At 62.7% G+C, this 56,049-nt stretch carries 54 protein-coding genes and 1 pseudogene (2 of these 55 running past the window's edge); 28 read left to right on the top strand and 27 right to left on the bottom strand.

Translation table 11 applies throughout. From position 1 onward, the window contains the following. From NY023_RS00555 to NY023_RS00530, 6 genes are all read left to right on the top strand, one after another. On the top strand, nucleotides 1–916 hold the 3' portion of the coding sequence (locus tag NY023_RS00555; protein WP_013970344.1) for an acetyl-CoA hydrolase/transferase family protein. It extends 578 nt beyond the left edge of the window; only the last 916 of its 1,494 coding nucleotides appear in the window; its start codon lies beyond the left edge, outside the window; its stop codon occupies nucleotides 914–916. A 403-nt stretch (nucleotides 917–1,319) separates the two neighbouring features. After that, nucleotides 1,320–1,535: a DUF1127 domain-containing protein gene (locus NY023_RS00550; RefSeq protein WP_003256968.1), complete on the top strand. Its 216-nt coding sequence runs from the start codon at nucleotides 1,320–1,322 to the stop codon at nucleotides 1,533–1,535. A 314-nt stretch (nucleotides 1,536–1,849) separates the two neighbouring features. Continuing rightward, on the top strand, nucleotides 1,850–2,167 hold the full coding sequence (locus NY023_RS00545) for a DUF2388 domain-containing protein (protein WP_044046867.1): 318 nt from the start codon (nucleotides 1,850–1,852) through the stop codon (nucleotides 2,165–2,167). 88 nt (nucleotides 2,168–2,255) lie between these two features. After that, on the top strand, nucleotides 2,256–2,549 hold the full coding sequence (locus tag NY023_RS00540; protein ID WP_013970342.1) for a DUF2388 domain-containing protein: 294 nt from the start codon (nucleotides 2,256–2,258) through the stop codon (nucleotides 2,547–2,549). 35 nt (nucleotides 2,550–2,584) lie between these two features. Further along, nucleotides 2,585–2,905 carry a DUF2388 domain-containing protein gene (locus tag NY023_RS00535; RefSeq protein WP_012316830.1) on the top strand — a complete coding sequence of 107 codons (321 nt, stop codon included), beginning with the start codon at nucleotides 2,585–2,587 and terminating at the stop codon, nucleotides 2,903–2,905. Then, complete coding sequence (locus NY023_RS00530) at nucleotides 2,902–4,857, top strand: DUF4105 domain-containing protein (protein WP_013970341.1); 1,956 nt, start codon at nucleotides 2,902–2,904, stop codon at nucleotides 4,855–4,857. The genes NY023_RS00535 and NY023_RS00530 overlap by 4 nt, the downstream gene beginning before the upstream one ends. A gap of 125 nt (nucleotides 4,858–4,982) precedes the next feature. On the opposite strand, the gene NY023_RS00525 is transcribed toward NY023_RS00530, so the two are convergent. Then, the gene (locus NY023_RS00525) at nucleotides 4,983–5,384 is read right to left on the bottom strand and encodes a GFA family protein (protein WP_044046866.1); all 402 of its coding nucleotides are present in this window, start codon (nucleotides 5,382–5,384) and stop codon (nucleotides 4,983–4,985) included. 267 nt (nucleotides 5,385–5,651) lie between these two features. On the opposite strand from NY023_RS00525, the gene NY023_RS00520 reads away from it, so the two are divergent. The 9 genes from NY023_RS00520 (at nucleotide 5,652) to NY023_RS00480 (ending at nucleotide 16,000) form a co-directional block, all read left to right on the top strand. Beyond that, nucleotides 5,652–6,959 (top strand): CitMHS family transporter, encoded by a 1,308-nt coding sequence (locus tag NY023_RS00520; RefSeq protein WP_013970339.1) that lies wholly within the window; start codon nucleotides 5,652–5,654, stop codon nucleotides 6,957–6,959. 72 nt (nucleotides 6,960–7,031) lie between these two features. After that, a complete protein-coding gene (locus tag NY023_RS00515; RefSeq protein ID WP_013970338.1) occupies nucleotides 7,032–7,802 on the top strand; it encodes a TerC family protein in 771 nt (256 codons plus the stop codon). A 286-nt stretch (nucleotides 7,803–8,088) separates the two neighbouring features. Continuing rightward, nucleotides 8,089–9,747, top strand: coding sequence for a Na/Pi cotransporter family protein (locus tag NY023_RS00510; protein ID WP_044046865.1), 1,659 nt, complete (start codon nucleotides 8,089–8,091; stop codon nucleotides 9,745–9,747). 30 nt (nucleotides 9,748–9,777) lie between these two features. Beyond that, a complete protein-coding gene (locus NY023_RS00505) occupies nucleotides 9,778–11,184 on the top strand; it encodes a M16 family metallopeptidase (RefSeq protein WP_013970336.1) in 1,407 nt (468 codons plus the stop codon). Between the two features lie 144 nt (nucleotides 11,185–11,328). Beyond that, nucleotides 11,329–12,351 (top strand): DUF5924 family protein, encoded by a 1,023-nt coding sequence (locus tag NY023_RS00500; protein ID WP_013970335.1) that lies wholly within the window; start codon nucleotides 11,329–11,331, stop codon nucleotides 12,349–12,351. 171 nt (nucleotides 12,352–12,522) lie between these two features. Then, a complete protein-coding gene (locus NY023_RS00495) occupies nucleotides 12,523–13,656 on the top strand; it encodes an ABC transporter permease (protein WP_013970334.1) in 1,134 nt (377 codons plus the stop codon). Continuing rightward, a complete protein-coding gene (locus NY023_RS00490) occupies nucleotides 13,653–14,444 on the top strand; it encodes an ABC transporter ATP-binding protein (protein WP_013970333.1) in 792 nt (263 codons plus the stop codon). Before NY023_RS00495 ends, NY023_RS00490 begins: the two co-directional genes overlap by 4 nt. Nucleotides 14,445–14,447: 3 nt before the next feature. Next, entirely contained in the window at nucleotides 14,448–15,386 is a 939-nt protein-coding gene (locus NY023_RS00485; protein WP_013970332.1) for an MlaD family protein, read from the top strand. After that, the gene (locus NY023_RS00480) at nucleotides 15,383–16,000 is read left to right on the top strand and encodes an ABC-type transport auxiliary lipoprotein family protein (RefSeq protein WP_013970331.1); all 618 of its coding nucleotides are present in this window, start codon (nucleotides 15,383–15,385) and stop codon (nucleotides 15,998–16,000) included. The genes NY023_RS00485 and NY023_RS00480 overlap by 4 nt, the downstream gene beginning before the upstream one ends. Before the next feature lie 142 nt (nucleotides 16,001–16,142). Here NY023_RS00480 and NY023_RS00475 read toward each other — a convergent pair whose 3' ends face one another. From NY023_RS00475 to NY023_RS00450, 6 genes are all read right to left on the bottom strand, one after another. Continuing rightward, nucleotides 16,143–17,372, bottom strand: a complete 1,230-nt coding sequence (locus tag NY023_RS00475) for a nucleoside recognition domain-containing protein (protein ID WP_013970330.1) — start codon at nucleotides 17,370–17,372, stop codon at nucleotides 16,143–16,145. Between the two features lie 161 nt (nucleotides 17,373–17,533). Continuing rightward, entirely contained in the window at nucleotides 17,534–18,862 is a 1,329-nt protein-coding gene (gene gltP, locus NY023_RS00470) for a glutamate/aspartate:proton symporter GltP (protein ID WP_003256981.1), read from the bottom strand. A gap of 744 nt (nucleotides 18,863–19,606) precedes the next feature. Then, a complete protein-coding gene (locus tag NY023_RS00465) occupies nucleotides 19,607–20,077 on the bottom strand; it encodes an inhibitor of vertebrate lysozyme family protein (protein WP_013970328.1) in 471 nt (156 codons plus the stop codon). 2 nt (nucleotides 20,078–20,079) lie between these two features. Beyond that, on the bottom strand, nucleotides 20,080–20,241 hold the full coding sequence (locus tag NY023_RS00460) for a DUF1328 domain-containing protein (protein WP_003252966.1): 162 nt from the start codon (nucleotides 20,239–20,241) through the stop codon (nucleotides 20,080–20,082). A gap of 41 nt (nucleotides 20,242–20,282) precedes the next feature. Further along, nucleotides 20,283–20,573: a hypothetical protein gene (locus NY023_RS00455; RefSeq protein ID WP_013970327.1), complete on the bottom strand. Its 291-nt coding sequence runs from the start codon at nucleotides 20,571–20,573 to the stop codon at nucleotides 20,283–20,285. A gap of 174 nt (nucleotides 20,574–20,747) precedes the next feature. Then, nucleotides 20,748–21,569 (bottom strand): BON domain-containing protein, encoded by an 822-nt coding sequence (locus NY023_RS00450; RefSeq protein ID WP_023661565.1) that lies wholly within the window; start codon nucleotides 21,567–21,569, stop codon nucleotides 20,748–20,750. A gap of 211 nt (nucleotides 21,570–21,780) precedes the next feature. Here NY023_RS00450 and algB point away from each other — a divergent pair, with 211 nt between their 5' ends. Together algB and NY023_RS00440 are read left to right on the top strand one after the other, a co-directional pair. Then, nucleotides 21,781–23,127: a sigma-54-dependent response regulator transcription factor AlgB gene (algB, locus tag NY023_RS00445; RefSeq protein ID WP_015268485.1), complete on the top strand. Its 1,347-nt coding sequence runs from the start codon at nucleotides 21,781–21,783 to the stop codon at nucleotides 23,125–23,127. Further along, a complete protein-coding gene (locus tag NY023_RS00440) occupies nucleotides 23,124–24,905 on the top strand; it encodes a KinB sensor domain-containing domain (protein ID WP_044046864.1) in 1,782 nt (593 codons plus the stop codon). Before algB ends, NY023_RS00440 begins: the two co-directional genes overlap by 4 nt. 40 nt (nucleotides 24,906–24,945) lie before the next feature. On the opposite strand, the gene NY023_RS00435 is transcribed toward NY023_RS00440, so the two are convergent. From NY023_RS00435 to NY023_RS00405, 7 genes and pseudogenes are all read right to left on the bottom strand, one after another. Further along, entirely contained in the window at nucleotides 24,946–26,550 is a 1,605-nt protein-coding gene (locus NY023_RS00435; protein ID WP_015268483.1) for an EAL domain-containing protein, read from the bottom strand. Between the two features lie 122 nt (nucleotides 26,551–26,672). Next, on the bottom strand, nucleotides 26,673–27,461 hold the full coding sequence (locus NY023_RS00430; protein ID WP_013970322.1) for an N-acetylmuramoyl-L-alanine amidase: 789 nt from the start codon (nucleotides 27,459–27,461) through the stop codon (nucleotides 26,673–26,675). An 80-nt stretch (nucleotides 27,462–27,541) separates the two neighbouring features. Beyond that, a complete protein-coding gene (locus NY023_RS00425; RefSeq protein ID WP_013970321.1) occupies nucleotides 27,542–29,485 on the bottom strand; it encodes a GGDEF domain-containing protein in 1,944 nt (647 codons plus the stop codon). A 27-nt stretch (nucleotides 29,486–29,512) separates the two neighbouring features. Then, nucleotides 29,513–30,345: pseudogene (locus NY023_RS00420) on the bottom strand (endonuclease/exonuclease/phosphatase family protein). Nucleotides 30,346–30,379: 34 nt separating this feature from the next. Next, complete coding sequence (gene dsbA / locus NY023_RS00415) at nucleotides 30,380–31,012, bottom strand: thiol:disulfide interchange protein DsbA (protein WP_013970320.1); 633 nt, start codon at nucleotides 31,010–31,012, stop codon at nucleotides 30,380–30,382. Between the two features lie 151 nt (nucleotides 31,013–31,163). Beyond that, on the bottom strand, nucleotides 31,164–31,781 hold the full coding sequence (locus NY023_RS00410) for a c-type cytochrome (RefSeq protein ID WP_003256951.1): 618 nt from the start codon (nucleotides 31,779–31,781) through the stop codon (nucleotides 31,164–31,166). A gap of 31 nt (nucleotides 31,782–31,812) precedes the next feature. Then, nucleotides 31,813–32,115 carry a c-type cytochrome gene (locus NY023_RS00405; RefSeq protein WP_015268479.1) on the bottom strand — a complete coding sequence of 101 codons (303 nt, stop codon included), beginning with the start codon at nucleotides 32,113–32,115 and terminating at the stop codon, nucleotides 31,813–31,815. A 201-nt stretch (nucleotides 32,116–32,316) separates the two neighbouring features. Here NY023_RS00405 and yihA point away from each other — a divergent pair, with 201 nt between their 5' ends. Next, nucleotides 32,317–32,949, top strand: coding sequence for a ribosome biogenesis GTP-binding protein YihA/YsxC (gene yihA, locus NY023_RS00400; RefSeq protein WP_013970318.1), 633 nt, complete (start codon nucleotides 32,317–32,319; stop codon nucleotides 32,947–32,949). 400 nt (nucleotides 32,950–33,349) lie between these two features. Here the strand turns inward: yihA and polA are convergent, their stop codons facing one another. Then, nucleotides 33,350–36,097: a DNA polymerase I gene (gene polA, locus NY023_RS00395; RefSeq protein ID WP_024087955.1), complete on the bottom strand. Its 2,748-nt coding sequence runs from the start codon at nucleotides 36,095–36,097 to the stop codon at nucleotides 33,350–33,352. A gap of 75 nt (nucleotides 36,098–36,172) precedes the next feature. Between polA and NY023_RS00390 the strand changes: the two genes are divergently transcribed. After that, nucleotides 36,173–36,460 carry a DUF2782 domain-containing protein gene (locus NY023_RS00390; RefSeq protein WP_013970316.1) on the top strand — a complete coding sequence of 96 codons (288 nt, stop codon included), beginning with the start codon at nucleotides 36,173–36,175 and terminating at the stop codon, nucleotides 36,458–36,460. 69 nt (nucleotides 36,461–36,529) lie between these two features. Next, on the top strand, nucleotides 36,530–37,480 hold the full coding sequence (locus tag NY023_RS00385; RefSeq protein WP_024087954.1) for a homoserine kinase: 951 nt from the start codon (nucleotides 36,530–36,532) through the stop codon (nucleotides 37,478–37,480). 82 nt (nucleotides 37,481–37,562) lie between these two features. On the opposite strand, the gene NY023_RS00380 is transcribed toward NY023_RS00385, so the two are convergent. Further along, the gene (locus tag NY023_RS00380) at nucleotides 37,563–38,516 is read right to left on the bottom strand and encodes an IS110 family transposase (protein WP_013970314.1); all 954 of its coding nucleotides are present in this window, start codon (nucleotides 38,514–38,516) and stop codon (nucleotides 37,563–37,565) included. A 237-nt stretch (nucleotides 38,517–38,753) separates the two neighbouring features. Beyond that, nucleotides 38,754–39,710: a zinc ABC transporter substrate-binding protein gene (locus tag NY023_RS00375; RefSeq protein WP_044039948.1), complete on the bottom strand. Its 957-nt coding sequence runs from the start codon at nucleotides 39,708–39,710 to the stop codon at nucleotides 38,754–38,756. Between the two features lie 18 nt (nucleotides 39,711–39,728). Here NY023_RS00375 and zur point away from each other — a divergent pair, with 18 nt between their 5' ends. From zur to NY023_RS00355, 4 genes are all read left to right on the top strand, one after another. Continuing rightward, nucleotides 39,729–40,214: a zinc uptake transcriptional repressor Zur gene (gene zur / locus NY023_RS00370; protein ID WP_013970312.1), complete on the top strand. Its 486-nt coding sequence runs from the start codon at nucleotides 39,729–39,731 to the stop codon at nucleotides 40,212–40,214. Then, the gene (znuC, locus tag NY023_RS00365; protein WP_013970311.1) at nucleotides 40,211–40,987 is read left to right on the top strand and encodes a zinc ABC transporter ATP-binding protein ZnuC; all 777 of its coding nucleotides are present in this window, start codon (nucleotides 40,211–40,213) and stop codon (nucleotides 40,985–40,987) included. Before zur ends, znuC begins: the two co-directional genes overlap by 4 nt. Beyond that, nucleotides 40,980–41,762, top strand: coding sequence for a zinc ABC transporter permease subunit ZnuB (znuB, locus tag NY023_RS00360; protein ID WP_013970310.1), 783 nt, complete (start codon nucleotides 40,980–40,982; stop codon nucleotides 41,760–41,762). The genes znuC and znuB overlap by 8 nt, the downstream gene beginning before the upstream one ends. Before the next feature lie 127 nt (nucleotides 41,763–41,889). Then, nucleotides 41,890–42,597 carry a PA5502 family lipoprotein gene (locus tag NY023_RS00355; protein ID WP_013970309.1) on the top strand — a complete coding sequence of 236 codons (708 nt, stop codon included), beginning with the start codon at nucleotides 41,890–41,892 and terminating at the stop codon, nucleotides 42,595–42,597. 109 nt (nucleotides 42,598–42,706) lie between these two features. On the opposite strand, the gene katE is transcribed toward NY023_RS00355, so the two are convergent. After that, a complete protein-coding gene (gene katE, locus NY023_RS00350) occupies nucleotides 42,707–44,842 on the bottom strand; it encodes a catalase HPII (protein ID WP_013970308.1) in 2,136 nt (711 codons plus the stop codon). A 227-nt stretch (nucleotides 44,843–45,069) separates the two neighbouring features. Between katE and NY023_RS00345 the strand changes: the two genes are divergently transcribed. The 3 genes from NY023_RS00345 to NY023_RS00335 all read left to right on the top strand — a co-directional run bounded on the left by NY023_RS00345 (nucleotide 45,070) and on the right by NY023_RS00335 (nucleotide 47,583). Continuing rightward, nucleotides 45,070–46,077: a methionine ABC transporter ATP-binding protein gene (locus NY023_RS00345; protein WP_003256960.1), complete on the top strand. Its 1,008-nt coding sequence runs from the start codon at nucleotides 45,070–45,072 to the stop codon at nucleotides 46,075–46,077. Further along, complete coding sequence (locus NY023_RS00340; RefSeq protein ID WP_013970307.1) at nucleotides 46,077–46,748, top strand: methionine ABC transporter permease; 672 nt, start codon at nucleotides 46,077–46,079, stop codon at nucleotides 46,746–46,748. The genes NY023_RS00345 and NY023_RS00340 overlap by 1 nt, the downstream gene beginning before the upstream one ends. Before the next feature lie 64 nt (nucleotides 46,749–46,812). Then, nucleotides 46,813–47,583: a MetQ/NlpA family ABC transporter substrate-binding protein gene (locus NY023_RS00335; RefSeq protein WP_013970306.1), complete on the top strand. Its 771-nt coding sequence runs from the start codon at nucleotides 46,813–46,815 to the stop codon at nucleotides 47,581–47,583. Between the two features lie 119 nt (nucleotides 47,584–47,702). Here NY023_RS00335 and NY023_RS00330 read toward each other — a convergent pair whose 3' ends face one another. The 5 genes from NY023_RS00330 to NY023_RS00310 are packed head-to-tail and all read right to left on the bottom strand — an operon-like array spanning nucleotide 47,703 to nucleotide 51,586. After that, entirely contained in the window at nucleotides 47,703–48,335 is a 633-nt protein-coding gene (locus NY023_RS00330) for an SCO family protein (protein WP_013970305.1), read from the bottom strand. Beyond that, entirely contained in the window at nucleotides 48,332–49,225 is an 894-nt protein-coding gene (cyoE, locus tag NY023_RS00325) for a heme o synthase (RefSeq protein ID WP_013970304.1), read from the bottom strand. Before cyoE ends, NY023_RS00330 begins: the two co-directional genes overlap by 4 nt. Continuing rightward, nucleotides 49,210–50,289, bottom strand: coding sequence for a COX15/CtaA family protein (locus NY023_RS00320; protein ID WP_044046863.1), 1,080 nt, complete (start codon nucleotides 50,287–50,289; stop codon nucleotides 49,210–49,212). The genes cyoE and NY023_RS00320 overlap by 16 nt, the downstream gene beginning before the upstream one ends. A 9-nt stretch (nucleotides 50,290–50,298) precedes the next feature. Continuing rightward, nucleotides 50,299–50,880 carry a hypothetical protein gene (locus NY023_RS00315; RefSeq protein WP_023660931.1) on the bottom strand — a complete coding sequence of 194 codons (582 nt, stop codon included), beginning with the start codon at nucleotides 50,878–50,880 and terminating at the stop codon, nucleotides 50,299–50,301. Further along, on the bottom strand, nucleotides 50,849–51,586 hold the full coding sequence (locus tag NY023_RS00310; protein ID WP_024087951.1) for an SURF1 family protein: 738 nt from the start codon (nucleotides 51,584–51,586) through the stop codon (nucleotides 50,849–50,851). Before NY023_RS00310 ends, NY023_RS00315 begins: the two co-directional genes overlap by 32 nt. 63 nt (nucleotides 51,587–51,649) lie before the next feature. On the opposite strand from NY023_RS00310, the gene NY023_RS00305 reads away from it, so the two are divergent. Next, nucleotides 51,650–51,853, top strand: coding sequence for a twin transmembrane helix small protein (locus NY023_RS00305; RefSeq protein WP_003258925.1), 204 nt, complete (start codon nucleotides 51,650–51,652; stop codon nucleotides 51,851–51,853). A 99-nt stretch (nucleotides 51,854–51,952) separates the two neighbouring features. Here NY023_RS00305 and NY023_RS00300 read toward each other — a convergent pair whose 3' ends face one another. The 4 genes in view from NY023_RS00300 to coxB are tightly spaced (at most 43 nt apart) and all read right to left on the bottom strand, a layout consistent with a single transcriptional unit that may run on beyond the window. Continuing rightward, nucleotides 51,953–52,840, bottom strand: coding sequence for a cytochrome c oxidase subunit 3 (locus NY023_RS00300; RefSeq protein ID WP_003258926.1), 888 nt, complete (start codon nucleotides 52,838–52,840; stop codon nucleotides 51,953–51,955). 16 nt (nucleotides 52,841–52,856) lie between these two features. Continuing rightward, complete coding sequence (locus NY023_RS00295) at nucleotides 52,857–53,423, bottom strand: cytochrome c oxidase assembly protein (RefSeq protein ID WP_013970301.1); 567 nt, start codon at nucleotides 53,421–53,423, stop codon at nucleotides 52,857–52,859. Between the two features lie 10 nt (nucleotides 53,424–53,433). Then, complete coding sequence (gene ctaD / locus NY023_RS00290; RefSeq protein ID WP_013970300.1) at nucleotides 53,434–55,023, bottom strand: cytochrome c oxidase subunit I; 1,590 nt, start codon at nucleotides 55,021–55,023, stop codon at nucleotides 53,434–53,436. 43 nt (nucleotides 55,024–55,066) lie between these two features. After that, nucleotides 55,067–56,049 carry the 3' portion of a cytochrome c oxidase subunit II gene (coxB, locus tag NY023_RS00285; RefSeq protein ID WP_015268462.1) on the bottom strand. 145 nt of this gene lie beyond the right edge of the window, so 983 of the gene's 1,128 nt are visible here — the last part of the coding sequence; the start codon falls outside the window, past its right edge; its stop codon occupies nucleotides 55,067–55,069.

The following is a 56,049-nucleotide window of genomic DNA, read 5'->3' as shown; positions in this document are numbered from 1 at the left end:
CAAGGTCGATGACCGTATCGGCAGCACCGCCATCCCGATCGACCCGGCCAAGATCGTCGGCATCGTCATCAGCGACCAGCCGGACTCGCCGTCCACCGTACTGCCGCCGGACGACGAAACCCAGGGCATCGCCGACCACCTGATCAACTTCCTGAAGAAAGAAGTCGAAGCTGGCCGCATGACCAACAAGCTCGGCCCGCTGCAGGCCGGTATCGGCAGCATTGCCAACGCGGTGATGTGCGGCCTGATCGAGTCGCCGTTCGAAGATCTGACCATGTACTCCGAAGTACTGCAGGACTCCACCTTCGACCTGATCGACGCTGGCAAGCTCAGCTTCGCCTCGGGCAGCTCGATCACCCTGTCGACCCGCCGCAATGCCGACGTGTTCGGCAACCTGGAGCGCTACAAGGACAAGCTGGTACTGCGCCCGCAGGAAATCTCCAACCACCCGGAAGTGGTGCGTCGCCTGGGCATCATCGGTATCAATACCGCGCTGGAGTTCGACATCTACGGCAACGTCAACTCCACCCACGTGTGCGGCACCAAGATGATGAATGGCATTGGTGGCTCGGGCGACTTTGCCCGTAACGCCCACCTGGCCGTATTCGTCACCAAGTCGATTGCCAAAGGCGGCGCGATTTCCAGCGTGGTGCCGATGGTCAGCCATGTCGACCACACCGAACACGACGTGGACATCCTGGTCACCGAGCAAGGCCTGGCCGACCTGCGCGGCCTGGCACCGCGCGAGCGGGCCCGGGCGATCATCGATAACTGCGTGCACCCAGACTACCGCGCTGCGCTGAACGACTACTTCGATCGCGCCTGCCAGCGTGGCGGCCATACCCCGCACATCCTGCGCGAAGCCCTGAGCTGGCACGAAAACCTGGAAGAAACCGGGCGCATGCTGGCTAGCTGATTCAGGCTTGGTACGGAACAGCGGCCCTGCTTCTGCTGTTCCGGCCTCTTCGCGGGTAAACCCGCTCCTACAAAGCTATGCAAAACCCTGTAGGAGCGAATGGGCCACAGCAGTCAAACTTTTCTGCCCAACATCCCTCATCAATCATGAAATAAACTGTACTACTGTACTGGTTATTTCGAACCTTCCTCTCCCAAAAATACTGCTCTTCAAGCCAAAGCGCACCAACAAAGTGCAGAGCAGTACAGTTACGCCTATTTCGAGTGCAACAGTAGGGTTACACAGTTAACTGAGCCATCGTCTTTCAACTGAACTGTATCTACTGTTATGGACGACGAAGGAGGATCATGGGCACCAGTTAAATCACTACCTAATCCCGCCATAAGCGGAAGGATGAAACATCATGGAACGTACCCTCAGTTCCGGTCTGGTTTTTGAAAGCAACGCCCAGCAATCCAACGCTTCGCTGCCGCTGCGTGCCCTGTCTACCCTGCTGCTGTGGCAGCGTCGCATGGCCAGCCGCCGTCAACTGGCTCGCCTGGACGCCCGCCTGCTGGCCGACGCTGGTATCAGCGAGTCGCAGCGTTACGAAGAGCTGAGCAAGCCTTTCTGGCGCTAAGCACCGGCTTGCCGGCTGCGGCCGGCACCGCGAATTCCAAAAACCCGTTGCAGGTGACTGCGACGGGTTTTTTGTTTTCAGGGCGCGTACTAGAGCCCTTCGCAGAGCAACATATACAGTCCTGATAAAATAAAAATGTACCAGTACAGTTCATTTGCGCGCCGTTCATTTAACATCCAGATACATCAACGCGTGATACGCTTGGCTTAACAGTCTGGTAGAACCCACTGTTAAAAGTACCGCGACGAGCTGTGCGAGCGTCCGATAAGCAGAACCAGCAGAACCACCCGACCCTAGTCCAGGAGTCCACGATCATGTCCCGTACATACCTGATTGGCGCCACTCTGATGCTGAGCCTGGCCGGCACCGCAAACGCCACCAGCTTCGTCGTCACCACTGACGCCGTCGTCGGCGCGGTGGCCGCGTCCACCGACGCCACTTCCGATGTTTCCTCTTCGTTCCGTGACGACAAGATCGTCCAGGCCGCTCGTGACGACGCCGCCAGCTTCGTTGGCAGCCAGGGCGACATCCGCGGCGCCAAGCTAGAAAGCGCTTTCCTGCACATCCGCTCGCAAATGCCGGCCCTGCAGGCCAGCGACGCGCAACTGGCCCAGGCCATCCTGGCGTTCTGATCCAGACTGAGCCGCCCAGCTGTGCTGGTCCACACCGGCACAGCTGCATCCACCCTTGCCATCCATGTTTCCAGCTGTTGTAGAGCCCATGCGTTATCTGTTGCCGTTGCTGTTCTCCGTTGTTGGCATGGCCAGCGCCAATGCCATGGATACCACCACGCAAGGCCTGGTCATCACCGGCTATGTCACCAGCCAGGTCACCACCGCACCGTTCGACCGCAAACTGGTCCGCCAGGCCCGCGACGATGCCGCCGCCTTCGTCGCCAGCGACGGCCAGATCCGCGGTGCGCGGCTGGAGGCGGCCCTGCAATCCTTACGTCACCATTGCGCCCGGCACAGCGTCGGCGACCTGGAACTGGCGCAAGCAATTCTCGTCCAATGACTACACCTGACTCCCTGTATTTTCGGAGATGCTCCATGCGTAAACCGCTGATTGCCGCTACCCTCGGCATGCTCCTGCTGGCCGACCTGGCCCAGGCACAGACCCTGGTGGCCACCAGCAACATCATCGTGCGTGCCTTTGGCCGTTCGATCGACTTCACCTCTGACACCACCACCTCGATCCGCGATTCCAAAGTGGTGCGTGAAGCCCACGACGACGCCGCCAGCTTCGTCGCCAGCAACGGTGACATCCGTGGTGCCCAGCTCGAGGCGGCCTTCAACACCTTGCGTGAACGCGTGCCCGAAGCGCGCGGCGCCAGCGACCAGGTACTGGCCGAAGCCATCCTCGCGCTGTGAACCGCGTGCGTGCCTGGCTGCTCGGCTGCGCCCTGACGCTGCTCGGCACACCCGCATTGGCCGGCCTGCAGCTTGAGCTGCAGGCATCCGGTCTCGACCCGCAACAAACCCAAGCCACCCAGGCCCTGCTCGACGAAGCCCTGGCCAAGCTGCCCCCACGATTCAAGCAGCGGCTGGACCGCCGGGTGCGGGTCAGCTGGAGCGACAGCATGCCCGCCGACGCCTATGGCCAGGCATCGCTGGTGTCCACCCTCGAGCTCAACCGCCGCCTGCTGCCCAGCCTCACCGATGGCAGCGCCGCCAGCGAGCGCACCCAGCGCCCGCATGGCACGGTGCGTGAAGAACTGCTGGCCACCGTGCTGCACGAGCTCACCCATATCTACGACCGCGCCCGGCTGTGGCCCAGCGCCGAAAACTCGCTGATCACCCGCTGCAAACGCCAGCAAGGCACGTTGGGCAAGGTGGGCCTGCCCGAGGAGTGCCGTGGCCAGGCCGAACGCCGCTTCACCCTCAGCGACGACCCGCGCCTGCTCGACCTGGCCGGCTGGCAGCAGTACGTAGGCCGCCGCGGCGAGCGCGAACAGCACAACGGCCAGTTCGTGCGCAGCCCCGACAGCTATGAACTGAGTAGCCCCAAGGAATACATCGCGGTCAACATGGAGTATTTCCTCCTCGACCCGAGCTACGGCTGCCGCCGTCCAGCGCTCAACCAGTACCTGCGCGAGCACTTCGGCTGGGCCCCGCAACAGGAAACCTGCGCCAAGGGCTTGCCATTCATCAATGCCGGCAGCGACTTCGCTCGCCAGCCACTGGGCGAAATCGACCCGGAGCGGGTCTATGAAGTGGACTACCTGCTGGCCGAGGCCAACCAGAACCTGGTCAGCCGCTGGGGCCACAGCATGCTGCGCTTGGTGATCTGCAAACCAGGACGCCCACGCGGGCCGGACTGCCGCCTGGACCTCGACCAGAGTCTGGTGCTGTCGTACCGCGCCTTCGTCAACGACGTGCAGCTGTCCAGCTGGGACGGCCTGGTCGGTGCCTACCCCTCGCGGCTGTTCGTGCTGCCGCTGGGCCAGGTGATCGACGAATACACCAAGACCGAACTGCGCAGCCTGGCCTCGGTACCCTTGAAGCTCAACCGCGACGAGATCGAGAACCTGGTACGCCAGGCCGCCGAGATGCACTGGAGCTATGACGGCAACTACTGGTTCCTGTCCAACAACTGCGCGGTGGAATCGTTGAAACTGCTGCGCAGCGGCACCGCCAACCCGCGCCTGAACGACCTCGACAGCATCATGCCCAACGGCTTGCTGGCCGTGCTCAAGGGCAGGGGGCTGGCCGACACCAGTGTGCTCGACGACCCGCGCGAGGCGCTGCGCCTGGGCTACCGCTTCGACTCCTACCGCGACCGCTACCAGGCCATGTTCGAGGTGCTGAGGAAACAGCTGCCAATCAAGCAGGCCCAGGTCGAAGACTGGCTGGCCCTGGATGCCGAGCAGCGCCGCCCGTGGTTCGCCCAGGCCGACCTACGCACCAGCGCCGCCTTGCTGCTGCTCGAACAGGCCAGCTTGCGCCGGCAACTGCTGCTGGCCCAGGACGAAGTCAAGCAACGCTACCTGAATGCCGCGGCACGGAACGATGGCAGCGTCAGCAAGGCGGATGCGACCCTCAAGCAGATGCTCGCCAATAGCGGCTTCCTCAGCCGCCCGGCAGAGTTGCTCGATACCCAGGGCTACGGGCTGCCGCAGCCGGAGGAGCGCAAGCACCTGGAGCAGGTGAGCAGCGAGCGGCAGGCACAGTTGCTGCGCTTGAGCACCAGCCTGGACAAAGAGGTGAGGGCGCTGCTGGAGCCTTCGCGGGCCAGGGAAATTGCCGCCGTCGAGGCCAATGTGAAGCAGATCGGTGAACATCTGCGGGCGCTGCACAAGGCCGCAGGCGGCCTGCAATTGTAACGTTTGCGCGGCCGGCCTCTTCGCGGGTGAACCCGCTCCCACAAGGTCACCACAACCTCAAGACCTGTGGGGTTCCTGTGGGAGCGGGTTCACCCGCGAAGAGGCCGGCGCAGGCAGCACAAGGCCTACAGCTTCTCCTCAGCTTCCGAGGGCAAATCCTCATCCAGATGCAGCCAAGGCAACCGGCTGCCCACCCAGATATGCCGATTTGCCCGCACCCGCTCCGGATGATCCAGCGTCGCCACCGTCACATCCACAGTCTCCGGGCTGTGCGTAGTCACCAGCGCCACATGCGCGCCACACTGCCCACAGAAGTAGCGGCTGCAACTGGCCGGCGCCACATAGCAGTTGGGCTGACCCGCCAGCCACCGAAACCCCGAGCGCGGCAGGGTGAGCCAGGTCACCACCAGCCCGCCGCTGACCCGCCGGCAGATCGAACAGTGGCAGTGGGCAATGTCCGTCAGGTCGCCCTCCAGCCGATAACGCAAGGCGCCGCAGTGGCAGCCGCCCTCGGTCACATCCTGCATCACCTACCTCTCGTCGCCTTTGCTTCAGCGAAAGCTGACTGAAAGCTTGCCCTCATAGGATAGCCCCACTACCGGCACGAGACCGGTCAGCCAGGGCACTCCGGTAAAAACCGCGCCCGGCCCAATCAACAACAACAATGGTGATTCTGATGTATTCCTGTACCCGCCTTCTCGCAGTCCCCCTCCGCATGCTCCCCGCGCAGCGCCAAACGCGCTGATCCGCCCGAATCGACGTTCCTTTCGCCGCGCCACGCCTGGAGTATTGCCATGCTGACCTTCCTCGGCTTTGCCATGGTCATCACCTTCATGTACCTGATCATGACCAAGCGCCTGTCGGCCTTGATCGCACTGATCCTGGTACCGATCCTGTTCGCTCTGTTCGGCGGTTTCTCCGCCAAGATCGGCCCCATGATGCTCGAGGGCATCAGCAAGCTCGCGCCTACCGGCGTGATGCTGATGTTCGCCATCCTCTATTTCGCCCTGATGATCGACTCCGGCCTGTTCGACCCGGCCGTGCGCAAGATCCTCAAGCTGGTCAAGGGCGACCCGCTGAAAGTCTCTGTCGGCACCGCGGTACTGGCCCTGGTGGTCTCGCTCGACGGTGACGGCGCCACCACCTACATGATCTGCTGCGCCGCCATGCTGCCGATGTACAGCCGCCTGGGCATGAGCCCGCGGATCATGGCCGGCCTGATCATCCTCGCCGGCGGGGTGATGAACATGACCCCCTGGGGTGGCCCGACCGCCCGCGCCGCCAGCGCCCTGCACGTCGACCCGTCGGACATCTTCGTGCCGATGATCCCGGCCATGCTGTTCGGCGTGCTGGCGATCCTGGCCATTGCCTACCTGTACGGCAAGCGTGAACGCGCCCGCCTGGGCGAGCTGCACCTGCCCACCGACGACATCGACCACAGCGAAATCAGCGTGTCGCAGTACCCGGATGCGCGCCGGCCAAAACTGCTGTACTTCAACGCTGCCCTGACGGCCGCCCTGATGGTCGCACTGATCGCCGGCGTGCTGCCGTTGCCGGTGCTGTTCATGATCGCCTTCAGCATCGCCATGATCGTCAACTACCCGTGCCTGCAGCAGCAGAAGGACCGCATCGCCGCCCACGCCGGCAGCGTGCTGGCCGTGACCGGGCTGATCTTCGCCGCCGGCATCTTCACTGGCATCCTGTCGGGCACCGGCATGGTCGATGCCATGTCCAAGAGCCTGCTGGGGGTCATCCCCGAGGCGCTGGGCCCGTACCTGGCGGTGATTACCGCGATCGTGAGCATGCCGTTCACCTTCTTCATGTCCAACGACGCGTTCTACTACGGCGTGTTGCCAGTACTGGCCGAAGCCGCCAGCCACTACGGCATCAGCCCGGTGGAAATGGCCCGTGCCTCGATCGTCGGCCAGCCGGTACACTTGCTCAGCCCGCTGGTACCTTCGACCTACTTGCTGGTGGCCCTGGCCGGTATCGAATTCGGCGATCATCAACGCTTCACGCTCAAGTGGGCAGTGCTGGTGTGCCTGTGCATAATGCTCGCCGCACTGCTGATGGGGATTTTCCCGCTGTTCAGTAGTCTTTAATAAACACGTATCACCCTGACGCGATGCGCTCCTAGTCCGGGCGCATCGCCTTTACCGTTCGAAGGAAAACACATGGAATGGCTGACCAGCCCGGAAATCTGGGTTGCCTTTTTTACCCTCACCGCGCTTGAGATCGTCCTCGGTATCGACAACATCATCATGATCTCGATCCTGGTCAGTCGCATGCCCAAGCACATGCAGCCGCGTACCCGGATCTTCGGCCTGGCTTTGGCCATGGTCACCCGTATCATGCTGCTGCTATCGATCACCTGGGTCATGCGCCTTACTGCCGACCTGTTCGTGGTGTTCGGCCAGGGCATCTCCGGGCGTGACCTGATCCTGTTCTTCGGTGGCCTGTTCCTGCTATGGAAAAGCTCGCAAGAGATCTACCACGGCCTGGAGGGCGAGGACGAGAACGCGGAAGAGCCGAAAGGCGCGGGAGGCAAGTTCTTCTACACCATCATCCAGATCGCCATCATCGACATCGTGTTCTCGCTGGACTCGGTGATCACTGCGGTGGGCATGGTTTCCCACGTACCAGTGATGGTCGCCGCCATCGTCGTCGCCGTGCTGGTGATGATGCTATGCGCCGGCGCCATCAGCGACTTCATCGACAAGCACCCGTCGCTGAAGATGCTTGCGCTGTCGTTCCTGATCGTGGTCGGGACCGTGCTGATCGCCGAAGCATTCGATGTGCATGTGCCGAAGGGCTACGTCTACTTCGCCATGGCCTTCTCGCTGGCAGTGGAAGCCATCAACATCCGCATGCGCACCGCCTTGGCCCGCAAGGAAGGCAAAGAGCATGAGCCAGTGAAACTGCGCAAGGACATTCCGGGTCAATAAGATCAGGAAGTGCAGGACAACAAGGGCCCTTCGGGGCCCTTTTTCATGCCCACATTACTGAACACAGATCCTGAGGGTGGTGCGGTACCTGTGGGAGCGGGCGTGCCCGCGAAGAGGCCGGCACAGGAATCATTCATTTCACATGTATTTCAAATAAATGACCGCCATGCGAAGCTGGCGACAGCTGCGCAAAACAACTAAAGCTTTGAGTGAGCACTGAAAATTTTTCAAACGCTCACGCTTCTTCTCTTGGCCCACTGGGCCAATGCAACAGGGGGCTTTTGCCATGCTGACCCTGCTCAACCTGCTCTCGGCCGTTACCTTGCTGGTCTGGGGCACCCACATCGTGCGTACCGGCATCCTCCGGGTATTCGGGTCGAGCCTGCGCCGCATCATCAGCCAGAATATGAACAAGCGCCCGCTGGCGTTCATAGCCGGTATTCTGGTCACTGCCATGGTGCAGAGCAGCAACGCCACGGCCATGCTGGTCACCTCGTTCGTTGGCCAGGGCCTGATGGCCATGACCCCGGCGCTGGCGATCATGCTCGGCGCCGACGTGGGTACCGCGCTCATGGCCCGGGTGCTGACCTTCGATCTGTCCTGGCTGTCGCCGCTGCTGATCTTCCTTGGCGTGATCTTCTTCCTTTCGCGCAAGCAGACACGGGCCGGCCAACTGGGCCGGGTAGGCATTGGGCTCGGCCTGATCATCCTGGCATTGGAGCTGATCGTGCAGGCAGCCGGGCCCATCACCCACGCCCAGGGCGTGAAAGTGCTGTTCGCCTCGCTGACCGGCGACATCCTGCTCGACGCCCTGATCGGCGCGCTGTTCGCCATGATTTCCTACTCCAGCCTGGCCGCCGTGCTGCTCACCGCAACGCTGGCCGGTGCCGAGGTAATCAGCCTGCCGGTGGCGATCGGCCTGGTGGTCGGCGCCAACATCGGCAGCGGGCTACTGGCATTCATCGGCACCAGCATGCAGAACGCCGCCGGGCGCCGGGTCGCCTTGGGCAGCCTGCTGTACAAGCTGATCGGCCTGCTGCTGATCATCCCCGTGCTGCACCCGCTGGTGGCATGGATGGACTCGCTGAATTTCAGCCCGCAGGAGTTGGTCATCGGCTTCCACCTGCTCTACAACACGCTGCGCTGCCTGATCATGCTGCCCACGGTCAAGCCCATGGGCCGGCTGTGCAACGCCCTGCTGCCCGAGCGGGAAACCGGCAACGGCCAGGTGCGTCCGCGCCACCTCGATGCCTCGGCGCTGGAAACGCCCAGTTTGGCCCTGGCCAACGCCGCCCGCGAAACCCTGCGCCTGGGCGATATCGTCGACAGCCTGCTCGAAGCCATGCTCGGTGCCTTGCGCGGTACCCAGCCCGCCTTGCCACAGCAGGTCCGCGCCCTGGGCGAGGACGCCGAAGCCTTGTACAGCGCGATCAAACTGTACCTGGCGCAGATGTCGCGCGAAGACCTCAGCGAGCAGGACAACCGCCGCTGGGCCGAGATCATCGAACTGGCGATCAACCTCAAGCTGGCCTGCGACCTGGTCGAACGCATGCTGCGCAAGGTCCAGCAGCAGAAAACCAGCCAGCGCCGGGAGTTTTCCCAAGTGGGCCTGCAGGAGCTGACCGGCCTGCAGGAACAGCTGCTGGCCAACCTGCGCCTGGGCCTGTCGGTGTTCCTCAGTGCCGACCCGGAAAGCGCCCGCTTGCTGCTACGGGAAAAACGCCGCTTTCGCGCCCAGGAACGGCGCCTTGCCCACGCCCATGTCAGCCGCCTGCAACGCAAGGTAGTGCAAAGTATCGAGACCAGTTCGCTACACTTGGAGCTGATCGCCGACATGAAGCGGTTGAACTCTTTGTTCTGTAGCAGTGCCTATGTGGTACTGGGCGGCTCGGACACGGGCGGGCTGATGCTCGACAGCGTGCCGGACGAAGCCCGTCAGCCGTGATTTCGCCTACCAGAGGACCCAAGCTCGCCCATGCGTTGCCTGATGTTCGTTTGCCTGCTGATCTGCAGCCTGCCCTCATTCGCCCTCGACCGCTCGCGGGTGGAAGGCTACCTGTTGCCCAATGGCCTACAGGTCATCCTGAAAAACGGCTACGAACGTGATCATGTGGCAATCCGCCTGGTGGTCGGGGTGGGCCTGGACGACTTCGATTGCGAGCAGAAAGAACTACCGCACCTGCTCGAACACCTGCTTTTCAGCGGCATCGACGAAACGGGCGAGGGCGGCCTGGAAGAGCGCCTGCAATCGCTGGGCGGCGAGTGGAACGCCTACACCAGCAGCGCCGACACCACCTTCGTCATCGAAGCCCCGGCGCGCAACCAGCGCAAGATCCTGGACCTGCTGTTGGCGGTGGTCCGCGATACCCGTATCGATGCCAAGGCCCTCGCCACGGCTAAAAGGATCATCGAACGCGAAGATGGTGGCCACTACGGCCACTTGCAGCGCTGGCTCGACCGTCAGGACATCGGCCACCCCGCCAGCGATCAGCTGGCCACCGAGCTGGGCCTGAAATGCCCCGAGCGCTCCAACCTCGACGACATGACCCTGGAACAGGTGCAGGCCTTGCGTGACCGCTGGTACGCGGCCAACAACATGACCCTGATCATGGTCGGTGGCCTCGACCGCCTGCTCCCGGCCTACCTGGAACGTACCTTTGGCGAGCTGCCCGCCAGCGAACCCGAAGAACGCCGCACCCTGGAAAGCATCACCCAGCAGGCCGAGCAGCGCCGCGACCTGACCCGTGGCTGGCTGGGCGACAGCGTCAAACTGCACTGGCTGTTCGTCGAGCCGGTGCTGGACAACGACCATCAAGCCACCCTCGACCTGCTGTCACGCTACCTGGACTGGGCGCTGTACGACCAGTTGCGCCTGCGCAACGGCTTGTCCTACGGCCCGTCGGTGCAACGTGAAAGCTTTGGCGACAGCGGCCTGCTCAGCCTCAATGCCGACCTGGAGCGCGATGACATCGACAAGGCAATCAAGGTGATGCAGGCCTTGTTCGACCACCTGCGCAAGGAAGGCCTCGACCCGGAAACCTTCGCCCGCATCAAGGACGCCAGTGTTGCCAAGGAAAGCTGGAGCACCCAGGGCAACAGTGCCCTGGCCGATTACTACTGGGGCGCGCTGAACGACTATACCGACGGGCGTTTCGCCAACCCGGTGCGCAAGCTGCGCCAGGTCAGCCTGGAGCAGGCCAACGCAGCACTCAAGGAACTACTCAAGGAAGATGGCTATGTGCGCATCGAGAAACCGTTGCTGGGTTATGACGAGCTGTACGGGCTGGTCGCCTTGCTGTTGGGCCTGATCCTCGCCGCGGGCCTGTTGCGCTGGCGCCGGCATGGGCCGGAGCGGCCGAGTGGTGCTACACGGCAGCGGTGATTCGGCGGTATCCTTTTGCCAGTACCGGCCCTTTCGCGGGCTCGCCCGCTCCCACATTGACCGCGTTATCGCTGAACATTGTGGGAGCGGGCGAGCCCGCGAAAGGGCCAGCACTACCACCTCTTCCTTTCTGTTGTAGCCCCAATGCCCCCAATACCCCGCATCGTCCAGCGCATCATCGAACTACTCAAACGCTACCCCGGTATCATCGCGCTCGGCGGTTTCCTTTCTGGGATCGGCAGCTTCATCCTGGTTGACCGCCAAGCCGGCCTGGCCAGTTGGGTGGCCGTGCTCATGCTGGTCAGCTGGGTCTGGCTGATGCTGGAAAACACCCTCACCGGCCTGTTCGCCCGCACCTTCAACCGCGAAATTCCGCAGCCATTGCTGCGCTACGCGACGCAGATGATACACCAGGAGTCGCTGTTCTTCGTCCTGCCGTTCTTCTTCATCACCACCACCTGGAACAGCAGCCAGCTGGTGTTCACCGGTTTGCTCGGTGCCGCCGGCCTGGTTTCGATCATCGACCCGCTGTACTACAAGTGGCTGGCACCGCGGCGCTGGCTGTTCCTGGCGCTGCATACCCTGACCCTGTTCGCCGCCCTGCTGACCGCACTGCCGATCATCCTGCACCTGACCACCGCGCAAAGCTTCAAGCTGGCCTTGATCGCGGCCATGGCCCTGTCGTTCCCCAGCCTGGCCAGCAGCTTCCCGATCAACACCTGGCGCCGTGGCGTGGCCCTGGTGCTGGTCACCCTGTCGGTCGGCGGCGGGGGTTGGCTGCTGCGCTCCTGGGTGCCACCGGCAACCTTGTGGATGACCGAAGTGGCGGTGAGTACCGAAGTGCTGAACCGCCAACCGGGCGAGTCGCTGGACGAAATTGCCGCCAGCCGCATACGCAGCAGCGGCCTGTATGCCTACACCGCCATCAACGCACCACGCGGCCTGAACGAGCGGATCTACCACGTGTGGCAAAAGGACGGCAAAGAGGTCGACCGCATTGCCCTGAACATCCACGGCGGGCGCAAGGAAGGCTACCGCGCCTGGACCCACAAGCAGAACTTCCCACCGAACCCGGTGGGCAAATGGCAGGTGAGGGTGCTGACCGAGGATGGCCAGGTGATTGGCGTGCTGCGCTTCAAGGTGGTCGACGACGCCCCGGCGCAGTGATTGAATAGCCTCTGCACAGGGCTTGCGGCCTATGCGGTCGAGGTGGGAGCTGGCTTGCCGGCGATGGGCCGCAAAGCGGCCCCAGGCTCCTGCAGCCAGCACATAATCACCAAACAGCCCATGCCCGCTACGCTATGATCAGCCCCTAAGCCTTAGCGCCGAGTCAATTGCATGGAGCCCACGACCACCCCCAGCGCCACCCTGGACACCAGTAGCCAACCGCCTTGCCTGCGCATTACCGGTGACTGGACCCTGGCGCACTACGCCCGCCTCAAGCGCGACAGCGAGCGCCTGCACGCGCAAACCGCGGCCGACACCATCGCCGACCTCAGCCAGCTGGGCCGCCTGGACACCGCCGGTGCCTCGCTGCTGGCCGAACTGCTCGGCTCCGAGCGCCTGTCGCACTGCACCCACGACCTGCCCGAAGCCAGCCGCGCGCTACTCAAGACCGTCTATTGCTCGGTCCAGGACTACTGCATCCCAGTCAAGGAACCCGAGCGCAACGTGCTGCTGTTGCTGCTGGAACGCATCGGCCGCGCCGTCGGCACGCTGTGGCAGGACACCATGCAGTTGCTCGGCTTCGTCGGCTTGATCCTCGAGACCTTGCTGCGCCGCGCCCTGCAGCCGCACCGCTGGCGCATCACCCCGGTCGTGGCACACATCGAACAGACCGGCCTGGACGCCGCCCCCATCGTCGCCTTGCTGACCTTCCTGGTGGGCGCGGTGGTGGCCTTCCTCGGCGCCACGGTGCTGGCCGACTTCGGCGCGACCATCTTCACCGTCGACCTGGTGGCATTCTCGTTCCTGCGTGAGTTCGGCGTGCTGCTGACCGCCATCCTCATGGCCGGTCGCACGGCCAGCGCGTTCACTGCGCAGATCGGCTCGATGAAAGCCAACGAGGAGGTCGACGCCATCCGCACCCTGGGGTTGAACCCCATGGAGCTGCTGGTGGTGCCGCGGGTGCTGGCGTTGCTGATCGCACTGCCCTTGCTGAGCTTTGTCGCGATGATCTGCGGCATCGTCGGCGGCGCGGTGGTCTGCGCCCTGTCACTGGGCATCTCGCCCGCCATGTTCCTGTCGCTGCTGCAGAGCGACATCGGCGTGCAACATTTCCTCGTCGGCCTGGCCAAGGCACCGTTCTTCGCCTTCCTGATCGCGGCCATCGGCTGCCTGGAAGGCTTCAAGGTCAGCGGCAGCGCCGAATCGGTGGGCGCGCACACCACCTCGGCGGTCGTGCAGTCGATATTCGTGGTCATCGTGCTGGATGCGGTGGCTGCGCTGTTCTTCATGGAGATGGGCTGGTGAATGGCCAGGAACGTGTGATCGAGGCCCGGGGCATCTGTAACCGCTTCGGCCGTCAGAGCGTGCACGAAAACCTCGACCTCGACCTGTATCGCGGCGAGATCCTCGCCGTGGTCGGCGGCTCGGGCAGCGGCAAGTCGGTGCTGCTACGCAGCATCATTGGCCTGCGGCGGCCCGACGAAGGGCAGATCAAGGTGTTCGGCCAGGACTTGGCCGGCCTGCGCGAAGAGCAGCGCTCACTGGTCGAACGGCGCTTCGGCGTACTGTTCCAGAAAGGCGCGCTGTTCTCTTCACTGACCGTCACCGAAAACGTGGCATTGCCACTGATCGAGCACGCAGGGCTGTCCCGCGCCGATGCCGAGCACCTGGCCGGGGTGAAACTGGCCCTGGCCGGGCTGCCAATCTCGGCCGCCGACAAATACCCGGCCTCGCTGTCCGGGGGCATGATCAAGCGCGCCGCGCTGGCCCGGGCACTGGCACTGGACCCTGACATCCTGTTCCTCGACGAACCCACCGCCGGCCTGGACCCGATCGGTGCCGCCGCCTTCGACCAGTTGATCCTTACCCTACGTGACGCCCTGGGCCTGTCGGTATTCCTCATCACCCACGACCTCGACACCTTGTACACCATTACCGACCGCATCGCCGTGCTGTCGCAGAAGAAGGTCCTGGTGGCCGGCCCGCTGGCCGAGGTCGAGCAGACCGACGACGCCTGGATTCAAGAATACTTTCATGGCCCACGCGGGCGCGCAGCCGAGCAGGCCGCCACCCGTGCCGGGCAGGAGCGCTGAGCAATGGAAACCCGAGCCCATCACGTTCTTATCGGCCTGGTCACCGTCCTGGTGGTGGCCGGCGCCATGCTGTTCGGCATGTGGCTGGCCAAATCGAGTGTCGACGACGCCTTCAAGGACTACGAAGTGGTGTTCAACGAAGCCGTCTCCGGCCTGTCCCGCGGCAGCCCGGTGCAGTACAACGGCATCAAGGTAGGCGACGTGTCCACCCTGCGCCTGGACCCGAAAGACCCGCGCCGGGTACTGGCACGGGTGCGCCTGAGCGCCGACACCCCGGTGAAGGAAGACACCCAGGCCAAGCTGACCCTGGCCGGCGTGACCGGCAACTCGTTCATCCAGCTCAGCGGGGGCACCCCGCAAAGCCCCGAGTTGAAAGCCAAGGACGGCAAGCTGCCGGTGATCATCGCATCGCCCTCGCCAATCTCGCGCCTGCTCAATGACAGCAGCGACCTGGTGACCAACATCAACCTGCTGCTGCATAACGCCAACCAGATGTTTTCCGAGGACAACATCGGCCACCTCAGCAACACCCTGTCCAACCTCGACAAGACCACAGGCGCCTTCGCTGGCCAGCACGGCAGCATCACCCAGGCCATCGAGCAACTGGTGCAGGTGGGCAAGCAGGCCAGCGCCACCCTGGCCGAAACCCAGGCACTGATGCGCAATGCCAACGGCCTGCTGGGCAGCGAAGGCAAGCAGGCAATCGGCAGCGCCGAGCAGGCCATGCAGTCACTGGCCGAGAGCACCGCCACCATCAACCGTCTGCTCGAGGACAACCGCGAAGCCATCGGCGACGGTGCCCAGGGCCTGAACCAGCTGACCCCGGCGATTCGCGAGCTACGCGAAACCCTAAACGCACTCAAAGGCATTTCCCGGCAACTGGAGGCCGACCCTAGCGGCTACCTGCTTGGCCGCGACAACAACAAGGAGTTCCAACCATGAAACCGTCGCTGCGCCTGCTGGCCCTGGCGGCCGCACTGAGCCTGGCCAGTGCCTGCTCGATCCTGCCGCAGAGCGAGCCCGTCGACCTGTACCGTCTGCCGGTGAACCAGCCCGGCCGGACGGCGCCGGCGCTGGACTGGTCATTGCGCCTGAACAAGCCGCTGGCCAGCGAAGTGCTGGCCGGGCCACGGATTGCAGTGATTCCCCAGGGCGATGTGGTCAGCAGCTACAAGGGCGCGCGCTGGAGCGACGCAGTGCCGGTGCTGCTGCGCAACCGCCTGCTCGACGGTTTCCAGCGTGACGGCCAGGTACAACGCCTTAGCGCCGACGACAGCAACCTGCAAGCCGACTACGAGTTGGCTGGCGAGCTGCAGGCGTTCCAGACCGAATACCGCGCGGGCGGGGCGGTGGAGGTGGTGATCCGCTATGACGCACGCCTGGTCCAAGGCCGCGACCAGCGCATTCTGGCCAGCAAACGCTTCGAAATCCGCCAGCCGCTGGCCGACAAGCAGGTGTCAGCGGTGGTTGCCGGCTTCGGGAAAGCCTGCGACCAGCTGACCGGGCAGGTGGTGAGTTGGACCATTGCGCAAGCAGCCAGCGTTCCCGCTCACTGAACCCCTGCCTGCTTTTTGTGGGAGCGGCCTTGTGTCGCGAAAGGGCCGCGAAGCGGCCCCGGCATTCTTGCATGAGCGCCGAAATCCTGGGGCCGCTGTGCGGCCCTTTCGCGACGCAAGGCCGCTCCCACAAGGGTCCGCGTCAGGCGAAGAACCAGTAACAGACGAAGATCGCCGCGATCACACCGGAAAACTCCGCCAGCAAGGCGCAGCCGACGGCATGGCGCACGCGCTGGATACCCACCGCACCAAAGTAAACCGCCAGCACGTAGAAGGTGGTTTCGGTACTCCCCTGAATCGTCGCCGCTACCAGCGCCGGGAAGCTGTCCACACCGTGGGTCTGCATGGTCTCGATCAGCATCGCCCGCGCCGCACTGCCGGAGAACGGTTTGACCAGCGCCGTGGGCAAGCCCTCGACGAAGCGGGTGTCCAGGCCCAGCCCAGTCACCGCATGACGAATACCGTCCAAGGCCAGCTCCAGGGCGCCTGAGGCCCGCAATACACCCACCGCCACCAGCATCGCCACCAGGTAAGGCAACAGGCCCTTGGCCACATCGAAACCTTCCTTGGCGCCTTCGACAAAGGCTTCATACACCTTGACCCGCTTCAAGGCGCCGATCACCAGGAACAGGGTGATCACGCCAAACAACGTGAGGTTGCCCAGGATCGACGAAAGGCTGGCCAGCGCGGCCGCCGAAAGGGTGCCGAGAAAGGCCATGAAGCCGCCCAGCAGCAAGGCACCGGGAATCAGGTAGGCAAGCACTACCGGGTCCCACAGGCGCAGGCGCTGCATCACTGCCACCGACAGCAGGCCGACCAAGGTGGAGACGCTGGTGGCCAGCAGGATTGGCAGGAACACCATGGTCGGGTCCGCCGCACCTTGCTGGGCCCGATACATGAAGATGGTCACAGGCAGCAGGGTCAACGACGATGCGTTGAGCACCAGGAACAGGATCTGCGCGTTGCTCGCCGTGGTACTGCTGGGGTTCAACTCCTGCAGCGCGCGCATGGCCTTCAGGCCGATCGGCGTGGCGGCGTTGTCCAGCCCAAGGCCGTTGGCGGCGAAGTTCATGGTGATCAGGCCCAGGGCCGGGTGGCCGGGCGGAACTTCCGGCATCAGCCGGGCAAACAGCGGGCCGAGCACCTTGGCCAGCCACTCGACGATGCCAGCCTTCTCGGCGATCTTGAGAAAGCCCAGCCACAGGGTCAGCGTGCCGAACAACAGCACCATCACCTCGACCGACAACTTGGCCATGGCGAATATGCTCTCGACCATCGCCGCGAAGATGCTGGCGTTGCCGCCTATTAGCCATTGGGCCAGGGCGGACACTGCCGCCACCAGGAAAAAGCCAAGCCAAAGGCCGTTGAGCATCCGTGTGTTCCCCCTGAAAAATGCCCGAATGATAGCGTATCGGGGCGTAAGGCTGGAGACCGCAGGCGAGGGCCGCGGCCTTGCGTCGCGAAAGGGCCGCAAGATCTCACAGGCAACAAAAAGCCCCGACAGGTCGGGGCTTTTTGTTCAGCTCCTCAGGCTCAGCGCTTGGCAGCTTCGCCAACCATGGCCGCTTCCTGCTTGCCGGCCATCAGCGAGGCGTAGTACTTCTCGCCCTTGGCGGCGTCGTACATGCCTTCCCAGCGCGCGATGACCAGGGCTGCCAGGGCGTTGCCCACAACGTTCAAGGCGGTACGGGCCATGTCCATGATGCGGTCGACACCGGCGATGAAGGCCAGGCCTTCCAGCGGGATACCCACGCTGCCTAGGGTGGCCAGCAGCACCACGAAGGAAACACCCGGTACGCCAGCGATACCCTTGGAGGTGACCATCAGGGTCAGCACCAGCAGCAGCTGCTGGCTCCACGACAGGTCGATACCGTACAGCTGGGCAATGAAGATGGCCGCGATGCTCTGGTACAGGGTCGAGCCGTCGAGGTTGAACGAGTAGCCGGTCGGTACCACGAACGAGCAGATCGACTTCGGAGCACCGTACTTCTCCATCTTCTCGATCACGCGCGGCAGCACGGTTTCCGAGCTGGAGGTGGAGTAGGCGAGAATCAGCTCATCTTTCATGATGCGCATGATCTTGATCACCGAGAAGCCGAACAGGCGGGCAACCAGGCCCAGCACCATGAAGGCGAAGAAGGCGATGGCGAAGTACACCAGTACCACCAGCTTGGCCAGCGGCAGCAGCGAGCTGAACCCGAAGTTGGCCACGGTCACGGCTATCAGGGCGAACACGCCGATAGGGGCGTAGTTCATGATCATGTGGGTGACCTTGAACATAGTCTCGGAAACCGCCTGGAAAGTACGCACCAGCGGGTCGCGCAGCTCTGCCTGCAGGCTCGACAGGCCCAGGCCGAACATCACCGAGAAGAAGATGATCGGCAGCATTTCGCCACGCATCAGCGCTGCGAAGATGTTCGACGGGATCAGGTTCAGCAGGGTTTCGATGAACGCATGCTCATGCTGCACCTCGGCCGCGGTAGCCTGGTACTTGGAGATGTCCACTGTACCCAGGGTGCTCATGTCGATGCCGGCGCCCGGGTGGAACAGGTTGGCCAACACCAGGCCGACGACGATGGCGATGGTGGTCACCACTTCGAAGTAGATGATGGTCTTCAGGCCGATGCTGCCCAGTTTCTTCGCGTCGCCAACCCCGGCGATACCCACGATCAGCGACGAAATCACGATCGGGACGACGATCATCTTGATCAGGCGAATGAAGATGTCACCAGCGGGCTGGAGGACGTTGCTGATCCACCATGCCTTTTCTGCACTGAAATGATTCAGTAGAGCGCCGATTGCAACACCCAGGACCAGACCGATGACGATCTGCCAGGCGAGGCTCAGTTTTGCCTTCTTCATGTCTTTACCCTTTGTTCTAGTGGTCATGGGCACCCAACGGAAACGCGCGTAACAGAGCCGTTGGCTAGGTCACGGGCAGCAGCTGCTTCCGTCCGGCGACTTCATGTAAGGACACCGCAGGCGAGCGACAGGGGCGCTCGGCCGGCGAAAAAGGCGGCAACTATTGCGATGGCAAAGGGGGAAATCTAATGCCGGAAACGCATAGCCCATTCCGTTTATGCATAACATTTCTGACCAAAACGGAAGGTTTGCAAGTGCTTGATTTATAACGTTCGGAATCCCGAACAAGACCAAACCGCCATATTTAGGCAGATTTGGCAGGGTATAAAGGGCATTGAAGATGGCTTGTTCGACAATCCGAATGGCTGAAATGCCGCTTGAACAAGCGCTGGGGGGATCGAAAAAAATTTGATGTACGGTCGAGACAAAATGTGTCCCGAAGAAGAAATCGCGCAGGAAGAGACGTTTCCTACATGGCTCCTCGGAAGTCAGGTCTGGTCAGATGCCCCTATGGCACCGCCGACCTGAAACTTCCGATTCCGCCGTTCCTGACCCGGCCCATTGCTGGAGGTACTCCCTGTACCCCTAGGCCACTCCGATCCTGCAACAATCAGAACAGCCCGGCCCCTTGGTCATGTGCAGCCCCTCCTCGGGGCGGCGCATCATAGAAGGCTGAAATATAGAAAGGTTCAGCTTCTATTACGTGACAGTGCATGACCTTTCATCCGTACCACGTACAAACGCTCAGTACCAGTTCGGGTCACGCTTGAGCTGCTCCTGCAGCATCGCTTTCATGCCATCGTCCGGCTCACCCAGCCAGCGGTACTGTGCGTGGCGGGTGGGCGACTTGTCATGCGGCAGACCTTCGGGCACCTCCACGAGCATCCCGTAGGCATCATCCTTGTCCCAGCTGAACGCCACGATCAGGCGCTTGTAGGTGCAGTTGTCCTTGCCTTCGCACAACGGGCCGACCAGGTACTTGTCGCCGTCCTCGGTAACTGCAGACATCTGCTGCTGGGAACTGCCGGTCAGATTGACCACCCAGTCAGGCAGGCGTTCCTCGCCTTTGATCGTGTCCTGCCAGGTTTCCCTGTACTCCGGGTCCGAGCCGAGCAACTGGTCGACCCGGACCTGGCCGTCATTGGCCGCCATCGCCGCCGCACTGCCACCCAGTAACAGGGCGGCAGCCAGGGCTGTCCAACGCTTCCTGCCCATCTTCAACCTCGTCCACGTCCAAAGAAGAAGGAGGCTACGAACAGCACCAGGAAGACAATGAACAGAATCTTCGCGATACCCGTGGCAGCGCCCGCGATACCACCGAAGCCCAGTACGGCGGCGACAATGGCGATGATGAGGAAAGTGATAGCCCAACTCAGCATGGTGGTTCTCCTTTCTTTTTCGGAATCGGTTCAGCCGGCGGTCAGAACACCCAGCGGTCCTGGGGTACGACATTTTCCAAGGTGGCCGGTGACGCAGTGGCCTGGCCGGTTGGCAGCGGGTCGGCGGCCTTGACCAGGGTGTTGGCACGGGTTGCCTGAATCTGCGTCAATAGGGCGGTCTGCGCCGCCACTTGCTCGGCCAGGCGTGCGGTCTGCCAGCTGTAATAGAAGAGGCCAGCGGCCAAAGTCAGTACCAGCGCCAGGCTGAGTGACAACACCTGGCGCAGGGGCAGTGCGGCGCTCTGCAAGCGGTTGACGGATTGGCAGTTCATGCCGGCTCCTCCTGCTGTAATTCTTGTTCAAACCTGAATAAGTAATTGCAGCCTGCATGCCAGCCTTTTGATTCAAATAAAATCCTTTGAAATCAAGCGTTTAAACAGGAAGACAATAATCGACAGGGACGTATCCTGCACGATGCCGTCCGTGGGGTCGTGCGAATTGCACGATCAACCTTCGACCTTGGTCGCTACCTTGAGCAGGTCCGCGTCCACCCCACGCACGCCGATGATCTGCCTAGCGATTTCCACGGCGATGGTTTTCTGCTCGCTGCTGACCACTTCGCCTGAAAGCCGAACCAGCCCCTCTTCACTGGCCACTTTCAGGTTCAGGCCATCGAGGTTGCGGCTGAAGCGGTAGCTGTTCTGGATCTTGTCGATGATCCAGCTGTCACTCGGCTGCGGCCCGGTCGGCAGCCCAATCGGAGCTTCCCGGGCCTTGGCCATGGCGGCGGTATCGAGGCTGACCAGGTTGTTGACCAGGTGCACGCCCTCCGTGGTGCGCGCCACCACGCCGGCCAGCTCCTTGGCCTCGGCACTGTCGACCTTGCCGCGCAGGGTCACCACACCTTCGCTGCTCTGTACATCTATAGGTGCCTTCTCGGTTATGCGGCTCCATAGCAGCCGAGCACGGATCACGGCGGCCAGGGTGGCATCCTCCAGGCGCTGGGCGTAGGCACGCAATGCCAGCGGGCGCTCCACCAGCTGGGCATTGACCCGCAGTTGGTTGTCAACTTGCTCGATGCCACGGGTAGCCAGAGCCACATGCTCTGCCAGCTGGCGCTCGACGTCGTTCTCCACCTCACCGGAAAGCCGCGCCTGCTTGCCATCCACCTCGACCTGAATACGGAACGGGTCGAGCATACGGTTCAGCGACAGGGCAGTTTGCAAGGCCCCCTCCAGGCGGGCGTCTTGCACCGGATCGGCGAATACCGGCGTGAACACCGGTAGCAGTGTGGCTGCCAACATGGCGGCTCGGATGGAAAAGGGCATGGCAGTGCCTCCTTTTGTAGGCAAAAACTGAAAATCCTCGCAACCAATGTGCCACCGTGCGCCTCTAAGAAAATCATCTGGATAGCGCGGCCTCCACGCGCTGATTGGCCAGTGGCTAGCATGCAAAGGACAGGTTCCTTCACAATGGACCATGCAACTTGCCCGATTTTTCCCACACTAAATGAAGATCTTTCCTAAAGGAGCGCAGCACATGGAGTCAGCCCAGGACAACCAAGGCCGCATTCTGCTGGTGGATGACGAGTCCGCGATCCTGCGCACCTTCCGCTACTGCCTGGAGGACGAGGGCTACAATGTGGCAACGGCCAACAGCGCCGCCCAGGCCGAGGCCTTGCTGCAGCGCCAAGTATTCGACCTGTGCTTCCTCGATTTGCGCCTGGGCGAGGACAACGGCCTCGATGTGCTGGCGCAGATGCGTATCCAGGCCCCCTGGATGCGGGTGGTGATCGTAACCGCGCACTCAGCGATCGATACGGCGGTAGACGCGATCCAGGCCGGCGCCGCCGATTACCTGGTCAAGCCGTGCAGCCCCGACCAACTGCGCCTGGCTACCGCCAAACAGTTGGAAGTGCGCCAGCTTTCCGCGCGACTGGAGGCCCTGGAAGGTGAAGTGCGCAAACCCAAGGACGGCCTCGACTCGCACAGCCCGGCCATGATGGCGGTACTGGAAACCGCCCGCCAGGTCGCTACCACCGACGCCAACATCCTCATCCTTGGCGAGTCGGGCACAGGTAAAGGTGAACTGGCCCGGGCCATTCACGGCTGGAGCAAGCGCGCGCGCAAATCCTGCGTAACCATCAACTGCCCGTCACTGAACGCCGAGCTGATGGAAAGCGAGTTGTTCGGCCACACCCGCGGCGCCTTCACCGGCGCCAGCGAAAGCACCCTGGGGCGAGTCAACCAGGCAGATGGGGGCACGCTGTTCCTCGACGAGATCGGCGATTTCCCGCTGACCTTGCAGCCCAAACTGCTGCGCTTCATCCAGGATAAGGAATACGAGCGCGTCGGCGACCCGGTAACCCGTCGCGCCGATGTACGTATACTCGCCGCTACCAACCTCAACCTCGAAGAGATGGTGCGTGAGAGCCGTTTCCGCGAAGACCTGCTGTATCGCCTGAACGTCATCACTTTGCACCTGCCGCCGCTGCGCGAGCGCAGTGAAGACATCCTGACCTTGGCCGACCGCTTTCTCGCCCGCTTCGTCAAGGAATACTCTCGGCCTGCGCGCGGCTTCAGTGACGAAGCCCGCACAGCCCTGCTCAACTACCGCTGGCCCGGCAACATTCGCGAACTGCGTAACGTGGTGGAGCGGGCCAGTATCATCTGCCCGCAGGAACGCGTGGAAATCAGCCACCTGGGCATGGGCGAGCAGCCTGCTGGTAACGCCCCTCGCATAGGCGCTGCACTGAGCCTTGATGAGCTGGAGCGCGCCCACATTGGTGCGGTGCTGGCCGCCAGTGACACCCTTGACCAGGCCGCCAAGACCCTGGGGATCGATGCATCCACCCTGTACCGCAAGCGCAAGCAGTACAACCTATGAAATGGCCGCCCATGAAGCTGCGCACGCGGCTTTTCCTCAGCATTTCGGCGCTGGTCACCGTGGCCCTGCTCGGGCTGCTGCTGGGCCTGGTCAGCGTGCTGCAGATGGCCACGGTGCAGCAGCGTCTGGTGCGCGATACCACCCACACCTTGGAAATAGGGCTGAAGTTGCGCCAGAACCTTGGCGAACAGTTGACCCTGATCCTCGATGACAAGACCGCCCCGGAAAACCTGCGGCTGCTGCAAGACAACTTCCAGACCCTGCTGAACCAAGGGCTGGACCAAGGTGGCGAGCGCACCGGCTTCAGCAAGGCCAGCAGCAACTACCAGGCCTTCCTCCAGGCCTACCGCGACAGCCCGGCGCCCTCCCGCAGCATGGGCGTTGACCAACCACTCGGGGCCGCGTTCAACCAGGTCCGCACCGATCTGATCGATTCCCACAAGCAGGCCCTGGAGCACATCACCCGCAGCGAGGAGCACACCCGCGACCACGCCCTGCTGGTCAGCGGCGTACTCGGCCTGATGGGTTTGGTGGTACTGGTACTGGGCTTCATCACCGCGCACAACATCGCCCGGCGCTTCGGCCAGCCGATCGAAGCATTGGCCAAAGCTGCCGATCAACTCGGCAAGGGCGATTTCGACGTCACCCTGCCGGTCACACAGGCCACCGAACTGAACCAGCTCACCCGCCGCTTCGGCCTGATGGCCGATGCCTTGCGCAAGCACCAGGCCACCAACGTCGATGAACTGCTGGCTGGCCAGCAACGCTTGCAGGCCGTGCTGGACAGCATCGACGATGGCCTGCTGATAATCGATCGCCAGGGCCGCCTGGAACACCTCAACCCGGTGGCACAGCGCCAGCTGGGCTGGACCGACAGCCGCGCCGGCAGCAGCCTGGCCGAAGCCCTGCAGCGCCCGGAACTGGAACAGCAGCTACGCCAGGTACTGCGCGGCGGCAACCTCGACCGCCAGCCAGACGACCTGAACATGGACGTCGATGACGAAACGCGCCTGCTCGCCTACAGCCTGACCCCGGTCAGCCACCCGCAAGGGCCGATACTTGGCGCAGTGATGGTGTTGCATGATGTAACCGAGCAGCGCGCCTTCGAACGCGTGCGCAGCGAGTTCGTGCTGCGCGCTTCCCACGAGCTGCGCACTCCGGTGACTGGCATGCACATGGCCTTCGGTCTGTTGCGCGAGCGGCTCAAGTTCCCGCCAGAGGCGCGCGAGCATGACCTGCTGGAGACCATTGGCGAGGAAATGCAGCGCCTGACCCAGTTGATCAACGACCTGCTCAACTTCAGCCGCTACCAGAGCGGGATGCAGAAGCTCGAGCTGGCTCCCTGCGCCATAGACGAACTGCTGGAACGTGCACAACATCGCTTTGCCGAGCCGGCGGCGAACAAGCAGATCGAGTTGATCACGGAGCTGGAGCCGCCGCTACCGCGTATCCAGGCCGATGTCGCCCAACTCGACCGGGTGCTGGACAACCTGTTGCACAATGCCATCCGCCATACCGCCAGCGGCGGTCGTATCCGCTTGCATGCACGACGGCATGCGGAGCGGGTGATCATCAGTGTCGAGGACAACGGCGAAGGCATTGCCTATGGGCAACAGGGGCGCATCTTCGAGCCCTTCGTGCAGGTAGGGCGCAAGAAAGGCGGCGCGGGGCTGGGCTTGGCGCTGTGCAAAGAGATCGTGCAGCTGCATGGCGGGCGCATGGGCGTGTTTTCCCGACCGGGGCAGGGGACCCAGTTCTACATGGCACTACCGGTCTGAATGTACCCTGCCCCCGGCCCCATCTTCGGTGCCGGATCAGTCAATGCTCAACCCGCCGCGGCAGCCGACCTCGAGTCACCAGTTCGGCAAACTGCCGGGCATTCAGTGGCCGGGCAAAAAGCCAGCCCTGGCCATAATTGACCCCTTCGCTGTTCAGCAGCACCGCTTGGTCTTCACACTCGATTCCTTCGGCAATCACCCGCAGGTGCAGGTCGTGGGCCATGCGAATGATATGCGGGGCAACACCGCTACTGGCGGCGTCGTGCCCCAACGCATCGATAAACGCCTTGTCGATCTTCAGGCAGTCCACTGGCAGGGTTTGCAAGTACGCCAGGCTGCAATAGCCAGTCCCAAAATCGTCGATCAGCACTTGATGCCCCACTGCGCGCAGCGCCTGGAGGTTGTCGCGAGCCACAACCACGTCGATCAGGCCGCGCTCGGTCACCTCGAAGGCGATCTGGCTGGCCGACACACGGTGCAAGGCCAGCAAGCGTGCCGCCACCCGGCCGATGCGCGGCACCATCACATCACAGGCCGCCAGATTCACCGAAATGTACAAGTTGGGATGCGAGCGCAGCAGTTGCCCTAGCTGTTCCAGCACACGCTGCAGGACAAAGTCCGTGATCTGGCGAATCTGCCCGGTGTTTTCCGCCAAAGGGATGAACAGGTCCGGGCTGGTCAGGGTACCGTCCGGGCGGCGCCAGCGCACCAGAGCCTCGGCCCCGACACAGCGTCGGCTGTCGAGCTCGAAGATCGGCTGGTAGAGCACCTGCAGTTCGCCGCGACGCAAGGCATTCTGCAATTCCGAGCTCATCGACCGCCGCTGCAGGATCAGTTGCAGTACCAGCCAGCCGATGCAACAGGCCGCCAGTACACTGCCGGGGAACAGAAGCCAGAGCATGCCGTTCATCCTCAACGGCAGGCTCGCCCGCGGGGCGATCAGCACCAACTGGTAGTCCGGTGACTTGGTCGGCATTCGATAGATCAGGCGATCGCTGAGTTCAAGCAGCGACTTGTGGCTGGTTGACCAGGCCGAAGGAGGCGGCCATACCTGCGGTGGGCCCAGCACGGGGATGGCCCGGGCACCGTTGTCCAACACCACCACCAGGCTGCCGCCCGGGGGCAGGTCGACCACATCGGTCAGGTGCCCACGAGAGGTGGATACCACGAACTTGCCCCTCCCAAGCATCAGCGCGGCCAGGTTCTCGTTCGGCTCGGTCGTGGTATTCAGCCAGTAGCTGTAGGTCGGCCCTTGGATGTCGGGGGCGCGCAAGGGTTCGAACGCCCGCTCGTCACCGCGGTTTGAGCAGGCCACATCTCCATCCACGTACGCCGCTTCATAAATGAAGCGGGAACTCAGGCCTACCTGCTGCAATGCCGTCAGCATCGCCGGGCTGCAGCCGCGCAAGGGTTGCGCCTGCAGCAGGTCGACCCCTTCGCGCAACTGGCCGAACACCTGCTCGAGGCGCTCCAGAAAGCGTTCGCCCTGGGCGTTCATCTGTGCACTCTCGCTTTGCTTCATCTGTTGCAGGGCAATGCCGATGCTTGCAGAAAGCAACAGTGCCGCGCTGGCCAGTGCTGCCAACGTGGCCAGCATCCAGGGACGGTAAAAAATTTGGCGCAGCAAGGCGATGAGGGCTGACATCGAGGGCATCCAGTTGATTACTAGGTTATAGCAACTGAATCAGGAATCACCTTTGCCGTTTGGCGCTTCGCTACAAGCGCCGAAGGCCGCTTCTAAACAAGAGCCCGTCTCACCTTGGCAGATCAACGCATCCGGTTGAGCACCTGCAGCATCGCCGCCGTCTGCGCATCCGGCATGCCATCGAAGCGCTGCGGGCGGAAACGCATCTGGAACGCGGCGATCACATGGCGGGTGGCAACATCCAGTACCCCAGTCTGCTCGATCGCATAGCCAAACCGCGCCAGCTCCTGCTGGTACCAGCCCACGCTCGGCGGGTTGACGCTGAAATAGGCTTGCTGCCGTGCCACGGCAGTTGCATCCGGCCAGACCCCCAGCCCGGCGTCGGCCAGGCGTTTCCACGGAAATAGCGGCCCAGGGTCAAGCTTGCGCAGCGGCGCGATATCGCTGTGGCCAATGATGTGCCGTGGCTCGATGTTGTTACGCTTGACGATGTCCTTGAGCAGCGCGATCAGCGACTGGACCTGCGCTTCGCTGTAAGGGTGCCAGACCCGCCCATTCGGCGTGTCGGTGAAGCCCGGGTTGACGATTTCGATACCGATGGACGAGGAGTTCAGCCAGGTCCGCCCCTGCCACTGGCTATCACCGGCATGCCAGGCGCGGCGGCTTTCATCCACCAGCTGGTACACCGTCGCCGGGCCGTCACCAATCAGATAGTGGCTGCTGACTTCCCCATGAGTCAGCAACGCCAGGGAACGCTCCAGCGAAGCATTGGTGTAGTGCAGGACAACGAACTGGATGCGGTTGTCCTGGTTGATCGAAGGGTGGCTACGGTCGATGCGCAGGCCGGTCGAGCAACCGGCGACAGACAACAGCAGGAAGGAAATCAGGGTTTTTTTAAGCGTGGAAAGCACGTCAGTGGCCTCAGCGTATGAGCGCTACAGTATAACGTGCTCCCCAAGGGCCGTGCTTGCCGCGAGTCAGCAGCTACCGGCTATGCCAGCTCGATACGGTTGCGTCCCGATTCCTTGGCCCGGTAAAGCGCCGCATCGGCGCGCTTGAGCACCTGATCGCCGCGCTCGCCGGGACGGAATGCACCCAGGCCGATGGACGTGGTGATCACCACCCGTTCGCCCTTGAAGTGGAACGGGCACGCCTCGACCGTGGCCCTCAGCACCTCGGCTATCTGGGCAGCGGCAGCCGGCGAGGTCTGCGGCAGCAGCAGGACAAACTCCTCGCCGCCAAACCGGGCGATGAAGTCATGGCCGCGCAGGCGCTTGCGCAACTGGTCGGCGACGATCTTCAAGACCTTGTCCCCAGCCAGGTGCCCATAGCTGTCGTTGATACGCTTGAAATGGTCCAGGTCGAGGATCGCCATCGCCAGATGGCCGCCGTGTGCCTGCCATTCGAGCATTTCGCGCTCGACCCGCTCGCTCCAGGCTGCACGGTTGGGCAGGCCGGTTAGGGGATCAAGCAAGGCCTTCTGGCGCTGCTCTTCCAAGTGCTCACGGTAGCCGAGCGCCTCTTGCTCCATGTTCGCCACCCGCTCCGACAGCCCTTGCAGGCGTCCAGCCAGCTCCTGTTCGCGGCGATCACGCTCATGCTTGTGCTCATCCATGGTCACCAACAGACCTTCCAGGCGGTTTTCCAGAATATGCTTGAGGCTGTCGACGTCGGCGGCACCTTGCACACTGCTCTGCAACCCATCGACGTGCTCACGCAGCTGGCTATCCAGCTCGCGAGCGGCCGAGCTGTTGTCGGCATGGCCGGCGCTAGCCTCGTGCAGGTGGCTCTGGAAACCTTCCAGGCGTTCGTTGAGCTGCTGCAGGTAGGTTTCGAATTCGTGCTGGCCGCTGTCGGTGATCGCCAGCATGAGCACAGCCAGGTCATCCAGCACCGGTATCAGCTCATACCAGTTCAAGCCCCGGGCGACGCGTTCACGCATCTCTAGCGCCTGGGCCTTGTGTCGCTCCGGCAGGCTGAGGTCATCGAGCAAGCCGATCAGAGTGTGCTCGATGTGCTCGGCAACCTGGCTGTAGGGCGGCTCCACCGCGTAGGGCAGGGCGTAGGGACCATCTTCGCCAAAGGTTTCTTCGAGTGTTTGCGCCGGTCCTGTTTCAACCGGCGGCTCGCTGGCGATAGCTACCGGTGCCGGTACATCGTCCGGGAGCGGCTGCGGCAGCGGGGCTGGTGACAGTTCGGCCGTTTCGATAAGCGCCGGGCCTGGTGCCTCCAGCTCGGGCTCCGATATTACGAGGGCTTCGACAACAGAAGCTGAGGAGGCTGGCAACGGCTGTAGCGCGTCCATGTCGTCGGGCTGCGGGGCATCGACACCGGCAGGTGCCGCCAAAGGCTGCGCCTCGACAACCGGCAGCGCCAGAGGCACAAGCGCTGGCTCGCCTTGTACGCCATCCTCGCGGCCGCCGAACAAGCGCTGCAAGAAGCCGGGGCGGGCCTCCGCCGCCGATTTGCCCAAGGCTGACAGCGCGCGGCCCTGCAAGCCGCTCAACTCGCCCAGCAACGGTGGCAGGTCGCGTGAGTGGGCCACTCCGCCATCGAGCTTCTTCGCCAGCTTTTTCAACGGACGCGACACATCGTTCGGCAATGGCAGGCCTTGCAGCTGGTCGACCAGCGCTGTCAGCGCATCGCTGACCTGGTTCATGCGGGCTTCCCGACGCTGTTCGGAGTCCAGTACCGCCTTCTCAAGACGAGGAATCAACCCGGCAAGGCCGGCGTCCATGTTGTCGCTGCGGATGACCTCGCGCATTTCCTTCATGCACTGGTCTACCACCTTGTCGCTGCCTTCAGCAGCCAGGGTGCTGCGTACCAAACCACGACGCAGCAGGTCGAGACGGGCGTCCCAACGGCGCTCGAGCTTTTCCTGCTGCTCGATGCTTTTCAGGTATTTTTCTTTCCAGCGCTCAGCGTCTTCAGTCATGCCCGGGTCCGCAAACGGTGATGGCAATTAGCTCAGGACCGGCAGCGTATCCACAGTCAATGCATCAGGCAATCGAATCTCGACAGCAACGGGAAGGTGGTCGGAAATTGGCTGCGCCAGCACCTCGACACGCTCCAGCGTGAGGCTTGGGCTGAGCAGGATGTGGTCCAGGCAACGCTGTGGACGCCAGCTGGGGAAGGTGGCCTCGACTTGCGGGGCAATCAGGCCCAGGTCGCGCAACGGCGAGTGCTCCAGCAGGTCGGTGGCATGGGTATTCATGTCGCCCATCAGCACCTGATGGCGGTAGCCGCCAATCAGCTCGCGGATGTAACCCAGTTGCAGGGCGCGGGTCTTGGCGCCGAGGGCCAGGTGCATCATCACCACGATCAGCGCATCTTCGCCCTCACCAAAGCGCACCAGAATCGCACCCCGCCCAGCCGGGCCGGGCAATGGGTGATCCTCGAGCAGTTGTGGCTTCAAGCGGCTGAGCACGCCATTGCTGTGCTGGGCAAAACGCCCAAGGTTGCGGTTGAGTTGCTGGTACCAGTAGGGGAAGGCGCCCAGGTGGGCAAGGTGCTCGACCTGGTTGACATAGCCCGAGCGCAGGCTGCCGCCATCGGCCTCCTGCAAGGCCACCAGGTCGAAGTCGCCCAGCAGTTGGCCAATCTTCTGCAGGTTGCCGGCACGCCCGTTGTGCGGCAGCAGGTGCTGCCAGCTGCGAGTCACGTAATGCCGGTAGCGCTCGGTGCTGATGCCCACCTGGATGTTGAAACTGAGCAGCCGCAGACGACCATCCTCGGGCAGGCCAGGGGCATGCAAGTGATGCTCGTTGACCTGCGGCTGGTGCAGGCCAATGCCACGCGCGGTTCTGAAGCGGCGCATGGGTTACGCCGCTTACTTAGCGGCGCGCTCCTTGGCGATCAGCTGGTCGGCAACGTTTAGAACGCCTTCCGGCCCGCCGGCGGTACCCAGGTCGAAGCGGTATTTGCCGTTGACCACCATGCTCGGTACGCCGGTGATCTCGTACTTCTTCGCCAGTTCCTTGGCCTGGTTGACCTGGCCCTTGATGGCGAACGAATTGAAGGTGGCGAGGAACTTGTCCTTGTCCACGCCCTGGGTGGCGAGGAAGTCGGCCATGTCCTGCGGGTCGGTCAGGCGCTTGCGCTGGTTCTGGATGGCATCGAACACTGCGGCGTGCACCTTCTGCTCGACGCCCATGGCTTCGAGGGTCAGGAACATCTGACCGTGGGCGTCCCAGGGGCCACCGAACATGGCCGGTACACGCTTGAAGTTGACGTCCTTCGGCAGTTTATCGACCCAAGGGTTGATGGTCGGCTCGAAGTGGTAGCAGTGGGGGCAGCCGTACCAGAACAGCTCGACCACTTCGATCTTGCCAGGTACGGAAACCGGAACAGGGTTGCTCAGCTCGATGTATTCCTTGCCGGCGACAGGCTCGGCAGCCTGGATGGCAGTCATACCGAATACGCTGGCAGCGACCAGCGCGGCGCTGAGAATCAGTTTACGCATGCTTTACTCCTGGGCAATCATTGGTCGCCACGACGCGACCTGCACTGAGACAGGCCGGGAACGGGCCAAGTTCTGTAGTGTAACGGCTGCGGACGGAAAAAAGGGCGGTCCGGCCGCCCTTTCATCATTGGCCTACAACATTAACTGAAAGTTAATGCAGCCCCTGGATGTAGCTGGCCAGCGCCTCGATGTCGTGATTGCTCAACTTGCCGGCGATTGTGCGCATGGTCATGGCATCGCCATCGTTGGTGCGGTTGCCTTCGCGGAAGTCGGTGAGCTGCTTGGTCACGTACTGCGCGTGCTGCCCGCCCAGGTGCGGGAAGCCGGCCAAGGCGATACCCGCGCCGTTAGGCGAGTGGCAGCCGGTGCAGGCAGGCATGCCTTTTTCCAGATCTCCACCGTTGAACAGCGCCCGGCCACGCTCGACCAGCTTGGGATCGGCCGCGCCCACGCTGCCTTTCTGGCTGGAGAAGTAGGCGGCGATATCGGCCAGGTCCTGGTCGCTGAACGCGGCCAGCATGCCGGTCATCTCCAGCACGGTACGCTTGCCCGACTTGATATCGTGCAATTGTTTTTCAAGGTAGCGCTGGCCTTGGCCGGCCAGTTTCGGGAAGTTCGGTGCCAGGCTGTTGCCGTCGGGGTTGTGGCAGGCGCCACAGACGGCCGTCTTGGCCTGGCCGGCGGCGGCATCGCCTTTGACGGGTTGCGCAGCAGTGGCCGCACCTGCGACACCCAGGGTCAACAGCAGACTCACGACTAGTTTGTTCATCAGCTAATCCAACACGGCTAAGGGTGAAATGTTATGTATCGGGACTGCCACTCATCCAAAGGATGACCAAACGGTAGTCCTCGGCACTGCAGTCCATGCACAATCCACGCGGCGGCATAGCCTTGAAACCCTGGGTCACGTGCTTCACCAGTACATCCATGCCTTGCGCCAGCCTTGGCTCCCATGCTGCCCGGTCACCCTGCCTGGGTGCCTGTGGCAACTGCCCGGTGTGACAGGCCGCACACGTGCGGTTGTACAACACCTCGGGATCCTGTGTAGCCTGTGCGCTGAAAAACGGCAGGAACATACCGACAGCAAGCAGCCATTTCGCCATGCGGAACGACCTTCAGGGTTGGGGGCCGCGCTGCGTTCTGTTGCGCGAGCTATTGTTCGACACCCCATGCCCGTTCTCCTTCGCCGGGAGAATGAGCACACAAAAACTGGGGCATTATATACTTCCGCCATCCAAACGGAAACGACACCGCTTGCCAGGCTCGGGCCTATAGAGTCAGGCAACACCCACATCGGATATCCCATGCAAGTCAAGAACCCCATCCTCGGCCTCTGCCAGAAAGCCAAATTCGCCCTCAGCGCTGCCAAGGTCGAACAATGCCCGGACGACCAGGGTTACGAGGTGGCTTTCGCCGGCCGCTCCAACGCCGGCAAATCCAGCGCCCTCAACACCCTGACCCATGCCAGCCTGGCACGCACCTCGAAAACCCCCGGGCGCACCCAGCTGTTGAATTTCTTCAGTCTGGACGATGAACGGCGTTTGGTCGACCTGCCAGGCTACGGTTATGCAAAAGTCCCGATTCCGCTCAAGCAGCACTGGCAGAAACACCTGGAAGCCTACCTGGGCAGCCGGGAGTGCCTGCGTGGCGTGATCCTGATGATGGACGTGCGCCACCCGATGACCGACTTCGACAAGATGATGCTCGACTGGGCCAAGGCCAGCAGCATGCCGATGCACATCCTGCTGACCAAGGCCGACAAGCTGACCCACGGCGCGGGCAAGAACACCCTGCTCAAGGTGCAGTCGGAAATCCGCAAGGGTTGGGGCGATGGCGTGACCATCCAGCTGTTCTCGGCGCCCAAGCGCCTGGGCTTGGAAGAGGCATACCGGGTGCTGGCGGACTGGATGGAGCTGGAAGACAAGCCAGTCATTTGAATGTTTGCTCGTAACCTGTGGGAGCGGGTTTACCCGCGAATGCGGCGGTGCATCCGACATCGCATTCGCGGGTAAACCCGCTCCCACAGGGCTCTCTATTAGCCCTAAGTCAAATTCCGGGCAAAAAAAACCCCGGACTTCGTATGGGGAGGGGGAAGTTCGGGGTCCAAGTCCGGACCGCTAGGGCGGGGTCCAGATATCTGCCAACACTTAACACAACATAGGAGCATCGAAAGGCTTCACCAGCCATTCAGTTACTCTGAGTTCCGTTTCACCGGTTTAGTTCCAGAGCCCTGAAAACTATTTGCGATAGTTTCATGAAACTTCAGCACCGCTGGCACTGAGCAGTGCCGGATCCGCATCGCTACAACACGGATCCTACACAGCTTTCCCCACCCGATCAGTGAGCTTCGTCCCAATTCGCACCAATTCCTGCCTCGACCAGCAGCGGCACATCCAGTTTCGCGGCCTTGCTCATGTGCTGGCGAATTTCATCTTTCACCAGCTCCACCAGGTCCTCGCGCACTTCCAGCACCAGTTCGTCGTGCACCTGCAGGATCACCCGGGCATCCAGCCCGCTCTCGCTCAGCCAGTTATCCACATTGACCATGGCCCGCTTGATGATGTCGGCCGCAGTGCCCTGCATCGGGGCGTTGATCGCCGTGCGCTCGGCGCCTTTGCGCAGGGCCGGGTTCTTGGCATTGATATCCGGCAGGTACAGGCGGCGGCCGAACAGGGTTTCTACAAAGCCTTGCTCCGCCGCCTGGGCGCGGGTGCGCTCCATGTACGCCAACACGCCCGGATAGCGGGCGAAGTAGCGGTCGATGTAATCCTGCGACTGCTTGCGGTCGACGCCGATCTGCTTGGCCAGGCCAAAGGCGCTCATGCCGTAGATCAGGCCGAAGTTGATGGCCTTGGCACTGCGGCGCTGATCGGTGGTGACGTCTTCCAAGGCTACGCCGAATACTTCCGCCGCCGTGGCGCGGTGCACGTCCAGGTTGTTGCGGAAGGCATGCAGCAAGCCTTCGTCCTTGGCCAGGTGGGCCATGATGCGCAACTCGATCTGCGAGTAGTCCGCCGCCAGCAGCTTGTAACCCGGGCTGGCAACGAAAGCCTGGCGGATGCGCCGGCCTTCGGCAGTACGGATCGGGATGTTCTGCAGGTTCGGGTCGCTGGACGACAGTCGACCGGTGGCCGCCACCGCCTGCTGGTATGAGGTGTGGATACGCCCGGTGCGCGGGTTGATCTGCCCCGGCAGCTTGTCGGTGTAGGTGCTCTTGAGCTTGCTCAGACTGCGGTACTGCATCAGTACCTCCGGCAGCGGGTAGCCTTGCTCGGCCAGTTCGTCGAGCACCGCTTCTGCCGTGGATGGCTGGCCCTTGGTGGTCTTGCTTAGCACCGGCATGCCCAGCTTGTCGTATAGGATCGCGCCCAGTTGCTTGGGCGAGCCGAGGTTGAACTCCTCACCGGCCAGCTCATAGGCGCGCTGCTCGAGCTCGGCCATCTTTAGCCCCAGCTCACCGCTCTGCACCTGCAGCAACGCGGCATCGACCAGCGCCCCCTGGCGCTCGATCTTGGCCAGCACCGGCACCAGCGGCATCTCGATGTCCATCAGCACCGGCTGCACGCTCGGCGTCTGCGCCAGGCGCGCCTGCAGCGCCTGGTGCAGGCGCAGGGTGATGTCGGCGTCTTCGGCAGCGTAGGGGCCGGCCTTGTCAAGGTGGATCTGGTTGAAGGTCAGCTGCTTGGCGCCCTTGCCGGCGATATCCTCGAAGGCAATGGTGGTATGGTCGAGGTACTTCTGCGCCAGGCTGTCCATGTCGTGACGGGTGGCGGTGGAGTTCAGCACGTACGACTCGAGCATGGTGTCGTAGGCAACGCCGCGCATTTCGATGGCGGGCGAGCCATTGGCAAGGATGTTGATATCGTACTTGGCGTTCTGCCCGACCTTGGCCTTGCCCGGGTCTTCCAGCAGTGGCTTCAGCGCCAGCAGCACGGCAGTGCGGTCCAACTGGGCCGGCGCGCCTTCATAGTCGTGAGCCAGCGGCACATAGGCCGCTTCGTGCGGTTCAACGGCGAACGACAGGCCGACCAGCTGGGCCTGCTGAGCGTCCAGGCCGGTGGTCTCGGTGTCGAAAGCGAACAATGGCGCCTGGCGCAGCTTCTCCAGCCAGAAGTCGAAACGGGCCTGATCGAGAATGGTTTCGTACCTGGGCTCGACCTTGGCCACCTGCTCCGCGACCGGCGCGATTTCGTCACCGGCCTTGGCAGCGTCACGCTGCACCTCGGCGATCCAGCTCTTGAATTCCATCTCGGTGTACAGCGCCAGCAACGCGTCGCGATCAGGTTCGCCGCACACCAGGGCATCTACTTCGATATCCAGCGGCACATCGACCTTGATGGTAGCCAGCTCATAGGATAGGAACGCCGCGTCGCGGTGCTCTTCCAGCTTGGCCGGCAGGGTCTTGGCACCGCGAATGGCCAGCGTCGGGACCTTGTCCAGATTGGCATACAGGTCGCTGAGACCGCCGCCGATACCGGTCAGCAGGCCCACCGCGGTTTTTTCGCCCACGCCCGGCACTCCGGGGATGTTGTCGACCTTGTCGCCCATCAGCGCCAGGAAGTCGATGATATGTTCCGGCCCGACGCCAAATTTCTCGTGCACGCCAGCCACGTCCAGCACGCTTCCGGTCATGGTGTTGACCAAGGTAATGTGCCCGTCCACCAGCTGCGCCATATCCTTGTCACCGGTCGAGATGATCACCGGGCGGTCCAACGCGGCGCTGCTGCGCGCCAGGGTGCCGATCACGTCGTCGGCCTCGACCCCCTCGACGCACAGCAGCGGGTAGCCCAGCGCCTTGACGCTGGCGTGCAGCGGCTCGATCTGTACCCGCAGGTCGTCAGGCATGCTCGGGCGGTTTGCCTTGTATTCAGCGAACATGGCATCGCGGAAGGTGCCACCCTTGGCGTCGAACACCACCGCGAACAGGCTGTCGGGGTATTGCTTGCGCAGGCTCTTGAGCATGTTCAGCACCCCCTTCACCGCGCCGGTCGGCATGCCTTTGGAGGTAGTCAACGGCGGCAGCGCGTGGAAGGCGCGGTACAGGTAGGAGGAACCGTCCACCAGGACGAGGGGCGCTTGGCTCATGAGCAGAATCAACCTTTTCGACGGGTCCGGCGCTAGAATAGCCAGAATCATTGACGACAAAGGGACAAGGTTATCATGCGTACACTCAATCGCCTGTTACTGCTCGGTCTGTTGGCCACCATGCCTGTCGTCACCCTGGCGGCGGACGACGCCCCCTCGGCCGATCCCGAGGTGACCATTCGCACGGAAGGCGACAAAACCATCCAGGAGTACCGGCAGAACGGGTTCCTGTATGCGATCAAGATCACGCCGAAAAACGGCAAGCCTTATTTCCTGGTACGCGCCGATGGCTCTGATGGCAATTTCATTCGTTCCGACCAGCCGGACATGCTGATTCCGTCCTGGAAGATCTTCGAGTGGTAATCTGACGCGCACCGTTCACATCAACCCGGCACTTCCCGGCGGAAGTGCCCGTATGGGCAAATTTTCATCATGTCAGTCTTCACCCCCGTGACCCGGCCTGAGCTGGAAACCTTTCTGGCGCCGTACGCGCTGGGTCGTCTGCTCGATTTCCAGGGCATTGCCGCCGGCACCGAGAACAGCAATTTCTTCGTCAGCCTCGAACAGGGGGAGTTCGTCCTGACGCTGATCGAGCGCGGGCCCAGCGAGGACATGCCGTTCTTCATCGAGCTGCTGGACACTTTGCACGCAGCCGACATGCCGGTGCCCTATGCAATACGCGACCGCGACGGCAATGGCCTGCGCGAGCTGTGCGGCAAGCCGGCGCTGCTGCAGCCACGGCTGTCGGGCAAGCACATCAAGGCACCGAACGCCCAGCACTGCGCCCAGGTCGGCGAGCTGCTGGCGCACATTCACCTGGCTACCCGCGAGCACATCATCGAGCGCCGCACCGACCGCGGCCTGGACTGGATGCTGGCTTCGGGTGCCGAGTTGCTGCCGCGCCTTACCGCCGAGCAAGCCGCGCTGCTGCAACCGGCTCTGGATGAAATCAGTGCGCACAAGGCACAGATCCTGGCCCTGCCACGGGCAAACCTGCATGCCGACCTGTTCCGCGACAACGTGATGTTCGAAGGCACCCACCTGACCGGTGTGATCGACTTCTACAACGCTTGTTCCGGGCCGATGCTGTATGACATTGCCATCACCGTGAACGACTGGTGCCTGGATGAACACGGCGCGATCGATGTGCCACGCGCCCAGGCGTTGCTGGCGGCCTATGCGGCGCTGCGGCCGTTCACCGCGGCCGAAGCTGAGCTGTGGCCGGAGATGTTGCGGGTAGGCTGCGTGCGCTTCTGGCTGTCGCGCCTGATTGCAGCGGAATCGTTTGCCGGAATGGATGTGATGATCCACGACCCGAGCGAGTTCGAAGTGCGTTTGGCGCAGCGCCAGCAGGTGGCTTTGCACCTGCCGTTCGCCCTCTAGAGCGTGTCTGCTTCTTCGCGGGTAAACCCGCTCCCACACAGGCGTGAGGCTGGCGCTATCCCTGTGGGAGATTCTATGGTTTTCAGCAAGCCAGTTTCGCGCCTTTAGTGACGTATTCGTCCTGATTTTTCATCAGGGCGAATGCCACCCGCGCGAGCTTTCTTGCCAGGATTACCAACGCTTGGGTTGTTGCTTTACCACTGCTCCGATGCTGTTCGTAAAGCCCTTTCCAGGCTGCCGATCTGCTGGCCGCCATCGCAGCGTTGTGCAATAAGCGACGAATTTCTGAACAACCTCGCTTGGTGAGGCGACGTCGCCCATTCTTCTGTCCGGAATCACTGACTCGTAAATCCATTCCTAGGAATGCAATGTACGAGTCACTGCTTTTGAACTCGCCCCTTGTAAAAGCCATCACCAATGCTGCGGCGGTGAGAAAACCAATGCCCTCTACTGCCTGGCAGCGAGCGACTTGTTCCTGCAGCCCAGCGTCTCGCAGTACTTCTTTAATCTTCTTTTGAATCAACTGATCCAGCCGATCTATCGACTTCACAAAAGTTTCGAAGGCGGCTTTCAAAAGGCTTTCGTTAGCCCAGCTCTGAGTCATTGCAGTACGAGCAGTCACCAAGGCGGCTCTGCGTCGCAAGAGGCTCTGAAGCTTGCCGTAGACAGCGGGAGGCGGGCTCCAAGGGCGAAGGTCCTCGCCTTCATTTTTTAAAAAACGGGACAGCAACCGAGCATCGGAGGGGTCGGTTTTAACCCGTCCCCCAACACTCTTCCGGTAGTTGCTCAATTGAAAACCATCGATGACATAGACCTCGAAGCCTAGGCTGTGGGCCAATTCAACCAGGTCCAAGTGATAGACGTTGGTCGCCTCAACAGCGATAGCGGTGTTGAGGGGTTGTTGCTTGAGCCACCTTCTGATCTCGAGTTTGGAGTTTTTGAGCCTGATGATCTCGTCGCGATCATCGTGGTGGATAACCAGCTCAGCTTTCGCGACATCCGCACCCACGATCAACTTACCTACCTGCATTGCCATGGGCCGCTCCTCACGTTATGGTTTTTCGGCTTGAAGGGGTTTCACCAAGAGGCGCTGGCTTGTTTCTATCGTCGCTTGCAAACGATGCATTCTTTATCGGCGCTTTGGTGGAAGGGGTGGGGCGATGTCTCCCACGGTCTGTACTGCTGTGAACAGTCAGAATCGGGCATTTAGTCCCACCACCCCTTCAAGTCTAACCATACAAGCGGGTTTACCCGCGAAGAGGCCGGTACAGGCTTACAACTGTTCCAGGCACCCAACCAGGTCGCCACCCAGCTTCTCCAGCAAGCGCTCATAGCCCTTGCCATCCACCGGGTCGGTACCGCCCAAGGCATCCAGCTCGGCCAGGCGCACCGGCAGCCCGGCGGTCAAGGTCTCGGCTAGCCGGGGCCGCAGCGGCGGTTCGCTGAACACACAGGTCTTGCCCACTTCCTGCAGACGCTTGCGCATGGCTGCCACGTGCTGCGCACCCGGCTGCACCTCGGACGCTACGCTGAACACCCCGGTGTGCTTCAGGCCATACTCGGCCTCGAAATAGTCGAATGCTTCGTGGAACACGAAGTACGGCTTGCCGGCAATCCCGGCCACCCGCGCCTTGATCCGCTTATCCAATGCGTCCAGGCGTTCGTCGAAGGCCTTGAGGTTGCTCTGGTAGCGCACCGTATTGGCTGGATCGATCTGCGCCAGGTCATCCGCCATCTTCGCTGCAATTACACGCGCATTGACTGACGATAGCCACAGGTGAGCATCCAGGCTGCCCGGGCGGTGGTCGTGGTCATGGTCATCGTGGTCTTCTTCCTCATGGGAATGGCTGTCCTCGCCAAAATGCCGAAGCTTCATGCCCGGTAGCGCCTGCACGGCCACAGTGGGCTTGCTGCGATTGCCCAGTACCCGCGGCAGGAAGCCCTCCATGTCCGGGCCGATCCAGTACAGCAGGTCGGCATCGCCTACCCGCCGTACGTCGGACGGGCGCAGCGCGTAGTGGTGTGGCGAAGCCCCCGGAGGCAGCAATACCTCAGGGGTGCCAACACCGTCCTGCACGGCAGCGGCAATCTGCTGCAGGGGTTTGATACTGGTCAGCACGCGCACGTCGGCCTGGGCGGAAAATGCGATGAAAGCGACAAAAAGGACTAGGAATCGGGACACGGTGAATACTCGAGTCGTCAGAAACAGGTAACATAATAACGTCTCCATCCAGAACCGTCGCTGCCCATGTCCATCACGCCGCTGGCCAACCGTCCTCACGATCATTCCCATTGCGTACACAGCGCATTGGCTGAAGCCGACGCCTTGTGCACCCGCCAGGGCCTGCGCCTGACCGCGCTGCGCCGTCGAGTGCTGGAACTGGTGTGGCAAAGCCACAAGCCGCTGGGCGCCTACGATATCCTCGCCGTGCTCAGTGAGCAGGACGGCCGCCGAGCCGCGCCCCCCACGGTGTACCGTGCGCTGGACTTCCTGCTGGAAAACGGCCTGGTCCACCGCATCGCCTCGCTCAACGCATTCATCGGCTGCAGCCACCCGGAACACCTGCACCAGGGCCAGTTCCTGATCTGCCGGGCCTGCCATGTGGCAATCGAACTGGAACAGGACAGCATCAGCGAAGCCATCATCAGCAGCGCCAAGGGCGTGGGCTTCGCGGTCGAGACCCAGACGGTGGAAGTGGTCGGCCTTTGCAGCAATTGCCGGAGCGCGGCATGAGCGATGCACTGATCCGCCTGGAGCAGGTCGGTGTCACCTTCGGTGGCGAGGCGGTGCTCGACAGCATCGACCTGTCAGTCTCACCTGGCCAGATCGTCACGCTGATCGGCCCCAACGGCGCGGGCAAGACCACCCTGGTGCGCGCCGTGCTCGGCCTGCTCAAGCCGCACCGCGGCAAGGTATGGCGCAAGCCGAAACTGCGCATTGGCTACATGCCGCAAAAGATCCAGGTCGATGCCACGCTGCCGCTGTCGGTACTGCGCTTCTTGCGCCTGGTGCCCGGTGTAGACCGCGCGGCAGCCTTGTCGGCGTTGCAGGAAGTGGGTGCGGAGCAGGTGATCGACAGCCCAATCCAGACCATTTCCGGCGGCGAGATGCAGCGCGTGCTGCTGGCCCGCGCCCTGCTGCGCGAACCCCAGCTGCTGGTGCTCGACGAGCCGGTGCAGGGCGTAGACGTGGTCGGCCAGACCGAGCTGTACAACCTCATTACCCGCCTGCGCGACCGCCACGGCTGCGGCGTGCTGATGGTTTCCCACGACTTGCACCTGGTGATGAGCGCCACCGACCAGGTGGTGTGCCTGAACCGCCACGTGTGCTGCTCGGGCCACCCCGAGCAGGTAAGCGGCGACCCGGCATTCGTCGAGCTGTTCGGCCAGACCGCCGCACCCAGCCTGGCCATCTACCACCACCATCACGACCACAGCCACGACCTGCACGGCTCGGTGGTCACCCCTGGCACCCATGTTCACGGAGCGCACTGCAAGCATGGCTGATTTTCTTCTCTACGCCCTGCTTGCCGGTTTGTCCCTGGCACTGGTGGCCGGCCCACTGGGCTCCTTCGTGGTATGGCGGCGCATGGCCTATTTTGGCGATACCCTGTCCCACGCCGCCCTGCTCGGCGTGGCCCTGGGCTTTGCCATGGACGTCAGCCCGGCGCTGGCGGTAACCGTCGGCTGCCTGTTGCTGGCGATCTTGCTGGTGACCTTGCAGCAACGCCAGCCGCTGGCCTCCGACACCCTGCTCGGCATACTCGCCCCCAGCACATTGTCGCTGGGCCTGGTGGTGCTGAGCTTCATGCATGATGTACGCATCGACCTGATGGCCTACCTGTTCGGCGACCTGCTGGCCATCAGCACCACCGACCTGGCCTGGATCCTCGGCGGCAGCGCGCTGGTGTTGCTGCTGCTCGCTGCGCTGTGGCGGCCGTTGCTGGCAGTCACCGTGCACGAAGAGCTGGCCATGGTCGAAGGCCTGCCGGTGGCCGGGCTGCGCATGGCGCTGATGCTGCTGATCGCGGTGGTGATTGCCGTGGCCATGAAGATCGTCGGCGTGCTGCTGATCACCTCGCTGCTGATCATTCCTGCCGCTGCGGCGCAACGTCACGCCCGCTCTCCCGAGCAGATGGCCCTGGGCGCCAGCCTGCTGGGCGTGACCGCGGTATGCGGCGGCCTGGCCATGTCCTGGTTCAAGGACACCCCCGCAGGCCCATCGATCGTGGTATGCGCGGCGGTGCTATTCTTGCTGAGCCTGGCCCTGCCAAAACGCTGAAAAACAGGGCGCGTGAAGGCGCGCCCTGCAACCTTTTCGCACGTAAAGGGTCTGTAAGACTTGTTTTCGAGCGTGCGCACCTGGGTGTAGACTTGCTCGCTTTTTGCGCAAATAGAGAGTCGCAGGAATGAAGCCGTTCGCCTCCCGTTATCTGCTTGTTGCCGCGTTTTCCCTGTTCCTGGCTGCGTGTTCCAGCGCGCCGGTCGAACAGGCCACCGCACCTGCCCAAGCCGATGCCTGGCAGCAGTTGCAACAGAACATCGCCAGCAACGAGCTGGCCACCGCCGAAGACCAGCTGGCAGCCCTGCAGGCCCAGGCGCCGGACGACGCGCGCCTGGAGCAATACCAGCGCCAGCTTGCCGAAGCCTACCTGCAACGCAGCCAGATCTTCCTGCAGAAGGGTGATGTGAACGCTGCCGCCACCGCCCTGGCCCGTGCCCGCGCGCTGATGCCGCAGGCCCCGGCAGTGACTGGTGGCGATACCGTGACCCAGGCGCGCAAAGCCGAGCTGGAGAAGGCTGAAGCGGCGTTGAAAGCGGCCGAGGCCAAGCCCAAGGCGCGCATCATCGATCCGGCTGCACCGAGCACCGTCGTGGCCTTGAAGACTACCGACAGCCGCGCCATGCGTCGCCAGCTGGATGACATTGCCGCCGATGTGGTGAGCTATCAATGCGACGTGGTGTTCCAGGTGCCGCGTACCGAAGATGCGCCTTGGCTGAAGACCTTGCTGGAGAAACGCGTGCGCAAGATCGACAGCGGGTTCGAGCTGAAGCAGAAGCACGAGATTCAGCGGGCGTTGCCGGCGCAGGTGGTTCTGGTTCCGCATCAGCGTTAAGAATCTGGGGGCGCTGCGCGCCCCTTTCGTGACACAAGGCCGCTCCTACAAGGGAATGCGATCTCCTGTAGGAGCGGCCTTGTGTCGCGATGGGGTGCAAAGCAGCCCCTTAGGCAGGCACAGCCTCCGCAGCCGCCTCCCGCTCCCACACCCGATGCCCCTCTACCGCTTTGACGAAGGCATCCACGGTCTTTTGCTCGTCCCCCAGCAGCAACCCCTTGTCTTCTTTCAGCCCCAAGCTGCCCAAAAGCTCTTTGGTCACCACCATCGCCTTCAGGTGTTTGTAGCCCTCCAGCAGGAAGTGCTTGGCCAAACCACTGCCTGCCAGCGCATCGGTCGAGGCCTTGCCCGCTGGCACAACAATCCCGTCAAACATGATCGAGGGCATCCCTTCCATGGAGGCATCCACCGGCAGTTGCTTACCGTCCGCGGCCATCACCGGTGCCGAGGTCGGCCCAAGCAGCATCGGCCGGGCACTGTGCGCCTCCAGAGCCTTGACCAGCTTGTCCACGCTGGCAGCGTCTACGCCATCTGCCACCAGCACGGCAATCTTGCGCCCCTTGATGCCAACCGAGCCCGGGTGGTTCATCTGGCTCAGGGCAGGCGACTGCGCAAGCTGGCTTCCCTTCACTTGCACAGTGCCTGCGCTCGGTGCAGGCAAACCGAGGTTGGCAGCAACCGCAGCCGCCAGCTTCAGGTCGATATTGGCGAGAATCTCATTCACTTCCCGAGCACGGATCGTCTCCCGCTCCACCTTGCCCAGCTCAAAGCTGTAAGCCTTGATGATGTGCTGCTGCTCGGTCGGGCTCATGCTCTGGAAGAACAACCGCGCCTGCGAGAAATGGTCGCTGAACGAATCGCTGCGCTGGCGGATCTTGTGCGCATCGATACGCTCCTGGTAGCTCTCGAAGCCGCCATCCTGCGCCGCTGGTGGCGTTTCCTTCGGCCAGCCACCGTCGATGGAATTGGGCTCGTAGGATGCGCGACCCTTGTGCACCAGATGCTGATGCAAGGCGTCACGCTGGTTGTTGTGGTTAGGAGCGACGGGGCGGTTGATCGGGATCTGGTGGAAGTTGGGCCCGCCGAGGCGGCTAAGCTGCGTGTCGGTGTAGGAGAACAGCCGTCCCTGCAACAAAGGGTCGTTGGTAAAGTCGATGCCAGGCACGATATGAGCCGGGCAGAACGCCACCTGCTCCACTTCGGCAAAGAAGTTGTCCGGGTTGCGATTCAGGACCATCTTGCCCAAAGGTGTAACCGGCACCAGTTCTTCCGGGATTATCTTGGTCGGGTCCAGCAGGTCGAAATCGAATTTGTGCTCGTCGGCTTCCGGCACGATCTGCACACCCAGTTCCCATTCAGGGTAATCACCCGTCTCGATAGCCTCCCACAGGTCGCGACGCTGGAAATCAGCATCCTTGCCTGCCAGCTTCTGCGCTTCGTCCCATAGCAAGGAGTGCACACCCTGGCGCGGTTTCCAGTGGAATTTGACGAAACTGGCTACGCCCTGGGCGTTGATCAGGCGGAACGTATGCACCCCGAACCCTTCCATCATCCGCAAGCTGCGCGGGATAGCGCGGTCCGACATAGCCCACATGACCATATGGGCCGACTCCGGTACCAGCGAGACGAAATCCCAAAAGGTGTCATGGGCCGAAGCGCCGGTCGGGATCTCGTTGTGCGGCTCCGGCTTTACGGCGTGGACGAAATCCGGGAATTTGATCGCATCCTGGATGAAGAACACCGGCATGTTGTTGCCCACCAGGTCGAAGTTGCCCTCGTCGGTGTAGAACTTCACAGCAAAGCCCCTCACGTCACGCACGGTGTCGGCTGAGCCGCGCGGGCCTTGTACCGTGGAAAATCGCACGAAGACGGGCGTGACTTTCTCCGGGTCCTGCAGGAAGCCGGCTTTGGTCAGCTCGGCGTGGTTGCCATAGCTCTGGAAATAGCCATGCGCCCCTGTTCCTCGCGCATGCACGATGCGCTCAGGAATGCGCTCGTGGTCAAAGTGCGTGATCTTCTCTCGCATGATGAAATCTTCGAGCAACGAGGGGCCTCGATCACCCGCCTTGAGCGTGTTCTGGTTGTCAGCGATGCGCACCCCCTGGTTGGTACGCAACGCACTGCCTGTGGCATCGCTTCGGTCAGCCTCCAGGCTCTGCAACTTGGCGTTGGTATTGGCCCGGTCCGGGGTCTGGGTGCCAGCGGCCTCGCTGTGCTTTGGCGCGTCCGTGTTCTTGCTGGGCATGATCGGCTCTCCTCGTCAGTCTTAAGGCATACCCGTTTCGGGCTGTGTGCAAGTAGTGACCGGAAGGCTTTGCCGAGCGTTCAATCAGGATTACCGGTTGTCGCGATATGCCCGAAGGATTGGTGCATTACGAAATAAATGCTAAGAACAGCTATGGGAAAAGGCTAAAATGCGCGACCCCAGCTAACCGCTGACCCAAATTCCATGCGCCCCACAAGGTTCGCTACGTGATCGAGTTCCAACAGGTACACAAGACCTACCGCGTCGCCGGTAGGGAAATCCCCGCACTGAATCCGACCAGCCTGACCATCGAAGATGGCCAGGTGTTCGGCCTGATCGGCCATTCCGGCGCCGGCAAGAGCACCATGCTGCGCCTGATCAACCGCCTGGAAGAGCCTTCCGGCGGCAAGATCATCGTCGACGGCGAAGACGTTACCGCGTTCAACGCGAGCCAGCTGCGCGGTTTCCGTCAGCAGGTCGGGATGATTTTCCAGCACTTCAACCTGCTGGCCTCCAAGACTGTCGCCGACAACGTCGCCTTGCCACTGACCCTGGCCGGCGAGCTGTCGCGCAGCGAAATTGACAAGCGCGTGACCGAGCTGCTGGCCCGCGTCGGCCTTTCCGACCACGCCAGAAAGTACCCGGCGCAGCTGTCCGGTGGCCAGAAGCAGCGCGTCGGCATCGCCCGCGCCCTGTCCACCAACCCGAAGATCCTGCTGTGCGACGAGGCCACCAGCGCCCTCGACCCGCAAACCACCGCCTCGGTCCTGCAATTGCTGGCCGAAATCAACCGTGAGCTGAAGCTGACCATTGTGCTGATCACGCACGAAATGGACGTGATCCGCCGGGTCTGCGACCGCGTGGCAGTGATGGACGCCGGCCAGATCGTCGAGCAGGGCTCGGTGGCCGAGGTGTTCCTGCACCCGCAGCACCCCACCACCAAGCGCTTCGTCCAGGAAGACGAGCAGGTTGACGAAGGCGAGCAGCGTGACGACTTCGCCCACGTGCCGGGCCGTATCGTGCGCCTGACCTTCCAGGGCGACGCCACCTACGCGCCGCTGCTGGGCACCGTGGCCCGCGAAACCGGCGTGGACTACAGCATCCTCGCCGGGCGTATCGACCGCATCAAGGATGTCCCCTATGGCCAGCTCACCCTCGCCCTGATCGGCGGTGACATGGAAGCGGCGTTCGCCCGCTTCAAGGCAGCTGACGTACATATGGAGGTACTGCGTTGATGGACGCCCTGAATTTCTTTGCCAACGTCGACTGGGCCGAAATCTGGCTGGCCAGCGTCGACACCATGATCATGCTGTTCGGCTCGCTGTTCTTCACCGTGCTGCTCGGCCTGCCGCTGGGCGTGCTGCTGTTCCTCTGCGGGCCAAAGCAGATGTTCGAGCAGAAGGGTGTGTATGCGCTGCTGTCGCTGATCGTCAACATCCTGCGCTCGCTGCCGTTCATCATCCTGCTGATCGTTATGATCCCGATCACAGTGCTGATCACAGGCACTTCCCTGGGCGTCGCCGGCGCCATTCCGCCGCTGGTGGTGGGTGCCACGCCGTTCTTCGCGCGCCTTGTGGAAACCGCCCTGCGTGAAGTGGACCGCGGCATCATCGAAGCCACCCAGTCGATGGGCGCCACTACCCGCCAGATCATCACCAGCGCACTGCTGCCGGAGGCTCGCCCGGGCATCTTCGCCGCCATTACCGTGACCGCCATCACCCTGGTTTCGTACACCGCCATGGCTGGTGTGGTCGGTGCCGGCGGCCTGGGCGACCTGGCCATCCGCTTCGGCTACCAGCGTTTCCAGACCGACGTGATGGTCGTCACAGTGGTGCTGTTGCTGGTACTGGTTCAAGTCCTGCAGAGCGTGGGCGACAAACTGGTCGTGCATTTTTCCCGTAAGTAACCCCAATGGGGTCGGCCCGGCCGACCCGTTCGGGGGCCGTCGCGGCCCTCACAAGGAGTGATCAATGAAGAAGCTGCTTGCTGTTGTCGCCGCTGTCGCGGCCTTCTCGGCCCACGCCGAGTCCCTGACCGTTGCCGCTACCCCGGTTCCGCACGCCGAGATCCTCAACTTCGTCAAACCTGTTCTGGCGAAAGAGGGCGTGGAGCTGAAGGTCAAGGAATTCACCGACTACATCCAGCCGAACGTGCAGGTGGCGGAAAAGCGCCTGGACGCCAACTTCTTCCAGCACCAGCCGTACCTGGATGAGTTCAACAAGGCCAAGGGTACCAACTTGGTGAGCGTTGCCGGCGTGCACATCGAGCCGCTGGGCGTGTACTCGACCAAGATCAAGAAGCTGGACGAGCTGTCCTCCGGCGCCACCGTGGTCATCCCCAACGACGCCACCAACGGCGGCCGCGCGCTGCTGCTGCTGGACAAGGCCGGTGTGATCAAGCTGAAGGACAACAAGAACATCCTGTCCACCGTGAAGGATGTTGCCGAGAACCCGAAAAGCCTGAAGTTCCGTGAGCTGGAAGCGGCCACCATCCCGCGCGTGCTGACCCAGGTCGATGCTGCCCTGATCAACACCAACTACGCGCTGGAAGCAAAGCTGAACCCGGAAAAAGACGCCCTGGTCATCGAAGGCAGCGACTCGCCTTACGTGAACATCCTGGTTGCCCGCCCGGACAACAAGGACTCGGACGCCATGAAAAAGCTGGCTGCTGCGCTGCACTCGCCTGAGGTGAAGCAGTTCATCAACGAGAAGTACAAAGGCGCTGTGGTTCCGGCGTTCTAAGCCGTCACATCGCGCTGGACTCTTCGCGGGTAAACCCGCTCCCACAGGGATAGCGAAAGGCTCACGGCCTACGCTGTACCTGTGGGAGCGGGTTTACCCGCGAAGCTTTTGGGGCTAACTCAATCCCGCTTCACGAGCCCGGGCAACTGCGCCACCAGCTTCTGGTTGTTGAACGGCGCCCGAATGAACCCGCGCTGACGCCCATCCGGCCCCACAACCGCCAGGTTGCCGCTGTGATCCACGGTATACCCCGGCTTGCTGGTATCGGCCGGAATGAACGGAATGCTCAAGGCATTGGCCAGCTTCTGGGTATCCTCGATCGACCCCGCCACCCCGACGAAATCCTTGTCGAAATAACCCAGGTACTGCTTCAGCTGGTTCGGCGTGTCGCGGTTCGGGTCAACGCTCACCAGCACCACCTGCAGCCGGTCGACGGCCTCCTTGGGCAGCTCGCTCTTCACCTGGCGCAGCTGGGCCAGGGTGGTCGGGCAGATGTCCGGGCAGTAGGTGTAGCCGAAGAACAGCAACGACCATTTGCCCTTCAGGTCATCCAGTTGCACCGGCTGGCCGTCCTGGTTGGTCATGGTCACGTCGGCCACGGTACGGCTCTGCGGCAGCAGGATGATGCCGGCATCGATCAGCTCGGTGGGGTTGGGCTGGTCGCGGCCATTGAGCACCTTGTTGACGGTCAGGCCCAGGATCAACGCGACCAGGGCAACGAGGATGAAGACGGTTTTCTGGGTTCGGGTCATAGGTTCAGCAACAGGTAGTGGTCGAGGAGCAACGCGATGAACAGCGCGAACAGGTAGCCGATAGAGTACTTGAAGGTGCCGATCGCTGCGTGCGGCCGGCTGCCACGGTACAACACCCATGCCCATTGCAGGAAGCGCAGGCCCAGTACAAGGGCACAGGCCAGGTACAGCGGGCCGCTCATGTGGATGGCGTACGGCAGCAGGCTCACCGCCAGCAATACCAGGGTGTACAGCAGGATATGCAGCTTGGTGTAGCGCTCGCCGTGGGTCACCGGCAGCATCGGGATATCGGCCTTGGCGTATTCCTCCTTGCGGTGGATCGCCAGAGCCCAGAAGTGGGGTGGTGTCCAGGCGAAGATGATCAGCACCAGCAGCAGGGGCTCGGCGCTGACATGCCCACTGACCGCCACCCAGCCCAGCAACGGCGGGGCGGCGCCAGCCAAGCCGCCGATGACGATATTCTGTGGCGTAGCGCGCTTGAGAAAACCGGTGTAGAGCACCGCATAACCGAGCAGGGAAGCCAGTGTCAGCCAGGCGGTGAGGGCGTTGGTGAACACCAGCAGCAGGGCCATGCCAAGTAGCGCCAGCGCCAGGGCGAACAGCAGCGCCGGCAGCGGCTCGACCCGGCCCTGGGCAAGCGGCCGTTTGTGGGTACGCGCCATCAGCGCGTCAATACGTCGGTCCACCACATGATTGACCACCGCCGCGCCGCCTGCACAAAAGCCGATGCCCAAGTTGCCGAACAGCAGCACGCTCCAGCTGACACCCGCACGGGTGGCAAGGAACATGCCCGCCAGCGAGGTGATCAGCATCAGCACCACCACCTTGGGCTTGGTCAGCTCCAGGTAGTCACGCCAACTGGCCCTCTGTGCGCTCAGAAGCGTCGCCACGAATCATTCCTCATGTGGTGGGAGATGCCCACGCCAGCCACGGGCCGCAGGCGCCAGCCATGGCCGACACCCACGCGAACCTTGTCGACCACGCGGATGCGGTAGTTCACCAGCACCATGCTCAACAGCAACAGCGCCCCACCAGCGTTGTGCGCCACGGCCACGGCCAGCGGCAGGTGCAGCAGCACATTGCTGATGCCCAGGCCGACTTGCATCACCAGCGCCAGCAGCACCAGCCGCGCCAGGCCAGGGAGGCCGCAGCGGTGCAGCTTCCAGCTGAGCATCAGCAGCACGCAGGTCACCAGCAGTGCACCCAGGCGGTGGCTGATGTGGATGGCCGTGCGCGCTTCACTGTCCAGTTGCCCACCCAGGTAATTGGGCCCGACGTGCTGGGTCAGATGGAACCCGTTGCTGAAGTCCGCCGCCGGCCACCACTGGCCGTGGCAGGTGGGCAGGTCGATGCAGGCGACGGCCGCGTAGTTGGCACTGACCCAGCCGCCCAGGGCGATCTGGCCGATCACCACCAGCAAGGCCAGCGCGGCGATCCGGCGCAGGCTCAATGGCAGCTTTGGCAAAGGCGCAAAGGCCCGGGACAGACGCAGGGACAACAGGAACAACAAACTCAGGGTAGTGAAGCCGCCGAGTAGATGCGCGGTGACCACCTGTGGCCACAGCTTGAGGGTGACCGTCCACATGCCGAAGGCTGCCTGGGCCAGCACCACGCCCAGCAGCAGCAAGGGCAGGCGGTAAGGCTGGCCATCGCGGGCATGCCGGCGCAGCGCCTGCAAGGCGAGCAGGGCGATCACCATCGCCAGGGTGCCGGCGAAGTAGCGGTGGACCATCTCGGCCCAGCCCTTGGCGGCTTCCACCGGATGTTCGGGGAAATGCAGCTCGGCATGAGCCAGCTGCGCTTCGCTCTTGGGCACGCTGATGAAGCCGTAGCAACCCGGCCAGTCTGGGCAGCCGAGGCCGGCGTGGGTCAGGCGGGTATAGGCACCGAGCAGGACGACCAGCAGTGCCAGCAAGGTGGCGAACACAGCAAGGCGGAATCCGGGTCTGGCCATGGCAGGCTCCTAGCCGATGTTGGACAGCTTGAGCAGGTGGCGCAGGTCGTCCAGCACATGCTTGCCGTTGACCTTGGCGTCGTAGCGCAGCACCAGGTTGCCGTGTGGGTCGACGATCCACAGCTGCGGGCCGGTCTCGCCGACCTTTTGCAGGTAGCGTTGCGCATCCAGCGGGTAACGCTGCAACTGTGGGTATTCGCGGCCGAGCAACGCCTGGTAATCGGCACTTGCCGGCTGGGCGGCCGCCAGGGCATGGCTGGCACGGCTGGCATCACGGCCCAGGCCGACCTGGATCTGCCGGGCCAGGTACACCAGCCGTTGGCAATCCTCGGCACAGGCTGTGGGTGTGCTCACCAGCAGCTGCCAGCGCTCGTCCTGGCCCGCCACGCCGAGATCGGAAAGGCTCTCACCGTTGCCGATCATCACGCCGTGGTAGCTGCGGCCGTCCGGCACCCAGAACTTGAGCTTGTACATGCTGGTGGCCAGAACCATCGGCCCGAGCACCACCAGCAGAATCAGCAGCAGCTGCAAACGCCCGCGGGCTCTGGGTTTGCTGCGTTCAGGCACTTCCAGTGGAGTGGCGGTGGCCATGGCGTTTCTCCTTGTTGTGGTGCCAGCCGAAGTAGAGGTAGAGCAGTACCAAAGTGGTTGCCAGGGCAAACCATTGCACGGCGTAACCCAGGTGTTTTTCCGAGCCCATGGCAACGACTGGCCAGTCCAGGCGATAGGTCGCCGGGCCGGGTTCCAGGCGCAGCTCATGGGCGAAGCCATCGCGATCGAGCTGTTGCCATAGCTGCGCGGCATCCACGGCAGTCAGCAGGTGCGGCCACTGGCCGCCTGCAGGGTCGGGGTGCAGCTGGAACGTGCTACCAGGCGCGACATACACCGAAGCGTCCAGCGCCAACGCCTGGGCAGGGGTATCGAAATGCACCGGCACGCGGCGGTCCGGCCAGGGCAGCCAGCCGCGGTTGACCAGCAGCCACACGCCGCTGGCCTGATCATGGAAGGGTTGCAGCAGTTCGACACCGGCCTGGCCGTCACGCATGCGGTTGTCCAGAAGCAAGCTGTGCTCGGCGTCGAAGCGGCCATAGAGATGCACGCGGCGGAAGGCATTGTCCTGGTTCGCTGTCAGCTGGGCCATGGCCACTGGCGCTTCGACCCGCCGCTCGGCATAGGCGGCCAGCAGCACGCGCTTTTCCTCGGCACGGCCGAGTTGCCAGCAGCCAAGCGCGATCAGCCCCGGCAGCAGCGCAAGCACCACCAGGGTTGGTACCCAGCCCGGACGAAACGGCCTCATCGGAGCCTCGTCGGGCCGATCGCTATACTTATCCACATCACCGCATCCCCCCGGAGTATCGCCATGCTCAAGGCCGCGATTGTCCTGATGCTGTTGGCCACGATTGCCAGCCTGTTCAGCGGCCTGGTGTTTCTGGTCAAGGACGATGAAAACTCGACCCGTTTGCTGAAGGCACTGACCGTGCGGGTGACCCTGGCGGCCCTCACCATCGGCCTGGTGGCCTGGGGCTTCATCAGCGGTCAGCTGGTCTCACACGCCCCCTTCTGAAGTTTTCACCTGACCCTGTGGGAGCGGGCATGCCCGCGAATGCGATGTTGAATGTACCGACGCATTCGCGGGCGCGCCCGCTCCCACAGGGTTCTCTATTCACAACACATAGACAAAGATGAACAACCCCACCCACACCACATCGACGAAGTGCCAGTACCAACTGGCCGCCTCGAAACCAAAGTGTTTCTCCGGGTTGAAATGCCCGCGCAAGATGCGCACGAACATCACGATCAGGATGATCGTGCCCAAGGTCACGTGGGCGCCGTGGAAGCCGGTGAGCATGAAGAACGTCGCGCCGTAGATACCCGACCCCAGCGTCAGCCCCAGCTTGGTATAGGCCTCGTGGTACTCGTAGGCCTGCAACGCGATGAAGCTGGCGCCCAGGACGATGGTCAGCGCCATCCAGAATTTCAGCGGGCCACGGTGGCCGCGACGCAGGGCATGGTGGGCGATGGTGATGGTCACGCTGGAGCTGACCAGCAAGATGGTGTTGATCAGCGGCAGGTGCCACGGGTCGATCACTTCCTTGGGCGGCGGGAACAGTTTTGGGTCGGGCGTGTGCAGCAGCGGCCAGGTGAATTCGAAGGTCGGCCACAACATGTGCGCAACACCCTTGGCCCCTTCACCGCCCAGCCACGGCCCGGCCAGCACGCGCACGTAGAACAGCGCACCGAAGAAGGCCAGGAAAAACATCACCTCGGAGAAAATGAACCAGCTCATGCCCCAGCGGAACGAGCGGTCCAGTTGCGGGCTGTACAGCCCCGCGCGGCTCTCCCGCACCACCGAACCGAACCAGCCGAACAGCATGTAGGCCAGGAACAACGCACCGATGAAGAAGATCAGCGGCCCGTGCGACTCGGGGTGGCCGGCCTTCATGTCGTTGAACCAGGTACCCAGGCCGAACACCGTGATGAACATGCCGATGGTGGCGATGATCGGCCACTTGCTCTGCGCCGGAACGTAGTAGTGCTCATGACTTGCCATTGCTGTTCTCCTTCCCTTAACGGGCGCCCTGGACGTCCTGGGCCGCGACATGCGCGACCGGCGGGTGGCGAGCGGTGATGTCGAACAAGGTGTAGGCCAGTGTCAGGTGCTTCACGCTGGCCGGCAGGTCGCGGTCGACGATGAAGCGCACCGGCATCTCGATGCGTTCGCCGGGCTGCAGCACCTGCTGGGTGAAGCAGAAGCACTCGGTCTTGTGGAAGTACGCCGCAGCCTCGGCCGGGGTGATGCTGGGGATGGCTTGCGCACTCATCGGCCGGTCGGTCGGGTTATGGGCGACGAAGATCATCTGGTTCACCGCACCCGGGTTGACCTCCAACTGGTCGGCGGTGGAGTAGAAGTCCCAGACCATGTCGCTGGCATTGGTCGACATGAACTGCACCCGCACCGAACGCGTCGGGTCGCTGACCTGGCTGCCTTCGTACTGCCCTCCGGTCTTGCCGTTGATGCCGAAGGCCTTGCACATCACGTCATAGATAGGCACCAGGGCGAAGCCGAAGGCGAACATCACCACCGTCAGCATCAACAGGCGCAACACCAGACGTTTCAGCGAAAGGCCGTTCATGGCACGGTTCCTATTTCACTTCCGGTGGCGTCTGGAAGGTGTGGTAGGGCGCAGGCGAAGGGATCGACCACTCCAGGCCCTCGGCGCCATCCCATGGCTTGGCCGGTGCCGGCGCGCCGCCGCGGATGCACTTGATGACGATGAACAGGAAGAAGATCTGCGTAGCGCCGAACATGAACGCGCCGATCGACGACACCATGTTGAAGTCGGCGAACTGCAGGTTGTAGTCGGGGATTCGCCGTGGCATGCCGGCCAGCCCCACGAAGTGCATAGGGAAGAAGGCCATGTTCATGCCGATGAACGATAGCCAGAAGTGCAGCTTGCCGAGGGTTTCGTCATACATGTGGCCGGTCCATTTCGGCAGCCAGTAGTAGGCCGAGGCGAAGATGCCGAAGATAGCCCCAGGCACCAGCACATAATGGAAATGCGCCACCACGAAGTAGGTGTCGTGGTACTGGAAGTCCGCTGGAGCGATGGCAAGCATCAGCCCGCTGAATCCGCCGATGGTGAACAGGATGACAAAGGCGATGGCGAACAGCATCGGCGTTTCGAAGGTCAGCGAGCCTTCCCACATGGTGCTGACCCAGTTGAACACCTTCACCCCGGTAGGCACGGCGATCAGCATGGTGGCGTACATGAAGAACAGCTCGCCGACCACCGGAATACCGACAACGAACATGTGGTGGGCCCAGACGATGAACGACAGGAAGGCGATGGCGCCGGTGGCGTACACCATCGAGGTGTAGCCGAACAGCGGCTTGCGCGAGAACGCCGGGATGATCGAGCTGACCGCGCCGAAGGCCGGCAGGATCATGATGTACACCTCGGGGTGGCCGAAGAACCAGAACACGTGCTGGAACAGCACCGGGTCACCACCGCCGGCGGCACTGAAGAAGCTGGTACCAAAGTGGATGTCCATCAGCATCATGGTGACGACGCCGGCCAGCACCGGCATCACCGCAATCAGCAGGAATGCGGTAATCAGCCAGGTCCAGACGAACAGTGGCATCTTCATCAGGGTCATGCCCGGGGCGCGCAGGTTGAGGATGGTGGCGATCACGTTGATCGCGCCCATGATCGAACTGATGCCCATCAGGTGGATGGCAAAGATGAAGAAGGTGACGCTGGCCGGCGCGTAGGTGGTGGACAGCGGGGCGTAGAAGGTCCAGCCGAAGTTGGGCCCGCCGCCCGGGCTGAACAGGGTCGAGACCAGCAGCAGGAAAGCTGCCGGCAGCAGCCAGAAGCTGAAGTTGTTCATCCGCGGCAAAGCCATGTCGGGCGCGCCGATCATCAGCGGGATCATCCAGTTGGCCAGGCCGACGAAGGCCGGCATCACCGCACCGAACACCATGATCAGGCCGTGCATGGTGGTCATCTGGTTGAAGAACTCCGGCTGGACGATCTGCAGGCCAGGCTGGAACAGCTCGGCGCGGATCACCATGGCGAACGAGCCGCCGAGCAGGAACATGATGAAGCTGAACCACAGGTACATCGTGCCGATGTCCTTGTGGTTGGTGGTCAGCACCCAGCGCATCAGGCCCTTGGCCGGGCCGTGCGCATGGTCATGGCCGTGGGCGTGGTCGTCGATCACTGCACTCATGTCCTGTCTCCTGCAATCCATTGATTGCCGCGAGTAACCCGGTTCATTGCGCTTCTGCCTGCTTCAGCGCCAGCACGTCCTTCGGCGTGACCATGTCACCCTTGTTGTTGCCCCAGGCGTTGCGCTCGTAGGTGACCACGGCGGCGATGTCGACTTCCGAGAGCTGCTTGCCGAACGCGGCCATGGCAGTGCCGGGCTTGCCGTGGAAGACGATGCCCAGGTGGGCTTCCTTCGGCCCGGTGGCGATCTTCGAGCCCTTGAGCGCAGGGAACATCGGCGGCAGGCCCTGGCCTTCGGCCTGGTGACAGGCCACGCAGGTGGTGTGGTAGACCTTGTCACCACGTTCCACCAGTTCTTCCAGGGTCCATTCCTTGCTGGTCAGCTCCTTGAGCTTGGCAGCTTCAGCCTTGCGCTCGCCCAGCCAGGTGTCGTAGTCGGCCTTGGACTTGACCTCGACCACCACCGGCATGAAACCGTGGTCCTTGCCGCACAGCTCGGTGCACTGGCCGCGGTAGATGCCGGGCTTCTCGATACGGGTCCAGGCTTCGTTGACGAAGCCGGGGATGGCATCACGCTTGACCGCGAAGGCCGGCACCCACCAGGAGTGGATGACATCGGCAGCGGTTACCAGGAAGCGCACCTTGGCGCCAACCGGCAGCACCAGCGGCTGGTCGACTTCGAGCAGGTAGTGCTCGTCCTTGGGTGCCTTGTTGTGGATCTGCTCAGTGGGGGTGGCCAGGTTACTGAAGAACTCCACGTCCTGGCCAAGGTATTTGTAGTGCCACTTCCACTGGTAGCCGGTAACCTGGATATCGATGTCCGACTCGCTGGCATCGTAGATGTCGATCAGGGTCTTGGTGGCCGGGATGGCCATGGCCACCAGGATCAGGAAGGGGACCACGGTCCAGAGGATTTCCACCCAGGTGTGCTCGTGGAAATGCGCAGCCTGCTGGCCGGTGGAACGGCGGTGGATGACCATGGACCAGAACATCGCGCCAAAGACAACGATGCCGATGATCACGCAGA

The organism is Pseudomonas sp. NBB (assembly GCF_032701105.1).
GTDB lineage: Bacteria > Pseudomonadota > Gammaproteobacteria > Pseudomonadales > Pseudomonadaceae > Aquipseudomonas > Aquipseudomonas asiatica.
This window is presented reverse-complemented; position numbering and strand designations above follow the sequence as displayed.

Bases quoted from the DNA above. Each gene is read 5' to 3' on its own strand.
- NY023_RS00550 (WP_003256968.1), top strand. From the start codon at position 1,320: ATGGAACGTACCCTCAGTTCCGGTCTGGTTTTTGAAAGCAACGCCCAG.
- NY023_RS00545 (WP_044046867.1), top strand. From the start codon at position 1,850: ATGTCCCGTACATACCTGATTGGCGCCACTCTGATGCTGAGCCTGGCC.
- NY023_RS00540 (WP_013970342.1), top strand. From the start codon at position 2,256: ATGCGTTATCTGTTGCCGTTGCTGTTCTCCGTTGTTGGCATGGCCAGC.
- NY023_RS00535 (WP_012316830.1), top strand. From the start codon at position 2,585: ATGCGTAAACCGCTGATTGCCGCTACCCTCGGCATGCTCCTGCTGGCC.
- NY023_RS00525 (WP_044046866.1), bottom strand. From the start codon at position 5,384: ATGCAGGATGTGACCGAGGGCGGCTGCCACTGCGGCGCCTTGCGTTAT.
- NY023_RS00520 (WP_013970339.1), top strand. From the start codon at position 5,652: ATGCTGACCTTCCTCGGCTTTGCCATGGTCATCACCTTCATGTACCTG.
- NY023_RS00515 (WP_013970338.1), top strand. From the start codon at position 7,032: ATGGAATGGCTGACCAGCCCGGAAATCTGGGTTGCCTTTTTTACCCTC.
- NY023_RS00510 (WP_044046865.1), top strand. From the start codon at position 8,089: ATGCTGACCCTGCTCAACCTGCTCTCGGCCGTTACCTTGCTGGTCTGG.
- NY023_RS00505 (WP_013970336.1), top strand. From the start codon at position 9,778: ATGCGTTGCCTGATGTTCGTTTGCCTGCTGATCTGCAGCCTGCCCTCA.
- NY023_RS00500 (WP_013970335.1), top strand. From the start codon at position 11,329: ATGCCCCCAATACCCCGCATCGTCCAGCGCATCATCGAACTACTCAAA.
- NY023_RS00495 (WP_013970334.1), top strand. From the start codon at position 12,523: ATGGAGCCCACGACCACCCCCAGCGCCACCCTGGACACCAGTAGCCAA.
- NY023_RS00485 (WP_013970332.1), top strand. From the start codon at position 14,448: ATGGAAACCCGAGCCCATCACGTTCTTATCGGCCTGGTCACCGTCCTG.
- NY023_RS00480 (WP_013970331.1), top strand. From the start codon at position 15,383: ATGAAACCGTCGCTGCGCCTGCTGGCCCTGGCGGCCGCACTGAGCCTG.
- NY023_RS00475 (WP_013970330.1), bottom strand. From the start codon at position 17,372: ATGCTCAACGGCCTTTGGCTTGGCTTTTTCCTGGTGGCGGCAGTGTCC.
- gltP (WP_003256981.1), bottom strand. From the start codon at position 18,862: ATGAAGAAGGCAAAACTGAGCCTCGCCTGGCAGATCGTCATCGGTCTG.
- NY023_RS00465 (WP_013970328.1), bottom strand. From the start codon at position 20,077: ATGGGCAGGAAGCGTTGGACAGCCCTGGCTGCCGCCCTGTTACTGGGT.
- NY023_RS00460 (WP_003252966.1), bottom strand. From the start codon at position 20,241: ATGCTGAGTTGGGCTATCACTTTCCTCATCATCGCCATTGTCGCCGCC.
- NY023_RS00455 (WP_013970327.1), bottom strand. From the start codon at position 20,573: ATGAACTGCCAATCCGTCAACCGCTTGCAGAGCGCCGCACTGCCCCTG.
- NY023_RS00450 (WP_023661565.1), bottom strand. From the start codon at position 21,569: ATGCCCTTTTCCATCCGAGCCGCCATGTTGGCAGCCACACTGCTACCG.
- algB (WP_015268485.1), top strand. From the start codon at position 21,781: ATGGAGTCAGCCCAGGACAACCAAGGCCGCATTCTGCTGGTGGATGAC.
- NY023_RS00440 (WP_044046864.1), top strand. From the start codon at position 23,124: ATGAAATGGCCGCCCATGAAGCTGCGCACGCGGCTTTTCCTCAGCATT.
- NY023_RS00435 (WP_015268483.1), bottom strand. From the start codon at position 26,550: ATGTCAGCCCTCATCGCCTTGCTGCGCCAAATTTTTTACCGTCCCTGG.
- NY023_RS00425 (WP_013970321.1), bottom strand. From the start codon at position 29,485: ATGACTGAAGACGCTGAGCGCTGGAAAGAAAAATACCTGAAAAGCATC.
- dsbA (WP_013970320.1), bottom strand. From the start codon at position 31,012: ATGCGTAAACTGATTCTCAGCGCCGCGCTGGTCGCTGCCAGCGTATTC.
- NY023_RS00410 (WP_003256951.1), bottom strand. From the start codon at position 31,781: ATGAACAAACTAGTCGTGAGTCTGCTGTTGACCCTGGGTGTCGCAGGT.
- NY023_RS00405 (WP_015268479.1), bottom strand. From the start codon at position 32,115: ATGGCGAAATGGCTGCTTGCTGTCGGTATGTTCCTGCCGTTTTTCAGC.
- yihA (WP_013970318.1), top strand. From the start codon at position 32,317: ATGCAAGTCAAGAACCCCATCCTCGGCCTCTGCCAGAAAGCCAAATTC.
- polA (WP_024087955.1), bottom strand. From the start codon at position 36,097: ATGAGCCAAGCGCCCCTCGTCCTGGTGGACGGTTCCTCCTACCTGTAC.
- NY023_RS00390 (WP_013970316.1), top strand. From the start codon at position 36,173: ATGCGTACACTCAATCGCCTGTTACTGCTCGGTCTGTTGGCCACCATG.
- NY023_RS00385 (WP_024087954.1), top strand. From the start codon at position 36,530: ATGTCAGTCTTCACCCCCGTGACCCGGCCTGAGCTGGAAACCTTTCTG.
- NY023_RS00380 (WP_013970314.1), bottom strand. From the start codon at position 38,516: ATGGCAATGCAGGTAGGTAAGTTGATCGTGGGTGCGGATGTCGCGAAA.
- NY023_RS00375 (WP_044039948.1), bottom strand. From the start codon at position 39,710: ATGGAGACGTTATTATGTTACCTGTTTCTGACGACTCGAGTATTCACC.
- zur (WP_013970312.1), top strand. From the start codon at position 39,729: ATGTCCATCACGCCGCTGGCCAACCGTCCTCACGATCATTCCCATTGC.
- znuC (WP_013970311.1), top strand. From the start codon at position 40,211: ATGAGCGATGCACTGATCCGCCTGGAGCAGGTCGGTGTCACCTTCGGT.
- znuB (WP_013970310.1), top strand. From the start codon at position 40,980: ATGGCTGATTTTCTTCTCTACGCCCTGCTTGCCGGTTTGTCCCTGGCA.
- NY023_RS00355 (WP_013970309.1), top strand. From the start codon at position 41,890: ATGAAGCCGTTCGCCTCCCGTTATCTGCTTGTTGCCGCGTTTTCCCTG.
- katE (WP_013970308.1), bottom strand. From the start codon at position 44,842: ATGCCCAGCAAGAACACGGACGCGCCAAAGCACAGCGAGGCCGCTGGC.
- NY023_RS00340 (WP_013970307.1), top strand. From the start codon at position 46,077: ATGGACGCCCTGAATTTCTTTGCCAACGTCGACTGGGCCGAAATCTGG.
- NY023_RS00335 (WP_013970306.1), top strand. From the start codon at position 46,813: ATGAAGAAGCTGCTTGCTGTTGTCGCCGCTGTCGCGGCCTTCTCGGCC.
- NY023_RS00330 (WP_013970305.1), bottom strand. From the start codon at position 48,335: ATGACCCGAACCCAGAAAACCGTCTTCATCCTCGTTGCCCTGGTCGCG.
- NY023_RS00320 (WP_044046863.1), bottom strand. From the start codon at position 50,289: ATGGCCAGACCCGGATTCCGCCTTGCTGTGTTCGCCACCTTGCTGGCA.
- NY023_RS00315 (WP_023660931.1), bottom strand. From the start codon at position 50,880: ATGGCCACCGCCACTCCACTGGAAGTGCCTGAACGCAGCAAACCCAGA.
- NY023_RS00310 (WP_024087951.1), bottom strand. From the start codon at position 51,586: ATGAGGCCGTTTCGTCCGGGCTGGGTACCAACCCTGGTGGTGCTTGCG.
- NY023_RS00305 (WP_003258925.1), top strand. From the start codon at position 51,650: ATGCTCAAGGCCGCGATTGTCCTGATGCTGTTGGCCACGATTGCCAGC.
- NY023_RS00300 (WP_003258926.1), bottom strand. From the start codon at position 52,840: ATGGCAAGTCATGAGCACTACTACGTTCCGGCGCAGAGCAAGTGGCCG.
- NY023_RS00295 (WP_013970301.1), bottom strand. From the start codon at position 53,423: ATGAACGGCCTTTCGCTGAAACGTCTGGTGTTGCGCCTGTTGATGCTG.
- ctaD (WP_013970300.1), bottom strand. From the start codon at position 55,023: ATGAGTGCAGTGATCGACGACCACGCCCACGGCCATGACCATGCGCAC.